The following is a 42,500-nucleotide window of genomic DNA, read 5'->3' on the forward strand; positions in this document are numbered from 1 at the left end:
GCGTGACAGGCCGGCACTCTAACCAACTGAGCTACTGAGCCATCTTATGGTGGGCACAACAGGGCTCGAACCTGTGACCCCCTGCTTGTAAGGCAGGTGCTCTCCCAGCTGAGCTATGCGCCCATAAGATAGATAAATGGTGACTCCTAGGGGAATCGAACCCCTGTTACCACCGTGAAAGGGTGGTGTCTTAACCGCTTGACCAAGGAGCCATGCTTATATTGTCTTTCGCTTAAATATCTTAACTTTATGTCCTTTAGTTATTCAAGCTGCCGACCACATAGACTATAATACCTAAAATTAGATTGCGTGTCAACACATTTTTTCATTTTTTTTATTTTTATCTTATTTTATTGATTTCAAAAGCTATTCTTTGGCTCTATAATGTGATTTTTACTAGGCTTTTGTTAATAATAAAAATAAACATAATAAAATATTTAACAACTTATATTATTGATTCTTTTAACGTTAACACTACTATGATAAAATTTATTTATTATGAAACTAAGGAGTGATTAAAAAAATGATTTATCACGATTTAATAGTTGTCGGTGGTGGTGCATCAGGCTTAATGGCCGCAATAATAGCAAAAGACTTTGGAATTGATGTTGCTATTATTGAGGGAACCGATAGAATTGGTAAAAAGATTCTTGTTACAGGAAATGGAAGATGTAATATTTCCAATAAAAGTATATCATATCCATATAAATGCTTTCATAGTGAAAATAATACTTTTTTTGAAGAAGCTTTAAATAAATTCACAGTAAAGGATACAAAAAATATGTTTTTATCTCTTGGACTTCCTTTAGTTGAATTAGAAAATGGTAAAATGTATCCAAAGTCTCTTCAAGCTTCTTCTGTCATAGATATATTTAGAATGGCTCTGGATGATAGACAAATACCTTTATATTCAAATTGTAAAATTAATTCTATAAATAAAAATAAGATTTTTACTTTATGCAGTAATAACGAAGAATTTAAAAATTTTTCCTGCAATAAACTTATTTTGAGTTGTGGGGGTAAATCTGCCGTGAAAACAGGGTCAGATGGTTCTGGTTACAAGTTATGCAAATCTTTTGGTCATAGCATTATAAGCACGCTTCCTGGTATTGTTCAGTTAAAATTAGATTACCCTTACTTAAAAGCTTTATCTGGGATTAAATTTGATGGCTCTGTTTCTCTTCTAGTTAACGATGAAATAGTGCGTACAGAGGTTGGAGAAGTCCTATTCACAGACTATGGAATTTCTGGGCCTCCTATAATGCAGTTATCATCTCATGCCTCTAAAGCTCTTTATAACAACTCAAAAGTTACTATAAGACTTGATATGTTTCCATATGAAAGCAAAGAAGATATTGAAAATTTCTTTTCTAGTCATTTTTCAATGTTTAATTACAGAGGTATATTATCTGCATTAATTGGAGTAATAAACAAAAAATTAATTCCTACGATATTAAAAGACGTTGGAATAAAAGATATCCATTTGCCTTGTAGCAATATTGATTGGAAGAACATTAACAAATTAATTGATAGATTTAAAGAATGGGATTTCAATTGTATAGATACTAACGGCTTTCCTAATGCTCAAGTCACTGTAGGAGGTGTAAATACCTCTGAGGTAAACAATAAGCGTTTAGAATCCAAGCTAGTTAAGGATTTATACTTCTGTGGAGAAATCTTAGACGTTCATGGTGATTGTGGAGGTTTTAATCTTCAATGGGCATGGAGTTCCGGCTATTTAGCTGCTAAGTCTGCTGCTAGTAGATAATCAATTAATAAAAATTATTCAAGATTACATATTAAAAATAAGTAACAACTATAAAATTCTTAAAAATTTTATAGTTGTTACTCTAATGGTTATTCTTTTAACCTTTCTAATTCAGTTTCAAGTAAAGTAACATTATCTCCTTCTCCATTCCTTATAGTGTGATATGATTTTAGACTATCATCATTTACTTCCTTAACTGTTGCAATTGATGATATAGTATCTCCATACTTAGTCTCTTTCTCAAATGTCACTTTAATTCTTTTAATAATATAGCTATTAACAATATCCAGAGGAACAGCTTCAGTTGCCCACTCAATATATTTAACGTTATTAACATGATTATTTGAATCAATATCACTATACCTAATTCTGAACTCCTTCTGATACTGCTCTTCATCAACCCTTTCTATTTTATCCATACTTATGTCATAGTCTACATCTCCATCCACCCCATAAATATCATATTGCTCTTTTTGTATCCTCATAGGTCTTCTTTTTTTAATATCAATCAAGAAAAATAGTGCCTGAGCTTCTCCAACAATATTATTTTCCTCATCTCTTATAAAATACGCCCTCAATCCATAGAACTTTTTAAATCCTATAGGCTGAGTCGTAATGCTTACAGTTTCGCCAAACATTGGATACCTATTTATTTTAATATCATACTTATAGAAAACCCATGCACAATTATTTTCTGTGCAATATTCTATTCCACCGCCCAAGTGTTCAGATTGCTGAGTACCTACGTCACAGATAAAATTAATCAAAGATGACAATTTACATCTTAACTTAGAATCTACTTCATAATAGTGTATTTCATATTTCTTAGTAAACCTTTTACTCATATTTATTCATTGCTTATTAATAAATAACAGGTAAACTTCATAGTTAAAAACCTCTTTCTATCCACAATAATTTTTCACTTATACTATTACCTAAATTATTTATAATTCAACAATGTTTCTCTCCCCCCTTATTGTATACTTTGTTACCTTATCTATTGATACAGCCCTAATTTCAGTAAAGCTGTATCTTACTATAATATATTTTATCATCTATTAACACATAAGAGTTAATAGAATTATTGATTTTCACCTTAATTTTTAAAATCCGTAATTCTAATTACTGTGATATTAGTGCGAAGAAAAGAGGACTCTCTAAAAAGAAAATCCTCTAATGAACAATATTATTATCTATTTAATGCTTCTAATAAATCGTCTAAATTTAATCCGTGAACTGTTGCTGCTTCAGCTATAGTTTCAGCTTGAGCTGATGGACATCCAACACATCCCATTCCAAAACTCATTAGAACTTGAGCCTTAGATGAATCTGAACTAACTACTTCACCAATTGTCATATCTTTAGTTATCATACTTTCACCTTCTTTAATATAACTTTTATGTAATTATTGTCTACAATAAAATTATATTTTATACAAAACATAAAGTCAATACCCGAGTATAATACTAAACAATAGGCTATATACTGTCTATTCTCATAGTTTGATCTCTCTTCGGACCAACCCCAACTATTGAAATCTTAGTTTCTGTAAATTCTGATATTCTAGCTAAATACTTTTTAACATTTTCAGGTAGTTCATCATAACTTCTAACATCAGCTACACTATCATCCCAACCATCAAATTCTTCATATATTGGCTCACATTCAGCTAGATCTTCTAAACTTGCTGGGAAGTAATCTATTACTGTATCATTGAATTTATATCCAACACATACTTTAATTTTTTCTAAACCAGCTAGTGTATCGATTTTAGTTACTGCCAATGAAGTCAATCCACTTACTCTAGCAGCTGTTTTAACTATAACTAGATCTAACCACCCACATCTTCTTGATCTTCCTGTAGTTACGCCATATTCATGTCCTTTTTCCCTGATCCACTCTCCAGTTTCATCAAGTAATTCTGTTGGAAATGGCCCTTTACCAACTCTTGTAGTATATGCTTTTGTTATCCCTACTGAATTTGTTATCATATTAGGCCCTATTCCAGCACCGCTTGATACTCCTCCAGCAGTTGTATTAGATGATGTCACATATGGATATGTACCATAATCGATATCTAAAAGCATTCCTTGAGCACCCTCAAATAAAACAGTTTTATCAGCTTTTATTTCATTGTATACTCTAACAGATGTGTCCTGAACAAATGGTCTTAATTTCTTAGCAATTTCTAAGTATTCTTTTAATATTTCATCAAAATCTAATGCTTCGCCACCTAATATCTTTGTAATATAGGCATTCTTCATTTCAACATTTTCTCTTAATTTTTCTGCGAAAACATCTTCATGCATTAAATCACAAACTCTAATTCCGCATCTTTCAAATTTATCCGTATAACAAGGTCCTATTCCCTTACCTGTAGTACCTATATCATTTTTACCTCTAGCCTTTTCTTTTAATTGATCTAATATCTTATGATATGGCATGATAAGTTGAGCTCTGTCACTTACGATTAACTTTTCAGGTGTAACTTTAACTCCAACACCTTCTAAATAATCTATTTCTTGAAATAAAGCCTTTGGATCAACAACTACTCCGTTTCCAATAACATTTAATTTGTCATCATATAAAATCCCTGATGGTATTAAATGTAATTTGTATTCTTTATCGCCAACCATTACAGTGTGACCAGCATTATTTCCACCTTGAAATCTAACAACTACATTAGCCTCTTCTGCTAAGTAATCTGTCATCTTTCCTTTTCCTTCATCTCCCCATTGCGCTCCTAAAACAATAAATGCTGACATTTATCTTGCCTCCCTTAATATAAATAAGCTTGCACTTTTAGCTTTAATTTTAATTATTAATTTGGAGTTTTATTAAAAATTATTTTAATCTCTCCTTTTAAATAGTAGCAAAGTACCTTTCTATGGTCAACTATATATCGAATATTTTTTTGCTTTTTTTATAAATAATTCGTATAATTGTTTTATAATGTTATCTTAAAGCCTATATTTCAGTGAATTTAAATATATTTAACATATTAAGGAGTGTTTTTAATGAATATTTATGAAGAAGCCTTAAAATTTCATGAAGAAAAAAAAGGTAAGTATGAAATCAAACCTACATGTGAGGTAAAAACTGCCAAGGACTTAAGTCTTGCATATACACCTGGTGTTGCAGAGCCTTGTCGTGAGATACATAAAGATCCATCAAAAGCTTACACATATACTCGTAAATGGAATACTGTTGCTGTTATTTCCGATGGTACTGCAGTTTTAGGCCTTGGAGATATTGGTCCGCTTGCTTCTTTACCTGTCATGGAAGGTAAAAGTATTTTATTTAAGGAATTTGGTAATGTAGATGCATTCCCAATAGTTCTAGACACTAAAGATGTAGATGAAATTGTTAATACAGTTGTAAATATCGCGCCAACTCTTGGTGGAATAAATCTAGAAGATATTTCAGCTCCTAGATGTTTCGAAGTTGAAAGAAAATTGAAAGAGAAATTAAATATACCAGTATTTCATGATGACCAACACGGAACAGCTATAGTTGTTTTATCAGGTCTGTTGAATGCCTTAAAAATAGTAAACAAAAAGCTAGAAGACATCAAAGTAATTATAAATGGTGCCGGTTCTGCCGGAACTGCCATATGTAAGTTATTACTTTCTTCGGGAGTTAAAAATATAGTAATGTGTGATATAGATGGCGTAATAAGTAGAGATAAAGATTTAAGTCATAATATTTACATGCAAGAGCTAGCTAATATAACTAATCCAAATAATGAAGCAGGTACACTTAAAGATGTTATAAAGGGTGCAGATGTTTTTATTGGTGTTTCTGCTCCAAATATAGTTTCTAAAGATATGGTTAAAACTATGAACAAAGATGGAATAATATTTGCAATGGCTAATCCAACTCCTGAAATTTTTCCTGAAGATGCAAAAGAAGCTGGAATCGCAGTAATGGGTACTGGTCGTTCAGATTATCCTAATCAAATAAACAATGTATTAGCCTTTCCAGGAGTATTTAGAGGCGCATTAGATGTAAGAGCTACAGAAATTAATGAAGAGATGAAAGTAGCTGCTGCTTATGCTATTGCAAATGCTATATTATCTGATGAATTAACTCCTGAAAATATAATTCCTAAAGCATTTGATCTCAAGGTTCAAGCTTTAGTCGCAGAGGCTGTCAAAGAGGCTGCAATTAGAAGTGGAGTTGCTAGTATTTAATATTTCTGAATTTAATCTTGAATAATTTATTTTAATAAAAACCTATAGTTGAACTTATATTTCAATTATAGGTTTTTATTATTCCTTTACTGATGAGTTATGCATACAAAAGACGATCTTAACTTTATCCACAAATACATTTTAATAAAAATTATTTTTAGAATTTATCCACAGAATTAATATAATATAATTATCCACATTATATTATTATAAATCTTATGCACAAAAAATTTTTTTAAATGTTATGTTGATAAGTATTTTCTCTCCCTAAAAGAACTTAATCCTAGACAATATCAAATCATTTAGTTAATATAAAATTGATATTAATCATATTAGGAGTGAATTATATGGCTAAATTACTAATCCCTATAGATGATGATGCTTTTAAATCCGAAGTCAGTATAAGATTTAATAATATTTTGGAAGGCTTCGATTCCTTTAAAAATTTTACTCTCATGGCTAATAGCATTGAAAACGGAGAGAACAACTTTATCAAATTTATAGAATATATTTTCGAAATAAATAATTGTAGCGCTTATGTAGATTTTTATATAAATAAAATTTCAGATGCTGATAAAAAAAAGCTTCTTGATTTAGTTCCAGATGAAGATAAAGATATATTAAAATCCCATTTAAGTTTTGATAAACATACTGGAGTATTTTTTAAACTTCTCAATAAAGATCTTATACCTTTTTTAGTTCGTTTAAATACAAGGGAAATTTTTTTTCTTACTTTTTATTTTACTTACAAACCTATCAGTATCTGGGGAAATTATAACTTAAACTTTCCTTGCTTCTTTAATAGTCAGGAAAATCTCGAATTTTATTATAATATATCTAAATCTTTTGAATTAATATCAGTTTTATGAATTAAAACTAATAAAAGTATAGGAAGCTGAATGTATTATAAACATTCAGCTTCCCATTATTTTGTTTATCATTTTAGATTAATAACTTAAATTATTAATTCTATTCAATAAATTCCTAATTGTAATTCGCACTTTTTTATTGGTGTTAAGTTCTTAATTGCGCTTCGCGCTTTTTTTAATTGTGAAAGGATCTTAATTGCGCTTCGCGCTTTTTTTAATTGTGAAAGGATCTTAATTGCGCTTCGCGCTTTTTTTAATTGTGCATATTTTTTGATTTCTCTGCGCACTTATCCATTGCTTGTATGACACTATTTCTAAACCCTAGTTTTTCTAATTCAACTACTGCATCTATAGTTGTACCAGCAGGTGAGCAAACCATATCCTTTAATTCGCCTGGATGCTTTCCTGTTTCTAGAACCATCTTTGATGATCCTAAAACGCTTTGAGCTGCCATTTTATAAGCTTTAACTCTAGGTATTCCTAATTTTACTGCTGCATCTGCCATAGCCTCTATAAACATAAATACATATGCTGGTGACGATCCACATAATGCTATAAATCCGTGAAAATCTTTTTCCTCTAGTTGAACACACTCTCCAAAACTTTCAAAAATCTTAAAACAATAGTCTAGCTCATCTTTGGTAACATTTTTGTTAGGACATATAGCTGACATTGCTTCCCCTACAAGGGCTGGCGTATTTGGCATTGTTCTAATTATTTTAGAATTACCGCTAATCCATTCTTCCATATTACTAATTGTAATTCCAGCAGCTATAGTAATAATCAATTTATCTTCTGTTAACTCTGATCTAATTTCAGTTATCATTTGCTTAAACATAAAAGGCTTGATAGCCAAAATGATAATATCTGATTCCTTTGCAACAATAGTACTATCTAAAGTTGTTTTCACTTGAAACTGCGCTTCTAGTTTCTTTAAAGATGCTTCGGTTTTAGTTGATACTATTATATCCTCAGCTTTTAGAAAGCCTGAATTAATAAGACCTCCAACCATTGAACTCCCCATATTACCACAACCAATAAAACCAACTTTTTTACTCATTTCATAGCCCCCATTAAAAAATTTTTGTTATTATTTGAAATTTTATGATTTTATATGAATATCTTAATTATAAACCACCATAATCATAGGATAGCTTGTATCAAAACTCACAAACTATAGTTAAATATGAAGGGAGGAATATATATGAAAGATAATTCTTTAGTATATAATAATTCTTTAATCAGCCCAGAGAACTTTATTGACTCTATTTTGTATCATGAGCCTAAAGAACAACTTCCCACATGCGATATTGAAGAAAGTCCAGACTTTTACTATATAAATATAAGTTCATTTTACGACGATAAACACGTATTAGAAATATCATATAAAAATAATTTTTTAACACTAAAATTTATGCTCGATGATGATTTTAAGCAACTTCTATTTCAAAGAATCTTTTATCTTTTAAAAATTGATTTAGATTATATATTACTGCACGAATATAAAGACAGTATAAAATTAATAATACCTAAAATGGCTTAACTTTTATAATACAACAATAATATTCTTCAAATGAATATTACTTACAATACTCAAAGATATAAGAATAGTTATGTCAAACTGTTCTTATATCTTTATTCTTAGTTTTTCTATTTTCTTTAAATTTTATTCTCTATGAATCACATCTAAATTACCAAATTTACTAAACTGTCCAAGCCAAGCAAGTTTAACAGTACCAACTGGACCGTTTCTTTGTTTAGCCATTATGCATTCAGCCATATTTTTATCTTCAGTTTCTTTATTGTAATACTCATCTCTATACAAGAACATAACTACGTCTGCATCCTGTTCTATAGAACCTGATTCTCTTAAGTCAGATAACATTGGCCTATGATCTGCTCTTTGTTCAGGAGCACGCGATAACTGCGATAAGGCTATTACAGGACATTCCATTTCTTTAGCCAATGCTTTAATAGATCTAGATATTTCAGATACTTCTTGTTGTCTATTATCAGAACCAGCACCTCCAGACATAAGCTGCAAATAGTCTATAACAATTAAGTCTATTCCATATTCCATCTTAAGCCTTCTGCATTTTGATCTCATCTCCATAACAGTAACCCCTGCTGTATCATCTATATAAATCTTTGCCTTGGATAATGGCCCTGCGGCCATAGCAATGTTTTCCCAATCTTTATCTTCCAAATTACCTGTTCTAAGCTTTAACATATCAACATTAGCTTCTGAACAAAGTAATTTATAAGCTAGCTGCTCCTTAGACATTTCCAACGAGAATACTACAACGCTCTTATTTTCTCTAAGTGCTGCATTCTCTACTATATTTAATGCAAATGTTGTTTTTCCCATTGAAGGTCTAGCCGCAATTAATACCATATCTCCACTTTGAAATCCAGATGTCTTTGCATCCAAATCAGTAAATCCTGACGGAACTCCTGTAACTGAACCCTTATCATTAAAAAGTTTTTCTATTTGTGCAAATCCTCTTTCTAATACATCACTTAGTGGCTCAAAATCCTTTGATGTTCTCTTCTCTGCTATGTTAAATATCTTCTTTTCAGCACTATCCACAACATCTTCTACATTACTTTGATTATTATAACTTTCTTCAATTATAGCCGTCGATGATTTAATTAGTTTCCTCAAAGTAGATTTATCTGAAACAATTTTTATATATGCGCTTAAATTTGCAGTAGTAGGTACAGACGAACTCAATTCTGTTATATATGTTACTCCACCAGCTCTCTCAAGCATGTCAGTGCTCTTTAAATATTCTAATAAAGTTAATAAGTCCACAGCTATATCATTCCTAAACATCTCTAATATAGCTCTATATATTACCTTATGGCCATCCCTATAAAAATCCTCTTCTTCTAAACCTTCTAGAACTTTTGCAATAGAATTTTTATCAATGATCATCGATCCTATAACTGATTGTTCTGCTTCTATGCTTTGAGGTAAACTCCTCATTACTGATGCATCCAAGCTTTATTCCTCCTATCTAATTATCGGTTGACAATTATTCTGCACTTTATCATATGTATATAATAATTCTAATTCTATCATTTGTTAGGAATAAAAAAAAGCCTCCTATCCTTATCAAGGAGGCTTATTTTATTAAATTAGCTAAAAGCAATGTCCATAATCTCTTCTATAGAGGCTATAGCTTTAACTTCTATATCTTCAGTATTTAAAGGAATTTCCTTTTCATTATCTTTCGGAACTATAACAAGCTGTATTCCCATTCTCTTAGCTCCATATATCTTTTCAAATATCCCTCCTACTGGTTTAACTTTTCCCTGAAGAGATATTTCTCCTGTAATCGCCATATCCTGTCTTATAGGTTTATCTAATAATGAACTTATTATGCAAATTGTGATGGCAGCTCCTGCTGACGGCCCATCAATTTTTCCTCCACCAACAACATTAACATGAATATCATAATCTTTAATGTCTTTATCGGTTAAATTTCTAATAACAGAGGCCGCATTAAATACAGAATCCTTCGCCATAGACCCAGCTGTATCATTGAATCTAACCACACCTGTTCCTTTTTTCTTTGCTGGAAAAACAGCTGCTTCTATTTCAATTGTAGATCCTAAAAATCCGTTTACTCCTAAACCATAAACATGACCTACTTCGCTCTTATTTATATTTACTAATCTTTCAAACGGAGTATACCTTCCAATCGATATCACTTCATCCAAATCTGATAGCTTTATTTCTAAATCCTCTACAAACTGTTTAGTACGGTGCAGTGCATACCCATATGTATCCGTCAATATATTTACGGCTTTTCTTCCTTCAAAGGTATAATTACTTATTTTCTGAGCAACGCCATCTTCCAGTATAACCTTTAACTTTCTAGCAGCATCTTCAACTATAAGTATAATATCCTTTGATGAAAGTGGTTCAAAGTATACTTCAGTACATCTTGATCTTAATGCTGGATTTATTTCACTAGGACTTTTAGTGGTAGCTCCAATCAAAACAAAATCTGCTGGTGCTCCATTATCGAAAAGGTACTTAATGTACTTAGGAATCGTTTCATCATCTGGATCATAATATGATGATGAAAATTCAACTCTCTTATCTTCTAAAACCTTTAAAAGCTTATTTTGAAGCATAGAGTCTAATTCTCCTATCTCGTCTATAAACAATACTCCACCATGGGCTTGTGTAACCAATCCTGGTTTAGGCTCAGGTATTCCTACTTCAGCTAAATCTCTTTTACTTCCTTGGTATATAGGATCATGTACTGATCCCAATAAAGGATTTGTAATTTCTCTAGGATCCCATCTTAATGTAGTCCCATCAACCTCAACAAAGTTAGATTTGTCATCAAATGGAGTAAACGAAAGTTTCTTAACTTCATTTAACGCAAGTCTTGCCGCTGTAGTCTTACCAACCCCAGGAGGCCCATATAATATTATATGTTGAGGGTATGGAGATGAAAGTTTTGATATTAGAGATTTAATCGCTCTCTCTTGACCAACTACTTGACTAAAATTAGATGGCCTTAGAAAGCTCATAATATTCTTACTGGTAGTCCTACTGTCTAATTCTATCAAATTATTTAATTTATTTATTGTTTTCTTATTTTCAGCACCTTTTTGCTTATTTATAACTGAGAGCCTAACTTCATCTATGTACTTTTCTTGTTTCTCCATAATTGATTGCTCAACTTGAGACTCAATCTTATTTTGAACATATCTTTTTGCTAATTCATTTGAAATTAACCTTACAGTTTTATTAATAGCTTGCTGCAATTCCTCTTTTTTGGGTGCAGACTTTAGATCCTTACCCTCAGCTAAAATAGTATTCAATGCAAAAATTTTATCACAAAGATTTGCTGATTGTATATACTTATCTAATTTAAATCTAACTGTTCTAGCTCTAAACGCACCTTTATCAAGAATATTCTTAGTTATAGAAAATAACGCTTCTATTTGAGAATCTAATGATAAAGTTCCTGAAATAATATCCTGCAGTAGGCTTGTGTCATCATATGAATTCAAAATTAATCCTCCTTATTCTTGTGGAACAATAATCACCTTCATTTTAGTACTAACTTCTGGATATAACTTAACATCTATTTCATATCCGCCTGCTAATTTTATTGTATCCATAACAATTTTCTTCTTATCAACCTCAATTTTATATTGTTGTTTAATTAATTCTACAACATCCTTACTAGTAATAGCACCAAATAATTTCCCGTTTTCGCCTGTCTTAGCCTTTATTGTGATTTCTTTTCCCTTTAACTCTGCAGCTAATTTTTGTGCTGCTTCAAGTTCTGCTAATTTTTGTTTTCTTTCATTTTCTTTTTTGTTGTTTAATATATGCATATTTGAAGTACTAGCCTCTTGAGCTAATTTCCTTGGAAATAAAAAGTTTCTTGCATATCCATCAGATGCTTCAATAACATCACCTTTTTTCCCAATTTTCTTAACATCTTGTAATAAAATAACTTTCATATTTATTCACCTATCCTTAAGTATTTTTTCATTGCTTCTTTTAATTCAATGACCACTTCTTCAATTGTCTTATTTGATATTTTAACACCAGCAATATTCATGTGGCCACCACCTCCAAGTGCTTCTAATACAACTTGAACATTAATATCTCCTACTGATCTTCCACTAATATATATATCATTATTTATTTCACCTAAAACAAAACTAACTGAAATTCCAGATATATTTAACAATTCATCGGCCGCCTTGGCTATAATTACAGTATCTATATTTTTAGGCGTTATTGCAATAGCAGTACTTTCATTCACCTCTGCTGATTTTATTGTTTCGGCAATAAGTAAATAATCTTCTAAATCATCAGTAAACATCTTTTTAATTTCAATAGTATCTGCACCTAAAGACTTTAAAAATGATGCAGCTTCAAATGTTCTAACACCGGTTTTAAACGAAAAACCTTTTGTATCCATAAAAATACCTGCAAGCAATCCTTCGGCTTCAGTCCTTGTCAGATTTGGCTTATCAACCATATACTGAATTATTTCTGTAATCATCTCAGACGTAGATGAGGCATACACTTCTATATAATTTAATATATCATGTTCTATCATATCAGGACTTCTCCTATGATGATCTATGATGACTTTTCTTTCAGCTTTCTCAACTAACGATAAATCGGCTATATAACTTTTATTATGAACATCTACAATGACTACTAGAGTTTGATTATCTAATTCATTTTTTGCTTCTTCGATTGATATAAATAAATCATCATATTTTGACTCTTTATTTAATTTATTTAAGAAGTAGTCAATTGCATTAATATCACTGCTTAAGATGATATTACAACTTCTTCCTAATTGCTTTACTATACTTGCTAATCCAACTGCCGATCCGAAACAATCCATGTCAGGGTTCTTATGTCCCATTATATATACTTTACTACTCTCATATATTAATTCACTCAGAGCCCTAGCAATTACCCGCGCTTTTACCTTAGTTCTTTTCTCTATCTCTTTAGTATTTCCACCAAAGAACTTGATATCGTTATTGGTCTTAACAACAACCTGATCTCCACCTCTTCCTAATGCTAATTCTTTTGCTATATTTGCATTATTATAATTTTCAAGTGGAGACATGCCACCTTTTCCAACCCCTATACTTAACGTAGTTTCTATAGAATTTCCTTTATCTATTTCTGAAATTACTTCTATTATATTGAATTTTTGCTTTATTTCATCTTCAATATATTTATCTTGAATTGATAGCACATATTTATTCGTATCATACTTTTTAATCATTGCCTTCAAGTTATTAGCATATGCATTTATTGTTCTTTCTATTTCTGCAACTAATAGGGGCCTATTACTTTCATCAGTCTTATCTAATACTTCAGTAAAATTATCTACTTCAATCAACATTATACTTTCTTGAGTAGTTTCATAATCTATAAGTTTGGTTATGTCATTAAAAGACAGCAGATATAGATACTCTTTATTTTTTGTTTCAATAAATGTAGCATACACATCATATAACTTATTGTTGATGCTTAATCTTTGATGCGAATTTTCTTCATTTTTCAATATATTATCTAAATTTACTCCTCTAGTTATACTCAAAATATTTCTCTCTGGATCTTCTTTATTTGTTTTCAGAGTTTTAAATAGATTATTGCACCATATCATTTCACCATCTTCTTTTATTAATGCTAATGGATAAATAGATTTTAGTACATTATCAGATATTCCTTTATCTATGCTCTTTATAAATTCGTTTGCATCTGTTTGATTTTTCCAATAATAGTTTAACTGATAAAAATCATCTATTAAATAAACTATAAGGATAATTATACCTATGCCTATATAATTATATGCAAATAATATTGTTAAAACTATAATTAGCAGTCCCGGCTTAAGCAAGCGTTTAAGCATAGTTATCCAATTCATAAAAAGCCTCCTAAGTTATATTTAATCTCTTCTATCACTAATATAACGTTTTAATTTACTTAAGCTCTTACCCTCTTTTTCTACTTGATCTTCAGCCCTTATCCCCAAATCTAACTTTGATTTCATAATATGATCAATATCTACAAATGAATATCCCAATTTCTCGCCTAAGATATAAAGTACAATTATAGCGCTAGAAATGCAATCTAAAATGGAATCACGGGCTATATTGTTACCTTTTGTTAAAAGCTTAAAAAACTCTCCTATTATACAAAGAAGTTGTGCCTTTAAATCTTCTATAATTTTAATGTTAGTCATTATATTAAAATTATCTTTTCTCATAGTCCTATCACCCCTCTCAAAACCCTTGTATTCTTATTTTAGTTTTTTTTTAGAAGTAATGCAAGAACTTATAGGTCATTTACTAAATTTTACCACAACATAAAGTTTCATTTTATTTTTTTCTATACTAAAAACCCCCTGATTTCTCAGGGGGGATTGTAATTATTACCTTTATTCTGTTGTAAATGGTAATAATGCTATGTTTCTAGCTCTCTTAATTGAAGCTGTTAATTCTCTTTGGTGCTTAGCACAAGTTCCAGAAATTCTTCTTGGAAGAATCTTTCCTCTTTCTGTAACATATTTTCTAAGCTTATTTATATCTTTGTAGTCGATAAATTCAGCTTTATCTACACAAAAAGCACAAACTTTTTTTCTAGATCTTCTCATTTTACCGCCCGGTCTTCTATTATTGTTACCTTCTTCTCTGCTCATCTTATTCCCTCCTTACTCAAAAATTAGAAAGGCATATCTCCATCATCAACTGGAGTTATATCCTCTTCAAAACCTCCACCACTGAATGCATCATTCATTGGCATTGAATATTCATTGCTGTTACCAAAACTAGCTCCAGCATTTCCTGACGCATTTCCTTTACTTAAGAACTGAACCTCAGTAGCAACTACTTCTGTTACATATCTTTTAGTACCATCTTTTGCATCATAACTTCTGGTTTGAATTCTACCACTAATAGCCATTTGGCTACCTTTACTCATGTAATTAGCAGTACTTTCAGCTTGTTTTCCCCATACTACTACGGGTACAAAATCAGCTTCTTTTTGACCAGTTTTTGTGTTATATTTATCAACTGCTAATGTTAAGGTTGTTACTGCTGCTCCACTTCCTGGAGTAAATCTTAGTTCTGGATCTTTAGTTAATCTTCCAATTAGAACTACTTTATTCATTTACAACACCACCTTATACTTGTTCATTAACAATGATATGTCTGATAACACCATCAGTGATTCTGAATATTCTATCTAATTCTCTTGGTAATTCAGGACTAGCAGTAAAGCTAACTAAAGTATAGTAACCTTCACCAACTTTTTTAATTTCATAAGCAAGTTTTCTCTTACCCCAGAAATCAACGTTATCTACTGTTCCTCCACCATTTTCTATAACACCCTTAAACTTTTCGATGTTAGCTTTAACTGTTTCTTCATCGAATGATGGGTTTAATATAAATATAGTTTCGTACTTTCTCATTAATTTCACCTCCTCCCCTCGGACTAACGGCTATGCTTTGCATAGCAGGGATTACAATAAATGATTATAACATCTATCATAATCATTATCAAGTATTTTTTCTAATTTTCTGCAACAACTACTATTTTTTTTGCTTCCTTTTTAAATTTTCCCCTCGGAATCATTACTATTCTGCCACAGCCAGTACATTTTATTTTTATATCTGCACCTACTCTTATTACCTCAAATTGATTTGTTCCACAAGGATGCTGCTTTTTCATTTCTACTATATCTCCAAGATTAAAACTTTCTATCATTACCTATCACTCTTTCCTATATTTTTATCTACTAATCGGATTTTATGAAGCTGGCATTTCTATTTTGTTTTTATCTAGCGCCAATTTTATTGCCATTCTAAGTTCATTTTCCATTTTTCCTTGCATTAATGGTTTCGCTTTTCCTACAACTCTTATTGTAACGCTTGCTACTCCTAATGCTGTAACACCTGTAACTTCTAATGACTCGCTTATATATTCTTCATTTTTATCTTTAAACTCATTGCAGGCAGTTTTAATAATTTCAATTACCCTTTCCACATCTTCTTCATGAGAAATATTCAAATCAACTACAAATCTAATATTATTTCTGGAATGGTTGGTTACTCCGGCTATAGACCCATTTGGAATTGAATGAATATCTCCAGTAAAATCTGTGATTACAGTAGTTCTAATTCCTATACTCTTCACTATCCCATTAAAGCTTCCTATCGTTACATGATCTCCAACGCCAAATTGATTTTCAAATAAAATAAAGAATCCGTTAATTAAATCTTTTATTAAACTTTGTGAACCTAACCCCACAGCAACTCCGCCTATACTTGCAAAAGTAAATGATACTGCACCAAATAATATTGATATTATTATTGCACTTCCCATAAAATATACTGAGTATTTTAAAATACTTTTTAATACTTCACCTATAGTCTTAGCTCTTTGAGTATCTAAGGAAAGTACAGCATTACTTTCAATTTGCCTTTCAACAAACTTCTTTATTAAATACTTACCAATTTTAATTGAAAAATACATTGCAGTGATTACAAAAATTATCTTCAATCCTTTACTTATAACCATTTCAAGCGTTTCAATACTTATAGCCTCTTCTATATATAATTTAAAGCTTTCTTGTAACTTTATTAGATAATTATCATGCAAATATACTCCCCCTTTCTACTCACTAAATAATGCATATCCTCCATTATCTCTGAAATATACATTTTTATATTCTAGTATATTTTTATTTATTACTTCATCAATGTCATCTTTTTTATCTATCCTAACACATATTCCACAACTCATAGTTATAGATGTCGGTGTAGGCATAATTTTAAATTCATATTCTAACTCTTTTAGTTTCTTTTCTGCTGCCATAGCATCATATGTATTTTTAAACACTATGATATAATAATTCATGTTTGCACCACCTTCTTATACTGTTATACTATAATTTATATTATATATATTTTTTTTACTTTATAAAGGTAAGATTGTATTTAAAATAAAAACTTCGTAATTTTAATGAAAAAAAGTACTTTTTATTTTATAATAATATACAAATGTAACTTAAAGGAGAATATGATGTTTTCAGTAATTAATATATTACAAGCTATATTAATAGGTTTTTTTACAGGTTTTATGGCCTCTATCCCATTAGGACCATCAGGTCTTGAATCTGTTAGCCGTTCCATGTCAAAGGGCTTTAAAGAAGGTTTTAAGGTATCTCTTGGTGCTGTATCTGCAGATATTATATATATAATAATTATAAATCTGGGTTTACTTACTATACTAACTGCAAATCCTAAATTTCATAGTTTATTTTGGATAGTTTCTGGATTTGTTTTAATTTTGGCCAATAGAATATCTTCAAAATCCAAAAATACAAACTCTAAACTCGAAAAATCAATTTACAGCCATGCTTCTAATTCTTTCCTAACTGGATTTTTGATAACATTTTTGAACCCCACTACGCCTTCATTGTGGATTGCTCTTAGTGGTACAATTTTCAATGTTTGGAGGCATCACGGAAGAATATATTTCTTTTTTTCTATTTCTTCTATGATAATTGGAAGTATAACATGGTTTTGTTTTTTGAACATTTTAGTAAGCAAAGGTTCTAAACGGTTAAAACCTGGTTTCACAAATAATACTTCAAAAATCTTAGATTATTTCCTTCTCATACTAGGCATAATATTTATGATTTGGGGAATATATAAATTTATTTTTTAGAGGTGAATAATGGAAGTTTATTTAGATAATTCATCAACTACTTTTCCTAAGCCAAAACAAGTTATTGATAGTATGTATGAATATATGCTTAATGTAGGTGGTAATGCTGGGCGAGGTAACTATAATAATTCTCTTAAAAGTAATCGATATCTATATGATGCTAGAGAAAGCGTCTGTAACTTTTTCGGATATGACTCTCCTAGTAATGTAATTTTTACAGGCAATGTTACTATGTCTTTAAATATGTTAATTAAAGGAATATTAAATCCTGGAGATCATGTAATTACTTCATCCATGGAACATAATTCTGTTATTAGACCACTTTCTTTTTGTAAAGAACACCTTAACATTAAGTTAGATATAGTAAATGCTGATTCTAGAGGATTCCTTGATATTGATGATTTTAAAAGTAAAATTACAAGCAAAACAAAATTAGTTGTAATAACTCAAGCATCAAATGTCACCGGATCAATTCAAGATATACATAGTATAGGTGAAATTTGTAACTCACATGGAGTATTCTTTGTTATAGATTCTTCTCAAGGAGCTGGAGTCTTGGATCTTAATATGAAAAAGATTAAAGCTAATGCAATAGCCTTTACAGGGCATAAAAGCTTATTAGGACCACAGGGTGTAGGAGGCTTCATACTCGACTCAAAATTTAATGAATCCTGTTCTAGTTTGTTACATGGTGGTACCGGAAGCCTTTCATCATCTTTAGATCAACCCGACTTTTTACCTGATAAATTTGAATGCGGGACTCATAATCTTCCAGGTATAATAGGATTGGCTGAAGGAATTAGATACATAAATTCTATAGGCCTAAATGTCATATACGAACATAATCATGATCTAATGAAAAATCTTATTGACGGTTTATTAAATATAAGTGAACTTGAGGTTTATGGAGACTTATCTGGAAAAAGGTTATCAACTTGCGTTTCCATAAATGCTAAGGCTTTAGATTCTTCTGAATTAAGTTATTACCTTGATGATCATGGAATTAAAACTAGAGCAGGTTTACATTGTGCTCCATTAGCACATAAAACTATAGGCACTTATCCAATAGGCACTGTAAGATTGAGCATTAGCTATTTTACTACAAAAAAGGAAATAGATTATACTCTTAACACTTTAAATAAAATTGTGACTAAATTAGACCTTTTATAGATCCCTTATCGATAATTATTATTTTATTGAATTAATAATTATAAAACTAATGAATAAAACCTTTTTTTATTGGAAATAAATCTAATAAAAGGAGGTTCTTTTATGTGCGAAAGTTTTTCTGTAAATTCAGCTTCACTTAACTCCTACATAAAGATTAAAGATTATTTATTTACTGAATTACAACCAATTCTTGAAGAAAAGAGACCTATCATATTTATATGTATTGGTAGTGATAGATCAACTGGAGATTCCCTTGGTCCATTAGTAGGACATAAACTTAAGTACTTTTCAAAAAATAATATATATATTTATGGCACACTTGAAAATCCAGTTCACGCAAGAAACATAGTAAATATTTTAGATGAAATCAACTTAACCTTTCACAATCCATACATAATAGCTATTGATTCCTGTTTGGGTTCTATAAATAATATTGGAAAGATATTTATACAAAAAAAACCTCTTCTTCCTGGCTTAGCATTGAATAAAAATCTTCCATCTGTCGGAGAAATGAGTATAACTGGCATAGTTAACATATCGGGAAGTTTTGATTTTCTAGTATTACAAAACACACGCTTAAATACAGTAATGAACTTAGCAGATTCTATTTCAAGGGGCATATATTACTTTATTCTCAAGAGTACTGATAAAAATACTTTTGAAAAATATTCTATATAAATTTTCAATTATCTTCTACTTATACTTTATATAAATATTAAATTTACATATAATTTGAAATGCTCTATAAATTTCACTTGATATTATTTATAGCTTATTTTTATATTTAATATAAGCCTCTTTCGTCTTTGTTTTGTAAAGTATGGTTAAATTAATAATCAAATTCATGAAACAATATTTTCTTCTATTAACTTAATACTTTATTGTTTCACGTGAAACACTTCTAAAAGTCACTAATAATTTTACCTAATAGTATAAATTACTCTTCTATCATAAAATTATTACTTTTCAAAGAATCTTTATCTATATCTATAATTGTAATATCATTTAATTATTATCAGCCTTAAAATATTGTGTTTCTATCTTCACCCTCAAATTATGTGATTATATATTTATATTTTATTAAAAAGTAAAGATATCACTAGTTGCACAATTAAACCAAGCTATGAAAAATTAATAGTTGATTATTCTTCATTACGATTCTATAGTTAAACAAAAACATACATGGCTGATAAACACTATGGGCTACACAAATAATAAAACTGAATCACATAAAATTAAAACTTGAGTTTCCAAAAACGTATGATCCAACTTACTTTAAAGACTGATTATCAGCATGCAAAAAATCAAAAGAGCTGAATTTATTAATAAATTCTATTAAAAATGAAATGGAGAATGGAGCCACTATCTAAATAAAACAAGGCTTATGTTAAAATTTACTTTGCTAATGTAGGAGAAGCTGTTTATAAAACGTATCTTTTATACTCTTATAATACTTTTAAGCCCCTAGCGTGTAGCTATTTTAGAATTATACCGTAAATTAAATACAACGTAATTCATAGTTATCATGATGCTTGTGTTGGTAATTCTATCTATAGCATAAAATTCCATAATACTCAAATTATTTTACGTACTTCTAATCTTTAAGAATGTAAAACTAGGTATGCTATGGTATTTGATATTGCAATTTGTCGTTAAATTGACTTATATTAAATTACATATAAATTTTACGTATACGATATCTGTATTTACAATATCAGAAATCTAAAGATTCATTTATATATTTACAATGTTATAGTAACTAAAAAGGGGCTGTTGCAAAACTAACATAGTTAGTTTTGTAGCAGCTCATTTTTTTATAGAAATAAAAAAATGTGAATTCCGAAGAACTCACATTGATTGTATAATTAAATTATGCGACTAACTAAATCATACATTAAAAATTATAATGAGTTTAATGATAATTTTCAACTTATATTACCATTAAATTTAGAAAACTTAATACCAGAAGATGATTCTGTCCGCTTGCTAAGCCATGTATTGGAGGGATTAAATTACAAAAAGTTGTATAAGGCGTACTCTTCCGTTGGAAGAAAACCGGCAGTGGAACCCAAAATCATGTTCAAAATAATATCGTATGCTTATTCTCAAAATATTTATTCAAGTAGAAAAATAGAAAAAGCATGTAGAAGAGATATAAATTTCAGATGGTTACTTCAAGGATTAAAAGCACCTGATCATGCTGCAATTAGCAGATTTCGTAAAGACTATCTTTCAAATGAAGTGATTGAAGATTTGTTTTATCAACAAGTTAAATATCTAGCGGATCAAAAGGAAATATTATTTGAAAATGCATTTATTGATGGTACTAAAATCTAGGCGAATGCTAATCGTTATACATTTGTTTGGAAAAAAGCAATTTTAAAAAATGAAGGGAAAATGTTTCAGAAAATTCTTGCTCTTTTTGAAAATATCAACCTTGAAGAGTTAAAAGATTTTACTGTTCAAAATGAAACATTAACAGATGATATTAATAAAATCCTTCAATGGCTGCTTGTATATGAAAAAAAGAAAAGAAACATAGAATTTGTTCACGGAATTGGTAAAATAAAAACTAAAATTCAAAAGTGGACTGAGCAACTATCTGAATATAAAGAAAGACAAGAAAAATATAATTTGAGTAAAAAAATATTTTCAAAAAGAAATAGTTACTCCAAAACTTATACAGACGCAACTTTCATGCATATGAAAGACGATCGTATGAGAAATGGGCAATTAAAACCTGCATATAATGTGCAAATCGCAGTTGAAAGTGAATACGTAACCGGTGTCGGAATATTTGTTGATAGAAATGATATAGCTACTTTAATACCTATGCTTAAGAATTTGAAAGAAAAAATTGGTCGTAAATATCTTAATGTAATTGCAGATTCAGTTTATGAAAGTGAAGAAAATCATCTGCTTTTAGAATCAAGTAAACAAACTCCTTATATAAAGCCACAAACTTATGAGAAGTGGAAAAAAAGAAGTTTTAAAAATGACATAAGTAAGCGTGAAAATATGAAATATGACTCTGAATCAGATTTTTATATTTGCCATAATCATAAAAAATTAATACCCACTTCTATTATCCATAGAAAATCCACAAGTTGATACAAATCAGAAGTAACTGTGTATGAATGCGAAAACTGTGATAATTTCGATCACAAAGTAAAGTGCAGAAAAGCAAAAGGAAATAGAAAAATGCCTGTTTCAAAAAAATTTGTAAAAAAGAGTGAAATATCCTATAAAAATATTACAACTGAATTTGGAACTAAATTAAGAATGAACATATCTATTCAGGTCGAAGGAGCATTTGGAGTTCTGAAAAGTGATTATGAGTTCAATAGATTTTTAACACGTGGAAAAAATAGTGTTCAAACTGAGTTTATTTTGCTTTGTTTGGTTACAACATTAACAAAATACATTCAAAAATACAAAATGAAAGAACTCAGAATTATCTTCATGAATTAAAAACCACTGCCTGATTATGGAGTAAAGTGACTAGGCTTATTTGAGTGCGCATAAAAGCCAGAAATATTCAAATAATTGATATTGGATTTTAAATATTTGGAAATTTACTAGTTTAAACCGAAAAGGAGCATCGCTCCTGATTAAAATTTAATCATTTTGCGACACTCCCTTTAATATATGTGACCTATAATATATAAAATTTAATTTTATTTACTTTCTTTATTTGCTGCTTCATTTAAAACATATAGTTCTTCTTCAGATAGATCATATCTTGATATTCCTTTGTCAATAGGTTTAGCATATGTTGTACTTTCTTGTCTTCCGTATATTCCTGTTAAGATAACACCATCATTTTTATCATCCAACATAGCTATCGAAAAACTTAAATCACTACCAACATTCTCGAAAGCTTTATATCTCATGATTGCAACTTTTTGAATACAATCTTTCATTTTTATTTCTAATCTTTTACATTCATCAATAGCCTTATCAGAAGTCTCTTTTGCTTCTTCAATAGTCTTTAGACGATCTAAAAGCATTTCTTCAATGTTAATGTTATTAGTCCCCTTCATAAATTTTCTATATCTATTTTCCACTCTTCCTACTGCCTTAAATAAGACTACTACCATTATAAATAATAATATTATTATTATCATCATTCCACCCATTAAATATGGCGTTATCTCATTAATTGTGTTAATTAGCATATCCAATTTTATGTCATTCCTTTCATAATTGTTTCACGTGGAACATTATATATTAATAATATCTAATATCCTTTGCAAATCTTCTTCCGAATAATATTCGATCTCTATCTTTCCTTTATTTTTTTTATTTGAAATATTTACTTTCGTTCCAAAATAATTCTGAAGTTGATTTTTTATTTCTTTATAATATGGATTTAATTCACCAGTATTACTATTAAGCCTATCCTTTTCAACATCATCATTAATTCTTTTTACTAATCTCTCAAGTTCTCTAACAGATAATTTTTCATCAATTACCTGTTGTGCCACTTCATACTGTCTTTGTTTATCATTAATCGCAAGAAGAACTCTTCCGTGCCCCTCTGAAAGTATACTCTCAATTATGTACTGCTGAACTCTTTCATCTAAGTTTGTCAATCTAATTGTATTAGCTATAGCAACTCTTGATTTTCCTATTCTTTTGCTTAACTCTTCTTGAGTTATTTCAAAATCATTTAATAGCTTTCTAAAAGCTACTGCTTCCTCTATTGGATTTAAATCTTCACGCTGAATATTTTCTATAAGAGATATTTCTAAAGTATCCTTATCACTTAGTTCCATCATTATGGCAGGTATTTCTGTTACTCCAGCCATTTTAGCTGCTCTCCACCTTCTTTCACCTGCTACAATAGTATATTGTTCATTAGAGTTTTTCTTCAATATTAATGGCTGGATAATTCCATGAACTTTAATTGATTCTGCTAACTCAGCAATCTTCTCAGAATCAAAAAGCTTTCTTGGTTGTTCATCATCACTTTTAATTTTATTTATTGAAACCAATATCCTGCTGCTTTGTTCCACATCATTTTCTGGTTCTTCTGGTATAAGAGCACTCAATCCTTTTCCTAAAGTAAATTTTTTTGCCATCTTATCACCTACTGCCTTTTTAAAAATTCTTTTGTTAATTTTACATAAGCTTCTGCACCTTTGCATTTCTCGTCATATAGCATTATTGGTAATCCAAAACTAGGCGCTTCAGCTAATCTCACATTTCTTGAAATTGTTGTTTTATAAACTTTGTCCTTAAAATATTTCTGAACTTCTTTTAAAACTTCATTGCTAAGATTTGTCCTATAATCAAACATAGTCATTACAACACCTTCAATTTCTAACTTCTTATTAAGTGACTTTTTTACTAGCTGTATAGTATTTACTAATTGACTGACTCCCTCTAATGCATAAAATTCACATTGAATAGGAACTAAAACTGAATCAGCACAAGTCAATGCATTGATTGTTAATACTCCTAAAGAAGGCGGGCAATCAATAAATACATAATCGTACTCATCTTCAATTTCCTTTAACTTATTCTTTATTATGTTTTCCCTATCACTTCTATTTATAAGTTCAACTTCCGCACCTGCAAGCTCCATAGTTGATGGTGATATATATAAATTTTGAACCAGATCACTTCTAAGTATAGATTCTTTCATAGTCGTCTCAGAAACAAGTACATCATAAATAGACAATTTTAAATTATTTTTATCTAATCCTAGTCCACTCGTTGTATTTCCTTGAGGATCTATATCTATAGTTAAAACTTTATAACCTTCCATTGCAAGGTAAGAGCATAAGTTTATATTAGTGGTCGTTTTTCCAACGCCACCCTTTTGGTTAAAAATACAAATTACTTTCATAGTTTAGCCCTAAAAGAGCCTCCCCCCTTTCCCATAATATTATTATATATACTTTTTTACGATAATAAAAGATTTATGTTCTAAAAAGTAAAATCTGAGTGACATAATCCATTGAAAATCTGTTGAAATTTTTATTTATGAATATATTTAATATACCCTAATTATAAACCAAGTATAATTATATTACTGCACATAAAGTAAAGTTAAGATTACGCAATGATAACCTTAACTTTACTTATATGTTATTATTGAATTCTATTTATTAACTTTTGGAATCTTTACAATTACTTCTATGAACTCATCTTCATCTTTATATGCATATTCAGCGGGTATATCAAACTTTTGTAACACCTGCTTAATTGTATTTACGTATAACTTTGCAGGCAAGACACCTTTAACAGTCCTCTTTCTTTTATTCTTTAATTCCTCACTTGCTAGCTTAAGTAACTGATTATTGATAAGCTCTTCTGTTTTTTTTACATTCAATCCATCCTTTATTACTCTTTCAACTATTTTTAGCTGCAATTCCTCACTCGGAACCGTAAGTAATGCCCTTGCATGTCTTTCAGTTAATTTATTATTTAAACATATTTCTCTAACTTCAGAGCTTAGCTTTAATAATCTTAACTTATTTGCAACAGTAGATTGTTTCTTTCCCATTCTCTTAGCAAGCTCATCTTGCGTAAAATTATGGTCATTAATCAAATTATAATATGCCTCTGCTTCTTCTATATAATTTAGATCCTCTCTCTGCAAATTTTCCAATAAAGCTATTTCAGCTGATTCAGAATCTGTAATGTCCACAATATTACATGGAACTGTTTCTAGATTAGCTAATTTGGCTGCTCTAAGTCTTCTCTCACCAGCAACAAGTTCAAAAATTTCCCCTCTTTTTCTTACTGTAAGAGGTTGAATTATCCCAAACTGCTTAATCGACTGAGATAATTCCTCAATTGCTTCTTCATTAAAATATTTACGTGGTTGATAAATATTTGGAATTACCATATCTATGCTAATCTTTACTATTTCGTTATTCATGCTCCCAACCCATCCCTTATTAAATTACTATACACTTTGCACAACTTCTTAATTATCTATTCTACTTTAGTTTTATTTTTCCTCCAAAAATCTAATTGTTTCCTTGCTTTTACAATATTGTAACTTGCATTTATTACTTAAGAGGATTTTTAGTAATTAAACCTGCTTTTCTTGGATATGTTTTAGGGCATTCTTTAATCTTTTTTACTACAACTAAATTATGCCTTAATTCAGTTTCTTCAATATTGATTTCACAAATATCTATTAATTCACCACCAAGAACTTTAATAGCATTTAAACTGTCTTTGATCTCTTGATCAACAGAAGGCCCCTTTAATGCTATGAAATTCCCACCAACCCTTACATATGGTAAGCATAGTTCTGATAATACGCTCATATTTGCAACTGCTCTAGAGGTTGCTATGTCAAACTTTTCTCGTAACTGATTATTCCTTGCACCATCCTCTGCTCTTGAATGAATTGTTTCTACATTAGAAAGTCCTAACTTAGTGACAACATTATTCAAAAAGTTAACTCTTTTATTTAAAGAATCCAGCAATGTTATTTTAATATCATCTTTCATAATAGCAATTGGTAATCCAGGAAATCCTGCGCCTGTTCCAACATCTATTAAATTGGCAGCATTTTTAAATTCTTTCCTTTTAAATGCTTTTATTGAATCTATAAAATGCTTTTTAATTATTTCTTCATCTTCGGTTATGGCCGTTAAGTTTATTTTTTCATTCCATTCTTGAAGAAGCTTCATATAATCAATAAATTTTTCATACTGTTCCTTTGATAGTTGTAAACCTACATCTTCAGAAGATTTACTCATTAAATCATAAAAATTCATAATTCCTCCATACTAATATATTAGGATTGCTTATTATAGCGATGTTCAAGATAAATAAGTAAAACTGAAATATCTGCTGGAGATACTCCTGAAATACGTGAAGCCTGCCCCATACTAATTGGTTTAATACTATTCAACTTCTGCACAGCCTCTGTCCTTAACCCCTTCACGCTACTATAATCAATATCTCTAGGTAATAATTTTTTTTCAAACTTCTTAAATTGTGCAACTTGTTCAAGTTGACTTTGTATATATCCTTCATATTTTGTTAGTATATTAATTTGTTCACCAACATCATATGGTAAGTCTAGTCTTTCATCATCTAATGGAGATAAATCAAAATAATCTAGCTCTGGTCTTTGCAATAATTCATAAAAACTGATAGGTTTTCTTAATTCAGCTGAATTTAATGAAATTAGGAATTCATTTACTTCCTTTTTATTTGTTATTCGTAATTTTTTTAATCTTTCTAACTCATTTTCAACATTTTGTTTTCTAACTAAAAATCTATTATATCTTTCTTCTGTAACAAGTCCTACTCTATGACCAATTTCAGTTAATCTAAAATCTGCATTATCTTGCCTTAATAATAGCCTATATTCAGCTCTTGAAGTCATCATTCTATAAGGCTCATTAGTACCCTTTGTCACCAAATCATCAATCAGTACTCCTATGTAAGCATCTGATCGCGTTAAAATTAAGGGTTCTTCATTCCTAATTTTTAGTGCCGCATTTATTCCGGCAACTAATCCTTGTGCACCAGCCTCTTCATATCCTGAACTCCCATTTAGCTGGCCTGCACCATATAATCCTTCAACCTTTTTAAATTCTAATGTTGGTTTTAATTGAGTCGGATCAATTGAATCATATTCAATTGCATATGCTGTTCTCATCATTTCAACATTTTCAAGTCCTGGTAAAGTTTTAAGCATCTTAATCTGAACTTCTTCAGGTAGCGATGAAGAGAATCCTCCAACATACATTTCTAAAGTATCAAGGCCTTCTGGTTCAATAAATATTTGATGTTGAGGCTTATCTGGAAATCTCATTATCTTATCTTCTATTGATGGGCAATATCTTGGACCAACACCCTTTATACTACCATTATAAATCGGTGATCTATCAATATTATCCCTAATTATTTTACGTGTTTCTTCATTTGTATATGTTAAATAGCATGGAACCTGTTCCTTTTCAATATTGCCACTCATGAATGAAAATGGTACTATTTTATCGTCACCATTTTGCTCTACCATCTTTGAAAAATCAACAGATTTCTTATTAATTCTAGCCGGAGTTCCCGTTTTAAATCGCCTTAATTCAATACCTAATTTTAAAAGTGATTGTGATAAGTCATTAGCTGGAAATAATCCATTAGGGCCTCCATCATATGATACTTCTCCAATAATGATTTTTCCTTTTAAATATGTACCTGTTGCAAGTATCACTGCTTTACATCCAAAAACGGCACCATTTTTAGTTATTACACCAACTACTTTTCCACCTTCAACCTTAAGTTCTGTAACTTCAATTTGCCTGATTATAAGATTATCTTGCTCTTCTAATATTCTTTTCATTCTATACTGATAATCTTTTTTATCTGCTTGTGCTCTTAATGAATGAACGGCTGGTCCCTTTGAGGTATTTAACATTCTTGATTGAATAAATGTGTTATCAATATTAACACCCATTTCTCCACCAAGTGCATCAATTTCTCTAACCAAATGTCCCTTTGCAGTACCTCCTATATTAGGATTACAAGGCATTAAAGCTATTGAATCTAAATTTATCGTGCACACTAATGTATTAAGCCCCATCCTTGCCGAAGCCAATGCTGCCTCACACCCAGCATGCCCTGCACCTACAACAATTACATCAAATTGCCCGCCATCATAATTTATTGCCATTACTCTTACCTACTTTCCTACACAAAATTCACTAAAAATCTTATTTAATAAATCTTCTTCTAGTTCATCTCCTGTTATTTCACCTAATGCCTTCATAGCCGCTGTAACATAAATAGATATTAAATCAAGATATTCTCCAACACTAACTTTGTTTAGAGCTATATCACAGTTATCCAGCGCTTTATAGAGTGCTTGCTTATGCCTTACATTAGATATTATTAAGCTTTCAGATTTTACATCTCCATTAAAAAATAAGTTTTTAATTTCTTTCTTTAAATTATCAATACCTTCTCCTGTTTTTGCTGATATATTTATCTTGTTATCAAGATTATTAATTATGTTTTCTGATATCTTTGCATCTAAATCTACTTTATTTAATAAAACTATATTTTTCTTATCTTTTATTTTATCAATTATAATTTGATCCTCTTCATCAATATCCCTCGATACATCAAGCATTAATATTATTAGATCAGCTTCATCTATCTTTTCTTTAGATTTTTCAACGCCTATTTTCTCTACTATATCCTCAGTATCTCTTATTCCTGCAGTATCAGTTATTCTAATCGGAATTCCATCAAGATTAATATACTCTTCAATTACATCTCTTGTTGTTCCTGGAATATCAGTTACTATTGCTCTTTTTTCCTTAAGTAATGCATTAAGTAATGATGATTTACCTACATTGGGCTTACCAACAATAACAACATTTAGCCCTTCCCTTATTATCTTACCTTCATCCGCATTTACTAATAAATTTCTTATATTCACAATCGATTTATTTATTCCATCTTTAATCTGGCTAATTAAATCTTCATCAATAATATCCTCATCATCCTCTGTAAAATCAACTGCATATTCTATTAATGCCAATACATTTAGTAAATACTTTCTTAATTCTCCTATTTCCTTAGAAAGAGCCCCCTTACTTTGTAATATCGCTGCCTTCATAGCTAATTCAGTCTTTGCAGTAATGATATCCATTACTGCTTCTGCTTGACTTAAATCAATTCTTCCATTCAAAAAAGCTCTTTTAGTAAATTCTCCAGGCTCAGCAAGTCTGGCCCCTGACTTAATAACTTGATTCAAAACGCTATTAGTTGATACAACTCCACCATGACAATTAATTTCAACTACGTTCTCTCCTGTATAACTGCTTGGCGCCCTCATATAGCTTAAAATAACTTCATCAATAGTTTCCTCATTTTCCAAATTAATAATATTTCCATACTTCATTGTATATGTCTTCATATTTTTAATATCAAAATCATTCTTAGGTTTAAATATTCTACTAGCAATATCTAAAGCTTTTTCTCCAGATATTCTTATTATTGCAACTCCGCCTTCCCCGATTGGAGTCGCAATTGCAGAAATAGTATCAAATTCCTTCATTTATTTTCCTCCTTCATAAAGAAGAATCTTTATATTAATATCCATTAAAACTAATATTAATTTTACATAACAAACTTTAAATAGTCAAAGTCATATTAACTAAAATTTTCTTTATACAATCATGAAATATATTTATAAATTTAAAAAGAAAGCCCTAGGGCTTTCTTCTACAAATTATTTTTTAATTCAACAACTACTCTTCTAAATGGCTCATCGCCTTCACTATATGTATTAACAAAAGCATCTTCTTGAAGCGCAGAATGAATAATTCTTCTCTCATACGGGTTCATTGGTTCCAACTTAAATACTTTCCGTGTCTTCTTAACTTTATAGGCAGTTTTAGTCGCAACACCCCTAAGAGTTTCTTCTCTCTTACTTCTGTAATTTTCTGTATCTAGTATAACTTTTTTATGAGGAAGCTCATGTACCTTATTAACTACTAATGAAACTAGATATTGTATAGAATCTAAAGTCTCCCCCCTATAACCAATTATCACACCCATTTTTTCTCCTGACAAATTAATTATAAGCGTGTCATTTTCCTCTTTGATATCTATCTTAGCTTCTATTTCCATACAATTAAGTATATTTGCTATAAAATTTCGCGCTTCTTCAATATAATCATATTTTTTAGAAACCCTAATTATAGCTGGCTTAACTCCTATAACGTTAAATAAACCTTTTGAACCATGATGCAAAATTTCAACATTAACCATGTTTTCATTTGTATTTAATTCAATCAAAGCTTTATTTAAAGCTTCTTCAACAGTTTTTCCCTCTACTTCTATTGATTTCATCCGTTAATTCACCACCTCTAATACTAAATCAAACTTAAATTACCTATTTATTTTTTCTTTCTTTTTCTACTAGCTAAATTTTTAGGCTCTTCAACTGCCATAACAAATTTTTCTGATTCTATTTTTGCTTCTTTTTCTTTTCTAGAATCAATTTCTTTAATTGCTGGTCTATAGTTTAAGAAATATGTTTGTATAGTTTGAATTATATTACCAATTATCCAGTATAAAACTAATATAGCACTAAAGTTCCATGACATAACACCCATCATTCCAGCCATAGTAATATTCATAGTTCCCATATTCATGCCTCCTGGTTGAGCCGGAGTTGCTTTAGACATTAAATATGATGGAATATATGTTGATAGTGCTGCCAAAACAGGAAGTATGTGCCAATGATCAGGAGCAAATAAGTTTGTAATCCATAAAAATGATGCTCCTTCTATTCCATGTATACCCATAAACACCCAATAAAGAGCCATCAATATTGGTAATGGTAATAGTGACGGAAGACATCCTCCTGTCATGCTAACATTATGCTCTTTATATAGTTTCATAGTCTCGGTACTTAATTTTTCTTTATCATCTTTATATTTCTCTTGAATCTTTTTAATTTCAGGTTGAATTTTTTGCATTCCTTGTGTAGATTTTGCTGCCTTAATATTAAATGGCAATATTAAAATTCTTATGATTAATGTAAAAATAAATATTGCTAAAACATAAGACAATCCTACATCTGATACACCCATACTTACAATAAAGTTATGCAGGGAATCAAATATATTTCTCATAAAATCAACTATTGATTGAAACATTAAAATATATACCTCCTATATTTCATCTTACTGGATCATATCCACCCTTGCAAAAAGGATTACATCTTAATATTCTGTAAACAGCCATTATGCTCCCTTTTAAAACACCATATTTATTTATAGCATCTAACGCATATTGTGAACAAGTCGGCGTAAACCTACAACATGGAGACCTTCCAGGCGAAATATGTTTTCTATAAAAATTAATTAGGTGTATGAGTAGTTTCTTCATTATTATATAAGCCTGCCTTTTTAATTAAATTTTTCATAGCCTTCTCTACCTCAAGGTAACTTTTTCCCTTCATAGGATTTCTTGCTATAAAAATAAAATCATATCCCTTTATTGCATATTGATAATTTAATCTAAAACTTTCACTTATTAATCTTTTACATCTACTTCTAACAACACTGTTTCCTACTTTTTTGCTTACAGAAACGCCTAATTTATTGTAAAGATTAAAATCTTTATCTTTATTCCTCTTATTCTTTAATATATACATAACTAAAATTTCATTAGCAAATGATTTACCTCTTTTATATATAATTGTAAATTCAAAATTCTTCTTTAATCTATAAGTCATAGATATTTTTATTCTCCTTTTTTCCCTGCATTTGCAGAAAAAAGGCCACTTAGAGCGGCCCTTAAGCTGTTAGTCTTTTTCTTCCTTTTTGTCTTCTGTTTCTAAGAATGTTTCTTCCTGATTGAGTGCTCATTCTTTTTCTGAAACCATGTTCTTTTTTTCTTTGTCTCTTTTTAGGTTGGTAAGTCATGAACATTATAAATGCACCCCCTTAAAATTATTATTTATAGTAAAACTATACTTTACGCTTTTAAATTTTACTTTATTTATTATATATATATACTATTTTTCTGTCAAGGTGGTAATAATTGTTGATAATTATATTTATATATATTTTTTTGTGGATAACTTATTGAATATGAATAATTACTTATGTTATCATAAGTATTATGTTGTGAATAACTTATTAATGCTAAAACTTATCCACATGTGTGGATAAAACTGTGTATAACTTGTTTGTTTCTATTATTAGTACATCCTAAATCCCTTGATAATGCTAGTTAAGCATATGTTCATAAATTTTAGTAACAATTTGTTATTAATTTTTTATTCAATTAATATATACACATAATTATTAACATGTTGATATATTTATATACATACTTGGCTATAATAAATAAATGTTGATATCTCTGTTAATAAACTGTACATAATATCATAAAAAATTTTTTTATAAAAATATTGGAGGAATACGAATGGATGCCGATCTTAAAAATTTGTGGGGTAAAACCTTAAATATCATAAAAAGTGAACTAAGTGAAGTTAGCTTTAATACTTGGATTAAAAGCTGCGAGCCAATATCTATTTCTTCTGATACTCTAAAGATAAGCGTTCCGAATTCCTTTACTCAAGATATTTTAGATAAACGATATAAAGATTTAGTTGCAAATTCAGTAAAAGCAATCTGTTCAAAATTATATAAAATTGAATTTATTATAATGTCTGATAACTTTGATAAAGAAGATAGTAAAAATAATTCTAACCCATCTCCAAAATCAGTTATTGTTAATGATGAAATGTCATCTACTTTAAATCCAAAGTATACATTCAATTCATTTGTAATCGGAAATAGTAATAGATTTGCCCATGCTGCATCTCTTGCTGTTGCAGAATCTCCTGCAAAAGCATATAACCCTTTGTTTATATACGGGGGAGTTGGACTAGGAAAAACCCACTTGATGCATGCCATAGGACATTATGTTTTGGATGGTAATCCTAACGCTAAGGTTGTATATGTCTCATCTGAAAAATTTACAAATGAGTTGATTAATGCAATTAAGGACGATAAAAATGAAGAATTTAGAAATAAATATAGAAATGTAGATATATTACTTATAGATGATATTCAATTTATAGCTGGAAAAGAACGTACCCAAGAGGAGTTTTTCCATACATTCAACGCATTACATGACGCAAATAAACAAATTATATTATCTTCAGATAGACCCCCAAAAGAAATTCCGACTTTAGAAGATAGGCTGCGTTCTAGATTTGAATGGGGACTAATAGCGGATATTCAGGTTCCTGATTTTGAAACAAGAATGGCTATCTTAAAAAAGAAAGCTGATGTTGAAAATCTAAATGTGGCTAATGAAGTTATGGGGTATATTGCTACTAAAATTAAATCCAACATAAGAGAACTTGAGGGTGCCTTAATAAGAATAATTGCTTATTCTTCATTAACAAACAGAGAGGTTACTGTAGATTTGGCTTCAGAGGCACTAAAAGATATAATATCTAAAAAACAAGGAAAGCATGTGACTATTGATTCTATACAAGATGTAGTTTCTAGTTACTTTAATTTACGTGTCGAAGATTTAAAGTCTCAGAGGAGAACGAGAAATGTAGCATATCCAAGACAAATTGCAATGTATCTAAGTAGAAAACTGACAGATATGTCCTTGCCTAAAATTGGAGAGGAATTTGGAGGTCGAGATCATACTACTGTTATACACGCTTATGAAAAAATTTCTGAGAACTTAAAAACTGATGATTCATTGCAACATACTGTCAATGACATTACAAAGAAACTGACTCAAAATTAATCCACAGCTGTATATAACAAATCTAGTATATACTGTGGATAATATTTTTATAATAATATAGTGTTTATTATTGTGGATAACTAGGTCAATTTGTTACTGAATTATCCACAATATTTTTGAATGCAATTTTGTTGATATTACTGGGTTTGATGTAGTTATCAACAAATCAACAGCCCCTACTACTATTATTACTATAAAAGTATTTATCTATATCTAATTATTGTCATTAATTTATTGTTAATAAATAAGGAGGTTTTCCAATGATTTTTACATGTGAAAAACAAAAAATATTAGAAGGTATATCAATAGTTCAAAAAGCTATAACAGGTAAATCAACTATGCCTATACTTGAAGGAATATATATAAATACAAATAAAACAACATTAACTCTTATAGGATCAGATATGGATGTAAGCATTGAAACATCTGTTAATGCAACAATCATAGAAGAGGGAAGCATCGTTATTGATGCCAAAATATTTGGAGAAATAATAAGAAAGCTACCAAATTCAACTATAAGAATAGAAACAATCGAAAACCAATTAATAAAAATAACTTGTGAAAAATCGGTATTTGATGTAGTTTATATGAATACAAATGAATTTCCTGAATTACCTCAAATTAATGAAAACTTAAAAATATCAGTAAATCAAAACATATTAAAAAATATGATAAAAGGAACATCATTCGCAATTGCACAAGATGAAACTAGACCAATTCTACAAGGGATTTTATTTGAAGTAAAAGAAAAAAATTTAAATTTAGTTGCACTAGATGGATATAGGCTAGCAATTAAAAGTGAATTCTTAGATACTGATATAAATATAGAAGTTGTTATACCTGGTAAAACTCTAAATGAAGTATCAAAGATACTTGAAGATGTAGATGACATTGTGGATATAACTTTTACTAATAATCATATTTTATTTAATTTAGAAAGAACTAAAATAATATCTAGATTGTTAGAAGGAAAATTTATAAATTACAATTCATTATTGCCTCAAGAGCATAAGTTATTTGTTAATGTTAATAGACAAGAATTACAAAATGCTATTGAAAGAGCATCTTTAATGGCCAAGGAAGGAAATACAAATTTAATAAGATTAGATTTACAACAAGATAACCTGATAATAACATCCAATTCTCAATTGGGAAAGGTAAGAGAAGAAATATCTATAAAATTGCAAGGTGAAGAAATACAAATTGCATTTAATTCAAAATACTTGTTGGATGTATTAAAGAACATGGAAGAGAGCGATGTTATTATGAAGATGACTTCAGGGATAAGTCCATGTGTAATTCAGGAGAAGGATAATGAAAATGCGAAGTATTTAGTTTTACCAGTAAGATTAATGAGATAGGAGGATAAGTATTTATTTGTGAATACTTATGCAAAAATATGAATAAAATAAAAATTAGCACTGAATTTATAAAACTAGACGCTTTTCTGAAGTGGGCCGCTATTGTTGGATCCGGTTCAGAAGCAAAAGTATATATACAAGATGGATTAGTAAAAGTTAATAATGAAATTTGCATTCAACGAGGAAAAAAATTAAAGGTTGGAGATATTGTAAGTTTCGAAGATTCAGATTTTGAAATAGTATAGATATAGTTATAAAAAATAATAAGTAGACAAATGTTTTATTATGATATAATTATTATAGGTGTATTTTTATGTATGTTAAAAATATAAATTTAATCAACTACAGAAACTATGAAAATTTATCTATAGAATTAGATAAAAGTGTAAATGTGTTTGTAGGTGATAATGCTCAAGGAAAAACTAATATTGTTGAATCAATTTATTATGGTGCTTTTGCAAAATCGCATAGAACATCAAAAGATAAAGAATTAATAAATTGGAAAAAGGATAAAGCCTATATAAGTTTGCTTATAGGAAAAAATAGGCTGGATAAAAAAATTGATATTAACATTCTAAGAGATGGAAAAAAGGCCATTAAGGTAAATAGCATAAAAGTAGGAAAAATAGGAGAGTTATTCGGGACATTTAATGTAGTTATGTTTTCACCAGAAGATTTAAAAGTTATCAAAGAATCTCCTAGTCTAAGGCGAAGGCTACTTGATATGGAGTTATCTCAAATAAATTCAAAGTATTATTTTAATTTAGTTCAATATCACAAAATTTTAAATGAAAGAAATATTTTATTAAAAAGCAAAAAGTTCGCTGAAGATGTTTTGGAAGTATATGATTTACAATTAATTGAATATGCTGATTATATTGTATCAAAAAGGTTAGAATATATAGATAAAATAAACTTTTATGGAAAAAACATTCATAATGATATAACTTCTGGTAAAGAAAAGATTGAATTTAAATACAATTGTACCGTTAATCTAGATAGTTATAAAAGTAATTATTTGAAAAAATTAAAGGATAACGTTCTTAGAGATAGAGAAAAAGGATTAACTTCAGTTGGTCCTCATAGAGATGATTTCAATGTTTTTATAAATGAGATTGATGCAAAAACATTTGGATCACAAGGACAGCAACGTACATCAATTCTAACGATGAAGTTTTCATCTTTAAAGATCATCAAAGAGATTACTGGAGAGTATCCTGTTTTATTATTAGATGACGTTCTCTCAGAACTTGATGTAAATAGAAAAAAATATATATTAAGTTCTATTAGAGATATACAAACAATAATAACTTGTACAGGAGTTGATGATTTAGGTAATTATTTAGATTATAGATCTAAGATATTTACTGTATCGAACGGGAAGATTTTAAATTAAAGGAGGAATATTTAGTGTTTTTACATTTAGGTGAAAATGTTGTAGTTCCCATTAAAGACATAATTGGAATATTCGATTTGCAAAATACAATGTACAGTTCTGATACAATACAATTTTTGAGATTAGCAGAAGAAGATGGATTTGTAGAAAGAATTACAGATGAAAAACCAAAATCGTTTATTATAGCAGAAGTTGATAATAAAAGTAAGATATATTTTTCACCAATATCATCAACAACGTTAACAAAAAGAACTGATATGGAATATAATTTTTAATTTCGTAAAGTTCATGAGTTTAATATTTTAAAGTTTAGGAGGAGTCTGATTTGGAACAAAATAATAAAAGCTATGATGAAAATCAGATACAGGTTCTTGAGGGATTAGAAGCAGTAAGAAAAAGGCCAGGAATGTATATCGGAAGTACAAGTTCAAGAGGTCTTCATCATTTAGTTTATGAAATAGTAGATAATAGTATTGATGAAGCATTAGCTGGATATTGCAGAAAAATAGAGGTCAACATTAATGAGGATAATTCAATAAGAGTAGTTGACGATGGTAGAGGTATGCCGGTAGGGATACATCCTAAGATGGGGAAGTCCACTGTTGAAGTTATAATGACAATATTGCATGCAGGTGGTAAATTTGGTGGTGAAGGATATAAGGTTTCTGGTGGATTACATGGAGTAGGTGCATCTGTAGTAAATGCGCTTTCTGAAGAATGTATTGTGACAGTTAAAAGGGATGGTCATATATGGGAGCAAAAGTACAGCAGAGGTAAAGTTTTAAACGATATTGCTAAAATAGGGGATAGTGATGAAACAGGAACAGAAACTTATTTTAGACCAGATCCAGAAATATTTGAGGAAACAATTTTTGATTTTGAAGTTTTATCCCAAAGATTGAGAGAATTAGCGTTTTTAAATAAAGGAATTTATATAAGACTTTTAGATAAAAGAGATGAAAAGGAAGAAACGTTTCATTATGAAGGTGGAATAAAATCTTTTGTAAGCTATTTGAATAGGAATAAAGTACCACTTCATGAGGAACCTATATATATCGAGGGCATAAAAGATAAGGTTTCTGTTGAAGTAGCACTTCAATATAACGATGGTTATACTGAAAATATCTTTTCATTTGCAAATAATATAGATACAGTTGAAGGTGGAACACATCTAGTTGGATTTAAGACAGCATTAACAAGAGTATTTAATGATTATGCAAAGAAATTTGGACATATAAAAGAAAATGATAAAAACTTTACTGGAGACGATATCAGAGAGGGGCTAACTGGAGTAATATCTGTTAAAATAGAAGAGCCTCAATTTGAAGGTCAAACAAAGACTAAGCTAGGAAATAGTGAAGTTAGAGGAATAGTTGATTCTATTGTTGGTGAAAATATAGGAATATTTCTAGAAGAAAATCCAAACATAGGAAAAATAATAGTTGATAAAGCATTAATGGCGGCTAGAGCTAGAGATGCAGCTAGAAAAGCTAGAGAATTAACAAGAAAATCAGTATTAGAAAGATCCACATTACCAGGAAAATTAGCAGATTGTTCATCTAAAGATCCTAGAGAATGTGAGATTTACATAGTCGAAGGAGATTCTGCTGGTGGCTCGGCTAAGCAAGGAAGAAATAGGAGATTCCAAGCAATTCTACCATTAAGAGGAAAGATACTAAATGTTGAAAAGCAAAGGTTAGATAGAATATTGAATGCAGATACAATTAGATCTATGGTTACTGCATTTGGTGCTGGTATTGGAAATGATTTTGATGTAGAAAAAATTAGATATAACAGAATCATAATAATGACAGATGCTGATGTCGATGGAGCTCATATTAGAACGTTATTATTAACATTCTTTTATAGATATATGAGAAAAATGGTTGATGATGGTCATGTATATATAGCACAACCTCCATTATATAAAGTTAGTAAAAATAAAAAAGAATACTACGCATATACTGATTCAGAATTAGAGAATGTTTTATCTGAAATAGGTGGAAAAGATAATTCAACAGATATTCAAAGATATAAAGGTCTAGGAGAAATGAACGCAACCCAATTATGGGATACGACAATGGATCCAGAAAAAAGAATTTTATTAAAAGTAAACATAGAAGATGCTATGGCAGCAGATGAAATTTTCACCATATTAATGGGAGAAAAAGTAGAGCCAAGAAAAGAATTTATTACACAAAATGCTAAAAATGTTGTTAATTTAGATATTTAGTACTGAAATATGAGGTGAAGTACATGGACTTTAATGAAGGAAAAGTTATACCTGTAGATATAAAACATGAAATGAAAAAATGCTATATAGATTATGCAATGAGTGTTATTGTTGGTCGTGCATTACCAGATGTTAGAGATGGATTAAAACCTGTACATAGAAGAATACTGTATTCTTTACAAGAATTAGGTTTATATCCTGAGAAGGGATATAGAAAATGTGCAAGAATAGTTGGAGATGTTTTAGGTAAATATCACCCACATGGTGATAGTTCAGTTTATGATGCGCTTGTAAGGATGGCTCAAGATTTTTCAATGAGATATATGTTAGTAGACGGTCATGGAAATTTTGGATCTGTTGATGGAGATAGCGCAGCAGCTATGAGATATACAGAAGCAAAAATGAATAAAATAGCTGTTGAAATGTTAAGAGATATCAATAAGAATACTGTTGATTATATGCCAAATTTTGATGGTGAAGAAGAAGAACCTGTAGTATTGCCATCTAGATTTCCCAACCTTCTGGTTAATGGTTCATCAGGAATAGCCGTTGGGATGGCTACTAATATTCCGCCACATAACCTTGGTGAGATTATAGATGGAACTGTTATGCTTATTGATAATCCAGACGTAACTGTACTGGACCTTATGACTAAAGTTAAAGGTCCAGATTTCCCTACAGGTGCAACTATAATGGGGAAGGCAGGAATTAGAGCTGCCTATGAAACTGGTAAAGGAAAGGTAATTGTAAGGGCAAATGCTGAGATAGAAGAGGAAAATGGAAGGCATTCAATAATTGTTACTGAGATACCATACCAAGTAAATAAGGCAAAGCTTGTTGAGAATATTGCTGATTTAGTGAAGGATAAGAAGATTACTGGAATATCTGACTTAAGAGACGAATCAGATAGAGACGGTATGAGAATTGTAATTGAACTAAAAAGAGATGCTAATCCAAACGTAGTATTAAATTTGTTATACAAGCATACAAAACTTCAAGATACATTTGGCATTATTATGTTAGCGCTAGTTAATAATGAACCTATAGTTTTGAATCTAAAGCAAATATTGGAACACTATGTGGAGTTTCAAAAAGAGGTTATAACAAGAAGAACTATATTTGAATTAAATAAAGCAGAAGCTAGAGCACATATATTAGAGGGATTAAAAATTGCTTTAGACAACATAGATGAAGTAATAAGTATAATAAGAAATTCTAGTACTAGTGAAATTGCTAAAAACACTTTGATGGAAAGATTTAACCTTTCTGAAAAGCAATCTCAGGCTATATTAGAGATGAGACTAAGAAGGTTAACTGGCTTAGAAAGAGATAAGATTGATGAAGAGTTTAATGGGTTGATGAAACAAATAGAATATCTAAAATCTATTCTAGCAAGTGAAGAAAATTTATTAGGTGTAATAAAAGATGAATTATTAGAGATAAAAGCTAAGTATTCAGATGAAAGAAGAAGTAAAATAGAAAAGATAATAAATGAGATTGATATAGAGGATTTAATACAAGTAGAAGATGTTGTTATAACATTAACTCACTCTGGATATATAAAAAGAATTTCGGCAGATACTTACTCTTCACAAAGAAGGGGAGGAAAGGGTATCCAGGCGATGTCAACAAAAGAAGATGATTTTGTTGAACAATTGATGATAACATCAACCCACTCAGATGTATTATTCTTTACGAATAAAGGAAGAGTATATAAGTTAAGAGCTTATGAAATACCTGATGCTGGAAGGCAAGCAAAAGGTACAAATTTAATAAATCTTATTGCTATAGAGTCTGATGAAAAAATCCAAACGGTATTAACTGTAACAGATGATAGAAAAGAAGGATTCTTATTTATGGGAACTAAGCAAGGTATAGTAAAGAAAACTCCACTTAGTGAATTTAAAAATTTAAGGAAAAGTGGATTAATTGCAATAAGTCTAAAAGATGGAGACGAGTTACTTAAAGTAAAAAATACCTATGGAGATGCTAATATTATGGTAGTTACTCAAAATGGGTATGCTGTTAAGTTTAACGAAAAAGATGTAAGGTCTATGGGAAGAACCGCATCAGGGGTTAAGGCTATTAACTTAAAAGAAGATGATATAGCAGTATGTATGGATATTGCTGTTGAAGGAGAAGAATTGTTAGTAATTAGCCAAAATGGGTACGGGAAGAGAACGCCTATCACTGAGTATAAACTACAAAATAGAGGTGGAGTAGGATTAATAACGTATAAGATTAGTGAGAAGACAGGAAAATTAGCAGGAGCTACAATATGTAAAGTTGATGATGAATTAATGCTTATCAATTCTAGTGGAGTGGCAATTAGAATTAATGTTTCTGATATTTCAGTTACAAGCAGGTCTGCAATGGGAGTAACATTAATGAGAACTAATGAGGAAGAAAAAGTAGTTGCAATAGCAAAAATACTAAGTAGTGATGATCCAGAAGAAGAATCAGTTGAATTAGTTGAAATTGAAACTAATGATATAGAAGAATAATATTAATATCAGAAAACTTTAAATAGGTCATTTAACAACATTGCAAATGTGTTAAATGACCTATTTTTATATGTAATGACTATATGACAGTAAATAAGTAAGGTATCATATGAACCTGGTGTATCATAGTAAGAAATATTAAATAAAATAGATAATAATAGAGTAAATTGAATTTAAATCAATATAATGAGGCTATATATAGGGAAAATTAATATATAATATGTTAAGATAAAAGACGTCGTCAAGAAACATAAATATTTTTAAAGAAATCATTAATAATAATTCAAAAAGATTTTAAAAAATATATTGACAGTACGAACTTCAAGTGATATACTAAGAAAGTCGCTTGAGAGTGATGAAAAATTTACAACAATATGTTGTAATAAAGAAATTGGTCTTTGAAAATTGAACAGAATATATAAATACATTTAAGTAAACCAGCAATTCTTTATTTGAGTAAGCTAAGATTAAACTTTTTATTG

41 protein-coding genes, 2 tRNA genes, 1 rRNA gene and 1 pseudogene (1 of these 45 cut by a window edge) are annotated in these 42,500 nt (G+C 29.8%); 16 read left to right on the forward strand and 29 right to left on the reverse strand.

Annotated features, from left to right (window positions below):
- Positions 1-47: 47 nt before the first annotated feature.
- Both D2A34_RS25760 and D2A34_RS25765 read right to left on the reverse strand, forming a co-directional pair.
- Positions 48-123, reverse strand: a tRNA-Val gene (locus tag D2A34_RS25760).
- A gap of 14 nt (positions 124-137) precedes the next feature.
- Positions 138-212: transfer RNA gene (locus tag D2A34_RS25765), tRNA-Glu, on the reverse strand.
- Between the two features lie 311 nt (positions 213-523).
- Between D2A34_RS25765 and D2A34_RS25770 the strand changes: the two genes are divergently transcribed.
- Positions 524-1,768, forward strand: a complete 1,245-nt coding sequence (locus tag D2A34_RS25770; RefSeq protein ID WP_119368275.1) for a BaiN/RdsA family NAD(P)/FAD-dependent oxidoreductase — start codon at positions 524-526, stop codon at positions 1,766-1,768.
- Between the two features lie 89 nt (positions 1,769-1,857).
- On the opposite strand, the gene D2A34_RS25775 is transcribed toward D2A34_RS25770, so the two are convergent.
- The 3 genes from D2A34_RS25775 to D2A34_RS25785 all read right to left on the reverse strand — a co-directional run bounded on the left by D2A34_RS25775 (position 1,858) and on the right by D2A34_RS25785 (position 4,533).
- A complete protein-coding gene (locus D2A34_RS25775; RefSeq protein WP_119368276.1) occupies positions 1,858-2,613 on the reverse strand; it encodes an acyl-[acyl-carrier-protein] thioesterase in 756 nt (251 codons plus the stop codon).
- Between the two features lie 344 nt (positions 2,614-2,957).
- Entirely contained in the window at positions 2,958-3,140 is a 183-nt protein-coding gene (locus tag D2A34_RS25780) for a DUF1858 domain-containing protein (RefSeq protein WP_079440817.1), read from the reverse strand.
- A 106-nt stretch (positions 3,141-3,246) separates the two neighbouring features.
- A complete protein-coding gene (locus D2A34_RS25785; RefSeq protein ID WP_079440818.1) occupies positions 3,247-4,533 on the reverse strand; it encodes an adenylosuccinate synthase in 1,287 nt (428 codons plus the stop codon).
- Positions 4,534-4,785: 252 nt separating this feature from the next.
- Here D2A34_RS25785 and D2A34_RS25790 point away from each other — a divergent pair, with 252 nt between their 5' ends.
- Both D2A34_RS25790 and D2A34_RS25795 read left to right on the forward strand, forming a co-directional pair.
- Positions 4,786-5,961: an NAD(P)-dependent malic enzyme gene (locus tag D2A34_RS25790; protein ID WP_119368277.1), complete on the forward strand. Its 1,176-nt coding sequence runs from the start codon at positions 4,786-4,788 to the stop codon at positions 5,959-5,961.
- 347 nt (positions 5,962-6,308) lie between these two features.
- Positions 6,309-6,830 (forward strand): hypothetical protein, encoded by a 522-nt coding sequence (locus tag D2A34_RS25795; RefSeq protein WP_079440820.1) that lies wholly within the window; start codon positions 6,309-6,311, stop codon positions 6,828-6,830.
- A 253-nt stretch (positions 6,831-7,083) separates the two neighbouring features.
- On the opposite strand, the gene proC is transcribed toward D2A34_RS25795, so the two are convergent.
- The gene (gene proC, locus D2A34_RS25800) at positions 7,084-7,890 is read right to left on the reverse strand and encodes a pyrroline-5-carboxylate reductase (RefSeq protein ID WP_079440821.1); all 807 of its coding nucleotides are present in this window, start codon (positions 7,888-7,890) and stop codon (positions 7,084-7,086) included.
- Between the two features lie 144 nt (positions 7,891-8,034).
- Between proC and D2A34_RS25805 the strand changes: the two genes are divergently transcribed.
- Positions 8,035-8,373, forward strand: a complete 339-nt coding sequence (locus tag D2A34_RS25805; RefSeq protein WP_079440822.1) for a hypothetical protein — start codon at positions 8,035-8,037, stop codon at positions 8,371-8,373.
- Positions 8,374-8,496: 123 nt separating this feature from the next.
- Here D2A34_RS25805 and D2A34_RS25810 read toward each other — a convergent pair whose 3' ends face one another.
- The 11 genes from D2A34_RS25810 to D2A34_RS25860 all read right to left on the reverse strand — a co-directional run bounded on the left by D2A34_RS25810 (position 8,497) and on the right by D2A34_RS25860 (position 17,262).
- Positions 8,497-9,834, reverse strand: a complete 1,338-nt coding sequence (locus D2A34_RS25810) for a replicative DNA helicase (RefSeq protein ID WP_079440823.1) — start codon at positions 9,832-9,834, stop codon at positions 8,497-8,499.
- A 137-nt stretch (positions 9,835-9,971) separates the two neighbouring features.
- Positions 9,972-11,867 (reverse strand): Lon family ATP-dependent protease, encoded by a 1,896-nt coding sequence (gene lonC, locus D2A34_RS25815; protein ID WP_079440824.1) that lies wholly within the window; start codon positions 11,865-11,867, stop codon positions 9,972-9,974.
- A 12-nt stretch (positions 11,868-11,879) separates the two neighbouring features.
- Complete coding sequence (gene rplI / locus D2A34_RS25820; protein ID WP_079440825.1) at positions 11,880-12,326, reverse strand: 50S ribosomal protein L9; 447 nt, start codon at positions 12,324-12,326, stop codon at positions 11,880-11,882.
- 2 nt (positions 12,327-12,328) lie between these two features.
- Positions 12,329-14,269: a DHH family phosphoesterase gene (locus tag D2A34_RS25825; RefSeq protein ID WP_079440826.1), complete on the reverse strand. Its 1,941-nt coding sequence runs from the start codon at positions 14,267-14,269 to the stop codon at positions 12,329-12,331.
- A gap of 21 nt (positions 14,270-14,290) precedes the next feature.
- The gene (locus tag D2A34_RS25830) at positions 14,291-14,611 is read right to left on the reverse strand and encodes a MazG-like family protein (RefSeq protein WP_079440827.1); all 321 of its coding nucleotides are present in this window, start codon (positions 14,609-14,611) and stop codon (positions 14,291-14,293) included.
- A gap of 171 nt (positions 14,612-14,782) precedes the next feature.
- Positions 14,783-15,043, reverse strand: coding sequence for a 30S ribosomal protein S18 (gene rpsR / locus D2A34_RS25835; protein ID WP_008419001.1), 261 nt, complete (start codon positions 15,041-15,043; stop codon positions 14,783-14,785).
- Positions 15,044-15,066: 23 nt separating this feature from the next.
- Positions 15,067-15,513 (reverse strand): single-stranded DNA-binding protein, encoded by a 447-nt coding sequence (locus tag D2A34_RS25840; RefSeq protein WP_079440828.1) that lies wholly within the window; start codon positions 15,511-15,513, stop codon positions 15,067-15,069.
- Positions 15,514-15,526: 13 nt separating this feature from the next.
- Complete coding sequence (gene rpsF / locus D2A34_RS25845) at positions 15,527-15,814, reverse strand: 30S ribosomal protein S6 (protein ID WP_079440829.1); 288 nt, start codon at positions 15,812-15,814, stop codon at positions 15,527-15,529.
- Between the two features lie 101 nt (positions 15,815-15,915).
- Positions 15,916-16,110 (reverse strand): DUF951 domain-containing protein, encoded by a 195-nt coding sequence (locus tag D2A34_RS25850; protein ID WP_079440830.1) that lies wholly within the window; start codon positions 16,108-16,110, stop codon positions 15,916-15,918.
- A 42-nt stretch (positions 16,111-16,152) separates the two neighbouring features.
- A complete protein-coding gene (locus tag D2A34_RS25855) occupies positions 16,153-17,004 on the reverse strand; it encodes a mechanosensitive ion channel family protein (RefSeq protein WP_182629469.1) in 852 nt (283 codons plus the stop codon).
- 15 nt (positions 17,005-17,019) lie between these two features.
- Positions 17,020-17,262 (reverse strand): putative Se/S carrier protein, encoded by a 243-nt coding sequence (locus tag D2A34_RS25860; RefSeq protein ID WP_079440831.1) that lies wholly within the window; start codon positions 17,260-17,262, stop codon positions 17,020-17,022.
- 165 nt (positions 17,263-17,427) lie between these two features.
- Between D2A34_RS25860 and D2A34_RS25865 the strand changes: the two genes are divergently transcribed.
- The 4 genes and pseudogenes from D2A34_RS25865 (at position 17,428) to D2A34_RS25880 (ending at position 22,730) form a co-directional block, all read left to right on the forward strand.
- Positions 17,428-18,075, forward strand: a complete 648-nt coding sequence (locus D2A34_RS25865) for a LysE family transporter (protein WP_079440832.1) — start codon at positions 17,428-17,430, stop codon at positions 18,073-18,075.
- A 9-nt stretch (positions 18,076-18,084) separates the two neighbouring features.
- Positions 18,085-19,245 carry an aminotransferase class V-fold PLP-dependent enzyme gene (locus D2A34_RS25870; protein WP_119368278.1) on the forward strand — a complete coding sequence of 387 codons (1,161 nt, stop codon included), beginning with the start codon at positions 18,085-18,087 and terminating at the stop codon, positions 19,243-19,245.
- A gap of 102 nt (positions 19,246-19,347) precedes the next feature.
- On the forward strand, positions 19,348-19,923 hold the full coding sequence (gene yyaC / locus D2A34_RS25875) for a spore protease YyaC (protein ID WP_079440834.1): 576 nt from the start codon (positions 19,348-19,350) through the stop codon (positions 19,921-19,923).
- A gap of 1,194 nt (positions 19,924-21,117) precedes the next feature.
- A pseudogene (locus tag D2A34_RS25880) lies at positions 21,118-22,730 on the forward strand (IS1182 family transposase).
- A gap of 192 nt (positions 22,731-22,922) precedes the next feature.
- On the opposite strand, the gene D2A34_RS25885 reads toward D2A34_RS25880, so the two are convergent.
- From D2A34_RS25885 to rpmH, 12 genes are all read right to left on the reverse strand, one after another.
- Positions 22,923-23,429, reverse strand: a complete 507-nt coding sequence (locus D2A34_RS25885; protein WP_079440838.1) for a DUF4446 family protein — start codon at positions 23,427-23,429, stop codon at positions 22,923-22,925.
- A 39-nt stretch (positions 23,430-23,468) separates the two neighbouring features.
- On the reverse strand, positions 23,469-24,329 hold the full coding sequence (locus D2A34_RS25890; RefSeq protein WP_079440839.1) for a ParB/RepB/Spo0J family partition protein: 861 nt from the start codon (positions 24,327-24,329) through the stop codon (positions 23,469-23,471).
- Between the two features lie 8 nt (positions 24,330-24,337).
- Positions 24,338-25,099 (reverse strand): ParA family protein, encoded by a 762-nt coding sequence (locus D2A34_RS25895; RefSeq protein ID WP_079440840.1) that lies wholly within the window; start codon positions 25,097-25,099, stop codon positions 24,338-24,340.
- 255 nt (positions 25,100-25,354) lie between these two features.
- Entirely contained in the window at positions 25,355-26,137 is a 783-nt protein-coding gene (noc, locus tag D2A34_RS25900) for a nucleoid occlusion protein (RefSeq protein WP_079440841.1), read from the reverse strand.
- A 133-nt stretch (positions 26,138-26,270) separates the two neighbouring features.
- A complete protein-coding gene (gene rsmG / locus D2A34_RS25905; RefSeq protein WP_119368279.1) occupies positions 26,271-26,990 on the reverse strand; it encodes a 16S rRNA (guanine(527)-N(7))-methyltransferase RsmG in 720 nt (239 codons plus the stop codon).
- Between the two features lie 20 nt (positions 26,991-27,010).
- Complete coding sequence (mnmG, locus tag D2A34_RS25910) at positions 27,011-28,897, reverse strand: tRNA uridine-5-carboxymethylaminomethyl(34) synthesis enzyme MnmG (protein ID WP_119368280.1); 1,887 nt, start codon at positions 28,895-28,897, stop codon at positions 27,011-27,013.
- Between the two features lie 9 nt (positions 28,898-28,906).
- Entirely contained in the window at positions 28,907-30,289 is a 1,383-nt protein-coding gene (gene mnmE / locus D2A34_RS25915) for a tRNA uridine-5-carboxymethylaminomethyl(34) synthesis GTPase MnmE (RefSeq protein WP_119368281.1), read from the reverse strand.
- Positions 30,290-30,456: 167 nt separating this feature from the next.
- On the reverse strand, positions 30,457-31,086 hold the full coding sequence (gene jag, locus D2A34_RS25920; protein WP_119368282.1) for an RNA-binding cell elongation regulator Jag/EloR: 630 nt from the start codon (positions 31,084-31,086) through the stop codon (positions 30,457-30,459).
- A 47-nt stretch (positions 31,087-31,133) separates the two neighbouring features.
- The gene (locus D2A34_RS25925; protein WP_119368283.1) at positions 31,134-31,898 is read right to left on the reverse strand and encodes a membrane protein insertase YidC; all 765 of its coding nucleotides are present in this window, start codon (positions 31,896-31,898) and stop codon (positions 31,134-31,136) included.
- A gap of 22 nt (positions 31,899-31,920) precedes the next feature.
- A complete protein-coding gene (yidD, locus tag D2A34_RS25930) occupies positions 31,921-32,130 on the reverse strand; it encodes a membrane protein insertion efficiency factor YidD (protein ID WP_079440847.1) in 210 nt (69 codons plus the stop codon).
- Entirely contained in the window at positions 32,102-32,479 is a 378-nt protein-coding gene (rnpA, locus tag D2A34_RS25935) for a ribonuclease P protein component (RefSeq protein WP_079440848.1), read from the reverse strand. Before rnpA ends, yidD begins: the two co-directional genes overlap by 29 nt.
- Before the next feature lie 61 nt (positions 32,480-32,540).
- A complete protein-coding gene (gene rpmH, locus D2A34_RS25940) occupies positions 32,541-32,675 on the reverse strand; it encodes a 50S ribosomal protein L34 (RefSeq protein WP_079440849.1) in 135 nt (44 codons plus the stop codon).
- 499 nt (positions 32,676-33,174) lie between these two features.
- Here rpmH and dnaA point away from each other — a divergent pair, with 499 nt between their 5' ends.
- The 8 genes from dnaA to D2A34_RS25980 all read left to right on the forward strand — a co-directional run.
- Positions 33,175-34,524: a chromosomal replication initiator protein DnaA gene (gene dnaA / locus D2A34_RS25945; RefSeq protein ID WP_079440850.1), complete on the forward strand. Its 1,350-nt coding sequence runs from the start codon at positions 33,175-33,177 to the stop codon at positions 34,522-34,524.
- A 260-nt stretch (positions 34,525-34,784) separates the two neighbouring features.
- The gene (gene dnaN / locus D2A34_RS25950; RefSeq protein ID WP_079440851.1) at positions 34,785-35,885 is read left to right on the forward strand and encodes a DNA polymerase III subunit beta; all 1,101 of its coding nucleotides are present in this window, start codon (positions 34,785-34,787) and stop codon (positions 35,883-35,885) included.
- A 38-nt stretch (positions 35,886-35,923) separates the two neighbouring features.
- Complete coding sequence (yaaA, locus tag D2A34_RS25955; protein ID WP_119368284.1) at positions 35,924-36,130, forward strand: S4 domain-containing protein YaaA; 207 nt, start codon at positions 35,924-35,926, stop codon at positions 36,128-36,130.
- Positions 36,131-36,198: 68 nt separating this feature from the next.
- Entirely contained in the window at positions 36,199-37,281 is a 1,083-nt protein-coding gene (recF, locus tag D2A34_RS25960; RefSeq protein ID WP_119368285.1) for a DNA replication/repair protein RecF, read from the forward strand.
- Between the two features lie 14 nt (positions 37,282-37,295).
- Positions 37,296-37,556 carry an extracellular matrix regulator RemB gene (remB, locus tag D2A34_RS25965; protein WP_008419054.1) on the forward strand — a complete coding sequence of 87 codons (261 nt, stop codon included), beginning with the start codon at positions 37,296-37,298 and terminating at the stop codon, positions 37,554-37,556.
- A gap of 50 nt (positions 37,557-37,606) precedes the next feature.
- On the forward strand, positions 37,607-39,514 hold the full coding sequence (gyrB, locus tag D2A34_RS25970) for a DNA topoisomerase (ATP-hydrolyzing) subunit B (protein WP_079440854.1): 1,908 nt from the start codon (positions 37,607-37,609) through the stop codon (positions 39,512-39,514).
- A 23-nt stretch (positions 39,515-39,537) separates the two neighbouring features.
- Positions 39,538-42,018 carry a DNA gyrase subunit A gene (gene gyrA, locus D2A34_RS25975; RefSeq protein ID WP_079440855.1) on the forward strand — a complete coding sequence of 827 codons (2,481 nt, stop codon included), beginning with the start codon at positions 39,538-39,540 and terminating at the stop codon, positions 42,016-42,018.
- 475 nt (positions 42,019-42,493) lie between these two features.
- Positions 42,494-42,500: ribosomal RNA gene (locus tag D2A34_RS25980) — 16S ribosomal RNA — on the forward strand; its annotated part runs 1,409 nt beyond the window's last position; the annotation flags it as partial.

It is taken from the genome of Clostridium chromiireducens (assembly GCF_003575225.1).
GTDB classification, from domain to species: domain Bacteria; phylum Bacillota; class Clostridia; order Clostridiales; family Clostridiaceae; genus Clostridium; species Clostridium chromiireducens.

Bases quoted from the DNA above. Each gene is read 5' to 3' on its own strand.
- D2A34_RS25770 (WP_119368275.1), top strand. From the start codon at position 524: ATGATTTATCACGATTTAATAGTTGTCGGTGGTGGTGCATCAGGCTTA.
- D2A34_RS25775 (WP_119368276.1), bottom strand. From the start codon at position 2,613: ATGAGTAAAAGGTTTACTAAGAAATATGAAATACACTATTATGAAGTA.
- D2A34_RS25780 (WP_079440817.1), bottom strand. From the start codon at position 3,140: ATGATAACTAAAGATATGACAATTGGTGAAGTAGTTAGTTCAGATTCA.
- D2A34_RS25785 (WP_079440818.1), bottom strand. From the start codon at position 4,533: ATGTCAGCATTTATTGTTTTAGGAGCGCAATGGGGAGATGAAGGAAAA.
- D2A34_RS25790 (WP_119368277.1), top strand. From the start codon at position 4,786: ATGAATATTTATGAAGAAGCCTTAAAATTTCATGAAGAAAAAAAAGGT.
- D2A34_RS25795 (WP_079440820.1), top strand. From the start codon at position 6,309: ATGGCTAAATTACTAATCCCTATAGATGATGATGCTTTTAAATCCGAA.
- proC (WP_079440821.1), bottom strand. From the start codon at position 7,890: ATGAGTAAAAAAGTTGGTTTTATTGGTTGTGGTAATATGGGGAGTTCA.
- D2A34_RS25805 (WP_079440822.1), top strand. From the start codon at position 8,035: ATGAAAGATAATTCTTTAGTATATAATAATTCTTTAATCAGCCCAGAG.
- rplI (WP_079440825.1), bottom strand. From the start codon at position 12,326: ATGAAAGTTATTTTATTACAAGATGTTAAGAAAATTGGGAAAAAAGGT.
- D2A34_RS25825 (WP_079440826.1), bottom strand. From the start codon at position 14,269: ATGAATTGGATAACTATGCTTAAACGCTTGCTTAAGCCGGGACTGCTA.
- D2A34_RS25830 (WP_079440827.1), bottom strand. From the start codon at position 14,611: ATGAGAAAAGATAATTTTAATATAATGACTAACATTAAAATTATAGAA.
- rpsR (WP_008419001.1), bottom strand. From the start codon at position 15,043: ATGAGCAGAGAAGAAGGTAACAATAATAGAAGACCGGGCGGTAAAATG.
- D2A34_RS25840 (WP_079440828.1), bottom strand. From the start codon at position 15,513: ATGAATAAAGTAGTTCTAATTGGAAGATTAACTAAAGATCCAGAACTA.
- rpsF (WP_079440829.1), bottom strand. From the start codon at position 15,814: ATGAGAAAGTACGAAACTATATTTATATTAAACCCATCATTCGATGAA.
- D2A34_RS25850 (WP_079440830.1), bottom strand. From the start codon at position 16,110: ATGATAGAAAGTTTTAATCTTGGAGATATAGTAGAAATGAAAAAGCAG.
- D2A34_RS25860 (WP_079440831.1), bottom strand. From the start codon at position 17,262: ATGAATTATTATATCATAGTGTTTAAAAATACATATGATGCTATGGCA.
- D2A34_RS25865 (WP_079440832.1), top strand. From the start codon at position 17,428: ATGTTTTCAGTAATTAATATATTACAAGCTATATTAATAGGTTTTTTT.
- D2A34_RS25870 (WP_119368278.1), top strand. From the start codon at position 18,085: ATGGAAGTTTATTTAGATAATTCATCAACTACTTTTCCTAAGCCAAAA.
- yyaC (WP_079440834.1), top strand. From the start codon at position 19,348: ATGTGCGAAAGTTTTTCTGTAAATTCAGCTTCACTTAACTCCTACATA.
- D2A34_RS25890 (WP_079440839.1), bottom strand. From the start codon at position 24,329: ATGGCAAAAAAATTTACTTTAGGAAAAGGATTGAGTGCTCTTATACCA.
- D2A34_RS25895 (WP_079440840.1), bottom strand. From the start codon at position 25,099: ATGAAAGTAATTTGTATTTTTAACCAAAAGGGTGGCGTTGGAAAAACG.
- noc (WP_079440841.1), bottom strand. From the start codon at position 26,137: ATGAATAACGAAATAGTAAAGATTAGCATAGATATGGTAATTCCAAAT.
- rsmG (WP_119368279.1), bottom strand. From the start codon at position 26,990: ATGAATTTTTATGATTTAATGAGTAAATCTTCTGAAGATGTAGGTTTA.
- mnmG (WP_119368280.1), bottom strand. From the start codon at position 28,897: ATGGCAATAAATTATGATGGCGGGCAATTTGATGTAATTGTTGTAGGT.
- mnmE (WP_119368281.1), bottom strand. From the start codon at position 30,289: ATGAAGGAATTTGATACTATTTCTGCAATTGCGACTCCAATCGGGGAA.
- jag (WP_119368282.1), bottom strand. From the start codon at position 31,086: ATGAAATCAATAGAAGTAGAGGGAAAAACTGTTGAAGAAGCTTTAAAT.
- D2A34_RS25925 (WP_119368283.1), bottom strand. From the start codon at position 31,898: ATGTTTCAATCAATAGTTGATTTTATGAGAAATATATTTGATTCCCTG.
- yidD (WP_079440847.1), bottom strand. From the start codon at position 32,130: ATGAAGAAACTACTCATACACCTAATTAATTTTTATAGAAAACATATT.
- rnpA (WP_079440848.1), bottom strand. From the start codon at position 32,479: ATGACTTATAGATTAAAGAAGAATTTTGAATTTACAATTATATATAAA.
- rpmH (WP_079440849.1), bottom strand. From the start codon at position 32,675: ATGTTCATGACTTACCAACCTAAAAAGAGACAAAGAAAAAAAGAACAT.
- dnaA (WP_079440850.1), top strand. From the start codon at position 33,175: ATGGATGCCGATCTTAAAAATTTGTGGGGTAAAACCTTAAATATCATA.
- dnaN (WP_079440851.1), top strand. From the start codon at position 34,785: ATGATTTTTACATGTGAAAAACAAAAAATATTAGAAGGTATATCAATA.
- yaaA (WP_119368284.1), top strand. From the start codon at position 35,924: ATGAATAAAATAAAAATTAGCACTGAATTTATAAAACTAGACGCTTTT.
- recF (WP_119368285.1), top strand. From the start codon at position 36,199: ATGTATGTTAAAAATATAAATTTAATCAACTACAGAAACTATGAAAAT.
- gyrA (WP_079440855.1), top strand. From the start codon at position 39,538: ATGGACTTTAATGAAGGAAAAGTTATACCTGTAGATATAAAACATGAA.